General features: G+C 54.1%; 39 protein-coding genes (1 of these 39 cut by a window edge). 17 read left to right on the forward strand and 22 right to left on the reverse strand.

Annotated features, from left to right (window positions below; all coding sequences use genetic code 11):
• The 3 genes in view from L579_RS17715 to L579_RS17725 are tightly spaced (at most 37 nt apart) and all read right to left on the reverse strand, a layout consistent with a single transcriptional unit that may run on beyond the window.
• Window positions 1–752, reverse strand: partial view of a lactonase family protein gene (locus tag L579_RS17715; RefSeq protein ID WP_036627282.1) — the 5' portion only. It extends 397 nt beyond the left edge of the window; 752 of the gene's 1,149 nt are visible here — the first part of the coding sequence; it begins with the start codon at window positions 750–752; its stop codon lies beyond the left edge, outside the window.
• A 37-nt stretch (window positions 753–789) separates the two neighbouring features.
• A complete protein-coding gene (locus L579_RS17720; protein ID WP_021185558.1) occupies window positions 790–1,428 on the reverse strand; it encodes a 3-oxo-tetronate 4-phosphate decarboxylase in 639 nt (212 codons plus the stop codon).
• Window positions 1,429–1,440: 12 nt separating this feature from the next.
• Complete coding sequence (locus L579_RS17725; protein ID WP_021185559.1) at window positions 1,441–2,748, reverse strand: MFS transporter; 1,308 nt, start codon at window positions 2,746–2,748, stop codon at window positions 1,441–1,443.
• Window positions 2,749–3,013: 265 nt separating this feature from the next.
• Between L579_RS17725 and L579_RS17730 the strand changes: the two genes are divergently transcribed.
• Complete coding sequence (locus L579_RS17730; protein WP_021185561.1) at window positions 3,014–4,048, forward strand: LacI family DNA-binding transcriptional regulator; 1,035 nt, start codon at window positions 3,014–3,016, stop codon at window positions 4,046–4,048.
• Here the strand turns inward: L579_RS17730 and L579_RS17735 are convergent.
• Together L579_RS17735 and L579_RS17740 are read right to left on the reverse strand one after the other, a co-directional pair.
• Window positions 4,045–4,734 carry a molybdate ABC transporter substrate-binding protein gene (locus L579_RS17735; RefSeq protein WP_021185562.1) on the reverse strand — a complete coding sequence of 230 codons (690 nt, stop codon included), beginning with the start codon at window positions 4,732–4,734 and terminating at the stop codon, window positions 4,045–4,047. The genes L579_RS17730 and L579_RS17735 overlap by 4 nt on opposite strands.
• The gene (locus L579_RS17740) at window positions 4,734–5,984 is read right to left on the reverse strand and encodes an alpha-hydroxy acid oxidase (RefSeq protein WP_021185563.1); all 1,251 of its coding nucleotides are present in this window, start codon (window positions 5,982–5,984) and stop codon (window positions 4,734–4,736) included. Before L579_RS17740 ends, L579_RS17735 begins: the two co-directional genes overlap by 1 nt.
• Before the next feature lie 206 nt (window positions 5,985–6,190).
• On the opposite strand from L579_RS17740, the gene L579_RS17745 reads away from it, so the two are divergent.
• Together L579_RS17745 and otnK are read left to right on the forward strand one after the other, a co-directional pair.
• Entirely contained in the window at window positions 6,191–6,856 is a 666-nt protein-coding gene (locus L579_RS17745; protein WP_021185564.1) for an aspartate/glutamate racemase family protein, read from the forward strand.
• Window positions 6,850–8,121 (forward strand): 3-oxo-tetronate kinase, encoded by a 1,272-nt coding sequence (gene otnK, locus L579_RS17750; protein WP_021185565.1) that lies wholly within the window; start codon window positions 6,850–6,852, stop codon window positions 8,119–8,121. Before L579_RS17745 ends, otnK begins: the two co-directional genes overlap by 7 nt.
• A gap of 37 nt (window positions 8,122–8,158) precedes the next feature.
• Here the strand turns inward: otnK and L579_RS17755 are convergent, their stop codons facing one another.
• The 6 genes from L579_RS17755 to L579_RS17780 all read right to left on the reverse strand — a co-directional run bounded on the left by L579_RS17755 (window position 8,159) and on the right by L579_RS17780 (window position 13,852).
• Window positions 8,159–9,457 carry an MFS transporter gene (locus L579_RS17755; protein WP_021185566.1) on the reverse strand — a complete coding sequence of 433 codons (1,299 nt, stop codon included), beginning with the start codon at window positions 9,455–9,457 and terminating at the stop codon, window positions 8,159–8,161.
• 197 nt (window positions 9,458–9,654) lie between these two features.
• Window positions 9,655–10,836 carry a pyridoxal-phosphate-dependent aminotransferase family protein gene (locus L579_RS17760; RefSeq protein WP_369758292.1) on the reverse strand — a complete coding sequence of 394 codons (1,182 nt, stop codon included), beginning with the start codon at window positions 10,834–10,836 and terminating at the stop codon, window positions 9,655–9,657.
• A 58-nt stretch (window positions 10,837–10,894) separates the two neighbouring features.
• The gene (locus L579_RS17765) at window positions 10,895–11,632 is read right to left on the reverse strand and encodes an amino acid ABC transporter ATP-binding protein (protein WP_013512794.1); all 738 of its coding nucleotides are present in this window, start codon (window positions 11,630–11,632) and stop codon (window positions 10,895–10,897) included.
• On the reverse strand, window positions 11,610–12,299 hold the full coding sequence (locus L579_RS17770; protein ID WP_021185568.1) for an amino acid ABC transporter permease: 690 nt from the start codon (window positions 12,297–12,299) through the stop codon (window positions 11,610–11,612). Before L579_RS17770 ends, L579_RS17765 begins: the two co-directional genes overlap by 23 nt.
• Window positions 12,299–12,967, reverse strand: coding sequence for an amino acid ABC transporter permease (locus L579_RS17775; RefSeq protein ID WP_021185569.1), 669 nt, complete (start codon window positions 12,965–12,967; stop codon window positions 12,299–12,301). Before L579_RS17775 ends, L579_RS17770 begins: the two co-directional genes overlap by 1 nt.
• Before the next feature lie 66 nt (window positions 12,968–13,033).
• The gene (locus tag L579_RS17780; RefSeq protein WP_036627286.1) at window positions 13,034–13,852 is read right to left on the reverse strand and encodes a transporter substrate-binding domain-containing protein; all 819 of its coding nucleotides are present in this window, start codon (window positions 13,850–13,852) and stop codon (window positions 13,034–13,036) included.
• Between the two features lie 158 nt (window positions 13,853–14,010).
• Here L579_RS17780 and L579_RS17785 point away from each other — a divergent pair, with 158 nt between their 5' ends.
• Genes L579_RS17785 through L579_RS17810 form a run of 6 tightly spaced genes read left to right on the forward strand, consistent with a single transcriptional unit; the run spans window position 14,011 to window position 19,459 of the window.
• Window positions 14,011–14,295 (forward strand): (2Fe-2S)-binding protein, encoded by a 285-nt coding sequence (locus L579_RS17785; protein WP_021185571.1) that lies wholly within the window; start codon window positions 14,011–14,013, stop codon window positions 14,293–14,295.
• Entirely contained in the window at window positions 14,282–15,697 is a 1,416-nt protein-coding gene (locus L579_RS17790; RefSeq protein ID WP_021185572.1) for an NAD(P)/FAD-dependent oxidoreductase, read from the forward strand. Before L579_RS17785 ends, L579_RS17790 begins: the two co-directional genes overlap by 14 nt.
• Window positions 15,694–16,842: an NAD(P)/FAD-dependent oxidoreductase gene (locus tag L579_RS17795; protein ID WP_021185573.1), complete on the forward strand. Its 1,149-nt coding sequence runs from the start codon at window positions 15,694–15,696 to the stop codon at window positions 16,840–16,842. The genes L579_RS17790 and L579_RS17795 overlap by 4 nt, the downstream gene beginning before the upstream one ends.
• A gap of 4 nt (window positions 16,843–16,846) precedes the next feature.
• Complete coding sequence (locus tag L579_RS17800; RefSeq protein ID WP_036627360.1) at window positions 16,847–17,788, forward strand: dihydrodipicolinate synthase family protein; 942 nt, start codon at window positions 16,847–16,849, stop codon at window positions 17,786–17,788.
• An 18-nt stretch (window positions 17,789–17,806) separates the two neighbouring features.
• On the forward strand, window positions 17,807–19,231 hold the full coding sequence (hydA, locus tag L579_RS17805) for a dihydropyrimidinase (protein WP_021185575.1): 1,425 nt from the start codon (window positions 17,807–17,809) through the stop codon (window positions 19,229–19,231).
• Window positions 19,232–19,240: 9 nt separating this feature from the next.
• Window positions 19,241–19,459 carry an FmdB family zinc ribbon protein gene (locus L579_RS17810; protein WP_021185576.1) on the forward strand — a complete coding sequence of 73 codons (219 nt, stop codon included), beginning with the start codon at window positions 19,241–19,243 and terminating at the stop codon, window positions 19,457–19,459.
• Between the two features lie 41 nt (window positions 19,460–19,500).
• Here L579_RS17810 and L579_RS17815 read toward each other — a convergent pair whose 3' ends face one another.
• Both L579_RS17815 and L579_RS17820 read right to left on the reverse strand, forming a co-directional pair.
• Entirely contained in the window at window positions 19,501–20,151 is a 651-nt protein-coding gene (locus L579_RS17815) for a GntR family transcriptional regulator (RefSeq protein WP_021185577.1), read from the reverse strand.
• A gap of 114 nt (window positions 20,152–20,265) precedes the next feature.
• Window positions 20,266–22,722 (reverse strand): glycogen/starch/alpha-glucan phosphorylase, encoded by a 2,457-nt coding sequence (locus tag L579_RS17820; RefSeq protein ID WP_021185578.1) that lies wholly within the window; start codon window positions 22,720–22,722, stop codon window positions 20,266–20,268.
• Between the two features lie 287 nt (window positions 22,723–23,009).
• Here L579_RS17820 and L579_RS17825 point away from each other — a divergent pair, with 287 nt between their 5' ends.
• From L579_RS17825 to L579_RS17835, 3 genes are all read left to right on the forward strand, one after another.
• Window positions 23,010–24,554: a Fic family protein gene (locus L579_RS17825; RefSeq protein ID WP_021185580.1), complete on the forward strand. Its 1,545-nt coding sequence runs from the start codon at window positions 23,010–23,012 to the stop codon at window positions 24,552–24,554.
• Window positions 24,555–24,620: 66 nt separating this feature from the next.
• Entirely contained in the window at window positions 24,621–25,640 is a 1,020-nt protein-coding gene (locus L579_RS17830; protein WP_021185581.1) for an ROK family protein, read from the forward strand.
• A 103-nt stretch (window positions 25,641–25,743) separates the two neighbouring features.
• Complete coding sequence (locus L579_RS17835; protein WP_021185582.1) at window positions 25,744–27,276, forward strand: DUF1593 domain-containing protein; 1,533 nt, start codon at window positions 25,744–25,746, stop codon at window positions 27,274–27,276.
• A gap of 106 nt (window positions 27,277–27,382) precedes the next feature.
• Here L579_RS17835 and L579_RS17840 read toward each other — a convergent pair whose 3' ends face one another.
• On the reverse strand, window positions 27,383–27,592 hold the full coding sequence (locus L579_RS17840; RefSeq protein WP_021185583.1) for a hypothetical protein: 210 nt from the start codon (window positions 27,590–27,592) through the stop codon (window positions 27,383–27,385).
• A gap of 274 nt (window positions 27,593–27,866) precedes the next feature.
• Window positions 27,867–28,076, reverse strand: coding sequence for a DUF1471 domain-containing protein (locus L579_RS17845; RefSeq protein WP_021185584.1), 210 nt, complete (start codon window positions 28,074–28,076; stop codon window positions 27,867–27,869).
• 311 nt (window positions 28,077–28,387) lie between these two features.
• On the opposite strand from L579_RS17845, the gene L579_RS17850 reads away from it, so the two are divergent.
• Window positions 28,388–29,233, forward strand: a complete 846-nt coding sequence (locus L579_RS17850; protein WP_369758293.1) for a sugar phosphate isomerase/epimerase family protein — start codon at window positions 28,388–28,390, stop codon at window positions 29,231–29,233.
• Between the two features lie 4 nt (window positions 29,234–29,237).
• Here the strand turns inward: L579_RS17850 and L579_RS17855 are convergent, their stop codons facing one another.
• From L579_RS17855 to L579_RS17870, 4 genes are all read right to left on the reverse strand, one after another.
• Window positions 29,238–30,218 (reverse strand): LacI family DNA-binding transcriptional regulator, encoded by a 981-nt coding sequence (locus tag L579_RS17855; RefSeq protein ID WP_036627362.1) that lies wholly within the window; start codon window positions 30,216–30,218, stop codon window positions 29,238–29,240.
• 85 nt (window positions 30,219–30,303) lie between these two features.
• Complete coding sequence (locus L579_RS17860; protein ID WP_021185587.1) at window positions 30,304–31,452, reverse strand: Gfo/Idh/MocA family protein; 1,149 nt, start codon at window positions 31,450–31,452, stop codon at window positions 30,304–30,306.
• Window positions 31,445–32,518, reverse strand: a complete 1,074-nt coding sequence (locus L579_RS17865; RefSeq protein WP_021185588.1) for a sugar phosphate isomerase/epimerase family protein — start codon at window positions 32,516–32,518, stop codon at window positions 31,445–31,447. The genes L579_RS17860 and L579_RS17865 overlap by 8 nt, the downstream gene beginning before the upstream one ends.
• Window positions 32,519–32,535: 17 nt before the next feature.
• The gene (locus L579_RS17870) at window positions 32,536–33,765 is read right to left on the reverse strand and encodes an MFS transporter (protein WP_036627292.1); all 1,230 of its coding nucleotides are present in this window, start codon (window positions 33,763–33,765) and stop codon (window positions 32,536–32,538) included.
• Between the two features lie 252 nt (window positions 33,766–34,017).
• Here L579_RS17870 and L579_RS17875 point away from each other — a divergent pair, with 252 nt between their 5' ends.
• Complete coding sequence (locus L579_RS17875; RefSeq protein WP_021185590.1) at window positions 34,018–34,917, forward strand: LysR family transcriptional regulator; 900 nt, start codon at window positions 34,018–34,020, stop codon at window positions 34,915–34,917.
• A gap of 26 nt (window positions 34,918–34,943) precedes the next feature.
• A complete protein-coding gene (locus L579_RS17880) occupies window positions 34,944–35,291 on the forward strand; it encodes a cupin domain-containing protein (RefSeq protein ID WP_021185591.1) in 348 nt (115 codons plus the stop codon).
• 23 nt (window positions 35,292–35,314) lie between these two features.
• Here L579_RS17880 and L579_RS17885 read toward each other — a convergent pair whose 3' ends face one another.
• The 3 genes from L579_RS17885 to L579_RS17895 form a co-directional block, all read right to left on the reverse strand.
• Window positions 35,315–36,559 carry an L-lactate MFS transporter gene (locus tag L579_RS17885; protein WP_021185592.1) on the reverse strand — a complete coding sequence of 415 codons (1,245 nt, stop codon included), beginning with the start codon at window positions 36,557–36,559 and terminating at the stop codon, window positions 35,315–35,317.
• A gap of 262 nt (window positions 36,560–36,821) precedes the next feature.
• A complete protein-coding gene (locus L579_RS17890) occupies window positions 36,822–37,277 on the reverse strand; it encodes an Exc2 family lipoprotein (protein ID WP_235056621.1) in 456 nt (151 codons plus the stop codon).
• 59 nt (window positions 37,278–37,336) lie between these two features.
• The gene (locus tag L579_RS17895) at window positions 37,337–37,606 is read right to left on the reverse strand and encodes a hypothetical protein (RefSeq protein WP_036627298.1); all 270 of its coding nucleotides are present in this window, start codon (window positions 37,604–37,606) and stop codon (window positions 37,337–37,339) included.
• Between the two features lie 310 nt (window positions 37,607–37,916).
• Between L579_RS17895 and L579_RS17900 the strand changes: the two genes are divergently transcribed.
• Both L579_RS17900 and L579_RS17905 read left to right on the forward strand, forming a co-directional pair.
• Window positions 37,917–38,354, forward strand: a complete 438-nt coding sequence (locus tag L579_RS17900; RefSeq protein WP_021185594.1) for a bifunctional diaminohydroxyphosphoribosylaminopyrimidine deaminase/5-amino-6-(5-phosphoribosylamino)uracil reductase RibD — start codon at window positions 37,917–37,919, stop codon at window positions 38,352–38,354.
• A 254-nt stretch (window positions 38,355–38,608) separates the two neighbouring features.
• A complete protein-coding gene (locus L579_RS17905) occupies window positions 38,609–40,864 on the forward strand; it encodes a TonB-dependent siderophore receptor (protein WP_369758294.1) in 2,256 nt (751 codons plus the stop codon).
• Window positions 40,865–41,043 lie beyond the last annotated feature (179 nt).

Below are 41,043 nucleotides of genomic sequence, written 5' to 3' on the forward strand. Positions count from 1 at the left end.
AGCGAGGGCGTCGCTTCATGTTCGGTCATGGTACCGTCCTGATTTAGCGTCAGACGCGAGATATTGCCAGCCATCTCAGTCAGCAAATACATGTTTTGCGCGCCTTGCTCATCGCGTTGCGGCGCGAAGACAAAATGGCGAGGACCGGTAGCCGCTTCACGCTGAATATTCACAAACGACGGGGTATTGGGCGTCACCTTGCCGCTGTGGCTGTCGAAGCGGTATTGCAACAATTGATCAGCACCGAGTAACGGAACAAACAGGAACTGGTTGCTGGGATCGGTTTGAATCGAATGCGCCCGCTTACCGGTATGCACCACCTGTACCGGTGCGCTTTCCACTTTGCCGTCGCTGGCGATGCGATTGACGCTGAACAGATCACCACCATAGGAAGAGGAGAGCAGAAAACGGCCGCTCTTATCCAGCGCCAGATACGCCATCGCTTCCGGCAATGGTGTATCCGCAAAGTGACTCAGGGTGCCATCCGCCTGAATATGCCAGGCCGAGACGTGATAAGGCTGGCTGCGTACCGACACGTAAAGCGTTTTTTTATCGCTGGAAACGGCCATTGGCATGCTTTTCAAACCGGTGGGATATTCCCCAAGCGGCTTAAGTTGACGCTGTGCTTTATCCAGCGTATAGGCGGTCACCGTTCCGCTGTCGCCATTCGAAACATACACATACGCCTTTTCCTGTGCCATCACAGTGGAAGCAAATAACATCATTCCTGCGGCCATGATTCTCTTTTTCATTTTTTATCGTCACTTATTGTAGGGTTCAGAGATTGAGTTACCAACGGGTGTTGAAATGCTCGCACAGTTCCAGCACCGCCTGTTCCGGTAAGGCCGTTGGCTTCGTTGTGCAGTTCAGCCATAAACGCGCGGTTTCCTCCAACTCCTCCAATGCGAAGCTGGCCGTTGAGACCGATGTGCCCCATATCACCGGCCCCAGACGTTCCAGCATCACACCGCGCACCTCGTTAGCCAAACCGGCAACCTGCTCAGCCACCTCGGCGTGGCCTGGACGGCGATAGTCGATCAGCGGAATGCGGCCAACTTTCATCACCTGGTACGGCGTCAACGGCGGCAGAATGCTGTCGCGCTGCCAGACCCCCGCCAGCGTCAGTTGCACCAGATGGGTGGAATGGGTGTGCACCACGCCGTGGGCATCGGGATTGCGGTCATAAATCTGGCGATGCAGCAGCAACGTTTTCGAGGGCTTATCACCGGAAACCCACTCGCCGTCGCGGTTAACTTTGGCGATACGCGCCGGCTCCAGATGGCCTAAACAGGCATCCGTCGGCGTGATCAACCAGCCATCTTCCAGGCGAGCGCTGATATTGCCTGCGGTGCCGGTGGTGTAGCCGCGGGTAAACAGATCTTCCCCTACCCGGCATATCTCTTCGCGTAACGACTGTTCATTTTGCATAGTTTTTTCTCCTCACTCGCTCGCCGTGGCAACGACAGGCGATTCACTTTGGGTGTTGATGGGAAGGGGTTCCAGTTTGCCAAGCACAAACATAAAGGTCAGCGCGCCCAGTACGCAGATACCGCCGGCCACCAGTAACGGCACAACAAACGAGCCGTGGCTCAGGGTAAGCATCACGCCGGTAAACGAGGCGGTGACAATCCCGGCGAGATTACCGGCGAAGTTCTGAATACCGCCTAGGGTAGCGACATAGTTGCTGGCGGGTGCCACGTCTGCTGGCAACGTCCAGATGTTGGCGGCGGTAAAGGCCAGGCCCGCATAGGTAATGGAGAACAGCGTCAGGATCACGGTGATGCTGTCGGTAAATGCGGCGAACGCGATCACACTGGAAAGCAGCATCCCGGTGATCAGGCAGGTTTTGCGCGCCGCCGTCAGACTAAACCCCTTACGGTACAGCGCATCAGATACCACCCCGCCCAGTAAGCTGCCGGGGATCCCCATCAGCGCCGGAATGGCCCCCAAGGTACCCAGCTCTTTCAGCGAGAAGCCATGCGCCATAGTCAGATAGGTCGGGAACCAGGTGACAAAGAAATAGGTGGCGAAGTTCATGCAGAAGAAGCCAATCATCATGCCCCACACATTGCGATGGCGGAACAGCGACCACATCTCGATCTTGCCGTTGTTCTGCGTCGCAGGCACGGCGCGATCTTCCAGCAAATTCTGCCGTTCAGTTTCATCCAGCCCTTTCATCTCTTCCGGCTCGCGATAAAACAGCAACCAGATAGCCACCCAAACTAAACCTAACGCCCCGGTCACCACGAAAGAGGTTTCCCAGTCCCAGGTACTGATTAACCACGCCACCAGTGGCAGCGCGATCGCGCTGCCGGCGCGCGGGCCAGCATCAAAGATGCCGCTGGCGGTGGCGCGTTGCTTTTTGGCAAACCAGCTGTACACCACTTTGACACAACCCGGGTTTCCCCCCGCTTCACCGATGCCTAATGCCAGGCGAGCGGCAAAAATCGAGGCGAAGCCTTTGCCAAACGCGGTGAATACGGTAAACAGCGACCACCAACCCACGGCCAGCGCCAGTCCGGCACGCGCCCCCAGGCGGTCAATCAGGCGACCGGCCGGGATCTGCATCAGGGCGTAAGTCCAGAAGAAAGCGCCGAGGATCAGCCCCATGCTGGTGTCGTCGATGCCCAGGTCGGCTTTGATATGCGGAGCAGCGATCGCGAGGTTAATACGATCGATGTAATTGATAGCGATGGCGAAAAAGCAGAACACGATCATCAGCCAGCGAATTCGTGGATATCTGCGCATGGTGAATTCCTTTATGATTTATTTATGGGTTACAGGAGGTTTAGCCGCATCACGCGTGCAGCCGCCGCCGGTGTCGTTAAAAATCGGGGGCAGACATCATGAAACTGTTAAAAAAACGTGAGCAGGCATCCCCGACCTGATAACATGATGTAAAAAGTAAGCGATTACAAAATACAGTCAAGCCAAAAGTAAGCGCTTTCAAAATTGATGGTGAGTTGTCTGCGAATTTTGTGGACAAGCTCACTCTTTCAGCAGGAGTGACTTGATGAGTGAAAAACAAAATGGATCCGGCCGCGTATCACTGGAAGATGTTGCCCGCCTTTCTGGCGTGTCAACGGCCACTGTTTCTCGCGTGTTGAACGGCAGCACTACCGTTAAAGCGGCGCGTCGCGCCGCGGTGGAAAAAGCCTGTGAAGAGCTCGGCTATGTGATTAACCGCGCAGCGCGCACCCTCGCCTCGCGACGCAGCATGACCATTGGTGCCGTGGTGCCAACATTAGCGACGGAAACCTTCTCCCGCGCGCTGGCGGCGTTTCAGCAGTTAATCCATGACGCGGGTTATACGTTGTTGCTGGCGAACTCCAATTTCGACCCGGACACCGAGTTGAAAGAGGTGAACAAGCTGATTGAATACGGCATCGACGGTCTGATGCTGGTGGGCAACACCCACCATCCACGCCTGTGGGAGCGCATCAGTCAGCAAGAAATTGCCTGTATCCAGACCTTCTCCCATGACAGCGAGAAGCCCTGCGTCGGCTATGACAGCGAAGGTGCAGCAGAAACCATTGCCAGGCATTTGCTGGAACTGGGACATCAGCGATTTGCGGTGATTGTCGGTACGCCGCCGTCAAACGATCGTGTTTCGGATCGCCTGAAGGGGACACGACGGGCGCTACAACAGCAGGGGCTGACATTGGCGGATAGCCATCTTGTCGATAACGCGTTTACCATGAACGATGCACGCAAAGCGGTGTTCCGCCTGCTGGACGGACCGGAGCCGCCCACTGCCATCATTTGTGGTAACGATTTGCTGGCATTCGGTGCCATGCGCGCCGCCAGCGAGCGTTATCTGCGCATTCCCGGCGACATCTCCATCGTCGGTTTCAATGACTATGAGTATGCCGAGCACCTGGAACATCCACTGACCACCATGCGCGTAGACCTGGCGTCAATTGGTGAACATGCCGCGCATTATCTGTTGAATACGCTCAATAACCTGCCTGCCCCGCAACACACGCTGATTAAGACTGAATTGATTGTTCGGGGCAGCAGCGGTTCTGTGCCCCGTCAGGAACGCTAATCGCGGCGTTGCATACCAAACTGGTTGAAGATGTCTGTCACCGCAGACGTTTTCAGCCAGGCCAGAAAGGCACTGGCCCGTTCTGGCTGTTGCGCACACGTCAGCACCGCCGCCGACAGCGAGATCGGTTGCTGTGCTTCCGGCGGCAGCGGACCCACCACGTCAATCCCTTCCACCATCAGCAGTTCGCTGATTTGTTGCACCGCGAGATCTGCGTTGCCGTTAAGCAGTTGCTCAGCGGTAAACCCGGCCGGGATCACCGTACCGCGCGCACGTAGTGGCTCATCGATATTGAGTTGCTTTAACAACCGCGAGAACCAGACGCCGCTGGCCCCCGCTTCCGACCAGGCCACAGAACGCGCAGCCAGCAGGCTGGCAATCAGTCGGTCAAGGTTGCTGATATCCGGCGCTACGGCACCGGCCAGCACCGCCACACCAATTGGAGAGTCGACCACTTCAATGCGGCTGCTGCCATCGGCAATCCCTTTGTCAATCAGGCGATCGACGGTGTCCACCGTGGCGATCACCACATCCGCCTCCGCCCCCTGGTTCAGCTGTTGCTCGATAACGGTGCTGGGATGCCAGCGCATTGCCAGCGGCGTATCCGGGTGTGCCGACTGCCAAACATCAATCAGCGTGTTGAACGGTGCGCTCAGGGCGAGCGCGCTATAAATATGTAACGTCATTATTCTCCCTCGCGGGCAAACAGCGGAGCACGGCGCAGCAACGCAGCATCCAGTTGGTCGAGTTTGGTGACACCGATCAGCGCCATATCGCGATCAATCTCATCACGCAGGATATGCATGGCATGCTCGATACCTGCCTGGGCGCCAATCACCGAACCGTACAGAAACGGACGGCCAAGAAACACAAAGTCGGCACCCAATGCCATCGCTTTCATCACATCGGTACCACGACGAATGCCGCTATCGATTATCACCTTCATATTCCCTTTCGCCGCGGCGATTTCAGGCAAGGTATGCAACGGCGGCACGGTGTGATCAAGCTGGCGTCCACCGTGGTTGGAGAGGATCACCGCATCCGCGCCTAAATCACGAGCGATAAAGGCGTCCTCCGGTGACATCAGCCCTTTGATCACCAGGTTGCCTTTCCACTTCTTACGGATGGCCTCAACGTGTTTCCAGCTCAACTTGTCACGCGCGTTGGTGTTACGCACTTTGTTCGACATCATCGGCGGTCCGCGTTCCGCATCGGTGTTTTCAAAATGCGGGGCACCGTGGCGCAGGAAGGTTTGTGCTACGGTGCCGAGCAGCCAGCGCGGACTCAGGGCGCTTTGCCACATAACTTTCGGCGTGATTTTGATTGGCATGCTGAAGCCGCTGCGGGTGTTGTGTTCGCGGTTGCCAAGCATCGGCGTATCACCGGTGACCACCAGCGTTTTATACCCGGCGCGTTCAACACGCTCGACCAGACGGTCAATACGCGGTTGATCGCCCGCCAGGTAGGCCTGAAACCAGGCATCGGGATTGGCAGCAATCACCTCCTCCAGTGGAATCAGTGACGATGCGCTGAGTATCATCGGCACGTTCATCGCTCTGGCCGCTTTTGCCAGCATCAGGTCGGCACGGTAGCTGACAAAAGACGCGCCACCCAGCGGGGCGACACCAAAAGGATGGGACCAGTTATGCCCCAGCAGGCTGACGTGCTGATCACGCCCGGACACGTCGCGAAACATGCGCGGCACAAACACATACTGCTGATAAGCCTCATAGGCTGCGGCGATGCCTCTGCCGGTCTCCACACCGCCTTTTACGTATTGAAAAATCATATTTGGTAAGCGCTTGCGTGCATGACGTTCGAAGTCGTCCAGCGCCAGCAGATCGCGAAAATGGCGCGGTACGGTATTAGCGGGACGAACCTGCACATCTGGCGTCACGGCGATGTTAATAGCGGTGGTGTCTCCACGAGTTGTCATAGTGCGTTCTCAATTTTATGGAAAGTAAGCGATTTCAAATCAGGGGTTATTACGAGGCTATCCTGTTTATATCCTGACAGACGCGCAGTTTTTTTGTGTGATCGCCGTCACCATATGAACAGAAATGTAAGCCCTTACATTTTCAACCCGGATTAAGTATGGTGTGCTGTAGTCCACTTTGATCGTCGCTGCTGACGGAGATAACCATGAACCAACGCATTGTTTTATTGCACGCTACCCCGGTGGCGATGACCCCGATTCAGGAGGCTTTTAACGACTTATGGCCCGAGGCTGAGGTAGTCAATCTGCTGGATGACGGGCTGACCATTGACCGCGCCAAAGAGGAGCAACTGTCGCGTCGATTGACGGATCGTTTTGTGGCTTTTGGTCGTTACGGCTACAGCATGGATGCCCGGGGTATTCTGGTCACCTGCTCCGCATTCGGTCCGGCGATTGATGAACTGGCAGCCGCCGTGCCGGTGCCGGTGTTAAAACCCAACGAAGCGATGTTCGAAGCCGCATTGCAGCAGGGCCAAACCATCGGCATGTTAGCGACCTTCGGCCCGTCACTGGTGACCATGTGCGCCGAATTCGATCAGTATGCGGCGCAAATCGGATCTGGTGCCCGGCTGGAAACCGTCCTGGTGCCGGACGCCATCGATCGGTTACGTAAAGGGGATGTCGACACCCACAACCGGCTGGTCGCCGAATATGCGCCACAACTCAGTCATTGTGATGTGATCATGCTGGCGCACTTTTCCACCTCTCGCGCCGCAGATGCGGTGCGTGCGCGTGTCGATATCCCGGTGCTGACGGCCCCGCATGCGGCGGTGCAGAAAATGAAGGCAGCCACAGGAGCATCATCATGTTGATTGGCGTTATCGCAGATGATTTTACCGGAGCCAGTGATATCGCGGTGACGCTGTCACAAGGCTTACCCGGCGAAGGTGGCTTGCGTACCACGCAATATCTCGGCGTGCCACAACAACCTGCGCATGCGGAAGTCGAAGCCGGTGTGATTGCCCTGAAATCCCGCTCGCTGCCTGCGTCAGAAGCGGTCGCGCAGTCGTTGGCGGCCTGCGAATGGCTGCTGGCGCAGGGGTGTAGCCAGATTGTGTTTAAATATTGCTCGACCTTTGATTCCACCGATGAGGGGAATATCGGGCCAGTGCTTGATGCGCTAACAGCACGTTTGCAGGCAAAGCGCGTGATTGTCTGCCCGGCGTTCCCGGCGATGGGTCGCACCCTGTATCAGGGTAATCTGTTTGTCCACGATCGACCGCTAAATGAATCCGGTATGGAGCACCATCCCTTAACGCCAATGAAGGATGCCGATATTCGCCGCCTGTTGGCACGCCAGTCCCATACCCCTGTCAGCCATATTCGCTGGCAACAGGTGGTGGAAGGCAGCGAGGGGCTGCGTGAGCGACTGGAAACCCAGGGTAATGACTCCGCACAGTTGGTGGTGGTGGATGCCCTGAGCGATCATGACCTGACAATTATTGGTATTGCCGCGGCGGGGCTTAAATTGATCAGCGGCGGCTCCGGCATTGCCCGGGCATTACCCCATAACTTTATCAAGGCCGGGCAGGCACAGGGCCATCGGAGTAACAACCCGGCCGTCAGCGGCGCGACCGCCATTCTGGTCGGCAGTTGTTCCGGTGCCACACGCGGGCAGATCGAGGAGCATCAAAAACACCACGCGGTGCTGGCGCTGGATATCACCGATGTGATGAATGAACGCGTCAGTGCCGATGATGTGGTGAAATTTATCCTGGCACACCAGCAGGAATGCCCGCTGGTGTACTCTTCCGGCGATCCCGACAGCGTGCAGCAGGCACAGCAACAATTTGGTCAGCATAATATCTCCCGCCAGCTCGATAAACTGTTTGGCGATGCGGCGCGCAAACTGGTGTACGAGGCGGGTATTAAACGTCTGGTGGTCGGCGGCGGAGAAACCTCCGGCGCGGTGGTGAGCGCGCTCAATCTGGGATCGTTGCAGGTTGGCGAGGAGATTGACCCCGGCGTTCCGGCGCTGTTCGCACAACCGGAAGCACCGCTGGCGCTGGCGCTGAAATCAGGGAATTTTGGCCGGAGAGATTTCTTTGCGCATGCGTTAAAGGTACTGGCAGGGTAATTCCACATCAAGCAGGGCAAGCGCCCTGCTGGCGGGATTATCCGTTTCGCTCTGCGGTTTCCGCCTCAAACGGTTCCTCATTTACCATCGTCGCCTGAATCGCGTCTTCCTCCAGCGCCGGGTTCAGCGCGGCACCAATCGGAGATGTCGCCAGACTATCCGGCATCACCACATGCGGCAAAGGGACTTCGGTGGTGGGCAATGGCAGGGCTTTGACCGGGCGATTCATCAGGGCGATCAGCAATGCGCACAAGGTAAACGCCAGGTACAGTACATGGCTGCCGAAGGGTTGCATCAGCGCCCCCACCACCAGCGGACCAATGCTGGCCCCGATGCCGAACGCCATCAAAAGACAGGCACTCAGGGAGACGCGCCTTTCCGGCATCACCTGATCATTCGCCAGGGCCACCTGAAGCGGATAAAGTCCAAACTGCATCATGCTGACGAAAAACGCGATCACCAACAACATCTGGAACGAGAGAGTCCAGGGCAAACCCAATGTCAGCGCGCCCAGGCCATACAACAACGCGACAAAAAACAGCAGCCGCTGGCGGTCAAAGCGATCCGATAACCAACTGAGCGGGAACTGAGTCACCAGCCCGGCGAAAATGCTGACACTCATAAACAAACCGGTTTGTTCGGTGCTGAAACCCTGACGGCTTGCATAGACCGGCGCTAAGCCATAAAACGCACCGAGCGCCATCCCGCTCACCAGCGTGGTGGCCAGCAAACGCGGGATGGTGCGGAGAAAATAACCCAACTCCATCGGTGCTGGAGACATCGCACGCGCATTGGTTCGCGTGGTCAGGGCAATCGGCACCAGACAGAGCGCAAAGCACAGCGCGACAATCAACAAGGTGCTGATGCCAAAGCCATCCTGCATCGCGAGGATCACCTGGCCGCCACTCAGACCCAGATAGGTCGCCACCATGTACAAACCAAAAATCGTGCCGCGCTGGGAGGATTCCGCCTGATCGTTCAGCCAACTCTCCAGCACCATATATTGGCACATCATGCACAAACCGATGATCAGGCGTAAAAATACCCATATCGGGATCATGTCCGTCAAACCGTGACCCAGCACGGAGGCGGTCACGATTCCGGCGCAGGCGACATAGCTGCGGATGTGCCCGACGCGGGCGATCAGGTTGTGTCCGACTTTGCCGCCAATCACCAGCCCGACATAGTTAGCCGCGGTGATAGCGCCAATCAGCGTGCCGTTCACTTGCTCATGCGCCAGGCGCAATGACACATAAGTCGTGAGCAAACCAGAACCGAGCAACATCAGCAATGTCGTGACATATAACGGAAGAAAAGCGTTGAGCACTTTTCTCATAAGATGCTCAGTGAGGATGGTACAGCAGAACCCGGCATAGAGACCTCATCAGTAAACAGCTTAAGTAACAACGGGTAAAGATAGACGATACCCGCCAGCTATGCTTACGAATTTTGCTGAACTCCAGAACGCACCGCGTCTGTAGCGGCGCGATTTATCGCGCTGAAAAAGATGCGCAATAAAGTGCGCCGCTATGATCAGTTAGCGTAGCTATTCCACGCGGCTTCCATCCCTGCCCCTTGCACCGTTTTAAAACCATAACGATTAAGCGTGGCTTCCAGCGCCGCCAGGGTTTGCAACACGCAGTCTTTGCGCGCGTTGTAACCCATAGTGCCGATACGCCACATCTTGCCTTTTAACGGGCCAAAAGAGGTGCCGATTTCGATACCAAAATCGTTAAGCATGCATTCACGGATTTGCTGATCATACAGCCCATCAGGAATGTTAATGCCCAGCACATTATTCATCTTATGCCGTGGGTCGCCGAACACCTCCAGCCCCATCGCTTCAACCCCGGCACGCAATGCAGCGCCATGCAGTTGGTGTCTGGCGATGCCTGCTTCCACACCTTCCTGCACAATCAATCGTGCGCACTCACGGGCACCATACAGCGCCGAGGTCGCCTCAGTGTGGTGGTTCAGGCGTTCGCTGCCCCAGTAATCCATGATCATCGCCAAATCAAAATAGTTGGACGAGATAATGGGTTCGTCACCGTCCTGATGACGGTTATCGCGGATCCCCTCTTCCACATGACGTCGACGGGTGATCGAGTCTGCCATCTGTTCACTCAGGGTAATAGGCGAAGTACCGGCTGAACCGCCAAGACACTTTTGCATTCCGGCTGAAACCGCATCCAAACCCCATGCATCGGTTTCGAGCGGATTGCCACCGAGAGTCGCGGTGGCATCGGTATAAAACAGCACACCATATCGCCGACAAATTGCGCCTAACTCTTCCAGCGGCTGACGCATGGTGGTGGAGGTATCACCGTGTACGGTTAACAGCATGGTCGGCCGCACCCGTTTAATCGCCTCTTCGATTTGATCGGGGGTAAACACCGTGCCCCACGGGGTTTCGATGGTGTGAACTTCCGCCTGGCAACGACGGGCGATTTCACACAATAAATGACCAAAACGACCAAACACCGGCACCAGCACTTTATCCCCAGGCCGGATGGCTGAAACCAGAATCGCTTCAATCCCGGCACGCGATGTGCCATCCACCAGCAACGTCCAGTCGTTGCTGGTGCGGAACACCGAGCGGTACAGCATCATCACTTCGTTCATATACGCCGTCATTGCCGGATCGTATTGTCCGATAAGAGGGGCTGACATGGCGCGCAACACGCGTGGGTCGGCATTGATCGGGCCAGGCCCCATTAACAGGCGTTGCGGGGGATTAAGCTGGCTAAAAACAGGCTTGTTCAAAACATCTTCCTTAGTGACGTAAAATTTTGCTGACAAACTGCCGCGTGCGTTCGTGAGTGGGCGCGTCAAAAACCTGCTGTGGCGAGCCGGTTTCCACCACCTGACCATCGGCCATAAACACCACCTTTGATGACACCTCACGAACAAAACTCATCTCATGGGAAACGATAAACATCGTGATCCCTTCTGAGGCCAGCTCGCGAATGGTATCCAGCACTTCGTTCACCATCTCGGGGTCGAGCGCCGCCGTCACCTCATCCAGCAACAGGATAGTGGGCTTCAGCGCCAGCGCGCGGGCAATGGCAACGCGCTGTTGTTGACCGCCGGAGAGTTGGTCCGGATACGCATTGATACGATGTGACAACCCTACCCGTTCCAGTAAACGGCGTGCGTCCTGCTCCACCTGCTGCTTTGGCCAGCCTTTAATTTTGGTGGGCGTAATCATCACGTTTTCCAGTACCGTCATATTCTGGAACAGGTTGTACTGCTGAAATACGATGGCGATAGATTCACGCAGCTGGCGCAACTCACCTTTATTGGCGTAATCCACCGCGTTATTTTCCAGCAGAACCTGTCCCTCTTTCGGCAACAGTAAACCCATCAGCACTCGCAACAGGGTACTTTTGCCGGAGCCGGACGGCCCGATCAGGCTGACGATATCGCCTTTCTCCACCGATAAAGTGACGTTCTCCAGTACCGGTTGGTCGTTATAGGCGGCTTTTAAATTAATGATGTCGAGCTGTGGCAATTTTTCTCTCCAGACGCTTACCGAGACGCGATAACGGATAAGACACAATGAAATACAGCATAAGGACGACGGCATAGACCAGCGTGGCCGAGTAGCCTTTATCCGACAGGATTTTGCTGGCGGAGGTCAGTTCCATCACGCCAATCTGCGAAGCCAGCGTCGTGTCTTTGATATACATAACGAAGAAGCTAAAGGTTGGCGGAATCACCACCGTCAGGGACTGCGGAATGATCACGTAGCGCAGCGTCTGCAAATAGGAAAAGTTCAGCGTCACCGCCGCTTCCCACTGGTTATGGTGTACCGATTCCAGCCCGCTGCGGATGATCTCGCCAAGGTAGGCGGCAGCGATAATACACACGCTGATCAGCGCCACGGTAAAGGTGGAGAAGCGCAGGCCGGAATACTGGCTGATAAAAAACACCAGAAATAACGTCACCAGGAACGGGATGCGCCGGAAAATAAAGAAATACACATGGACCACACCACGCAGCGGTGACAGGATCGCCGCTTTAGTATTGATGGTCACCGCCAGTACAAAGCCCGCCAGAAATCCAATCAGGCAGCCAAACGCCGACAGTGCCAGCGTGATGCCTAACCCCTGCAATAACAACAACAGGTTGTAGTACGAGAACAACCCGGTAATTTCCGACCAGTCGAAGTAGCTCATCAAAATACCCCTGTTCTGGCACGGAAAAGAAACCGCCCCATAATCGCCAGGGCAAAGGTGGCGACAATGGTGATCACGATATAAATCACGGCAGCGACGGAGAAAGACTCCACTGACAAATAGGTTTGTGAGCTGAGGTTATAGGTACGGCCAGTAAGTTCTTCGACACCAAACATAGAGGCCATTGACGTCCCCAGCGTCATCACAATGAACTGGTTGGAGAGCGGTCGGAACATCACCTTGATGACATGCGGCAGGATGACGTAACGGATAATCTGCACACGGGAGAAGCCGAGCACTTCTGCCGCTTCAATTTCCATGCGACGGACCGAATCAAAGCCCGCTCGCTGGATTTCACATAAATAAGCCCCGGCATTGAAGGTGGCACCGATCAGCACCGCGGTGAACGGCGACAGCAAAATACCCACTTCCGGCAGAGCAAAAAACAGAAAGTAGATCTGCACCAGTTGCGGCGTGTTGGTGGCAAAAACCACGTAGGCGTTAATAAACTTACCGGCCAGTTTAGGGCCATAGCGCAGGATGCTGGTACAGATCATCGCAATCACCATACCGAAGGCGAACGCCAGCACCGCCAGTTGCAGGCTGATCCAGGCGCCGCCTAACAGGTAAGGCAGTTGATCAAGAATGGGGAAAAAATTCAGGTTCATCAGAACAACGCTCAATCGCTAAAGAGCGCCCCAAACTGCGGGCGCCCGATTAAATCAGAACGAAACTCAGTATTTCGTCGGCGAGGCAGTTGGGTCATGCAACATGGCGTGACCAAACCATTTCTTCCAGCTGCTGCCGATAAAGCCTGATTTATGCAGCGCGGCGATCTCGGTATTTAACTTCTCACGCAGCGCGGTGTTGCCTTTGCTGACGGCGATACAGTCGTAATCCACTTCGATCGGGTCATCCACCACATGCCACTTGGTAGGATATTTTTTGGTGTAATCCAGCATGAAATCGAGCACGTCGATCAGCGCATCAGCGCGGCCCTGCGCAATGGCGCGCACCGCATCCGGGTAGTTATCGAGGATCAACAGCTGAGCTTTAGGAATGTTGTCCTGAATATATTTGATTGGCGTGGTGCCGCGCACCTGCACCAGTTTTACTGACGGGTCATTCAGGTCCTGCCATTTTTTGTACGGTTTTTTATCAGTGGTGAGGATGCCCAGCACTTCGGTGTTAACCGGATCGGTGAAATCCACCACCTTCATGCGATCGTCGTTACGGGTCATTCCGCCCATCACCGCATCAATTTTGTCCGACATGATAAACGGCACGCGGTCATTCGAACCCACCGCCACCAGCTCCAGTTTCACGCCCATAGAATCGGCAATTTTCTTCGCCACTGTCGCATCAAAACCAGAGATCTGATTTTTATCGTCATACACCCCGAGCGGTGGAAGATTCGGGTTCACGCCGACGATCAGCGTTTTCGATTTCATGATCTCATCCAGCGATCTGGCGTTGGCCGTTGTGGCACCCAACAGCGAGCTGGCGATACAGCCTGCGATAACCAGCTTTCCTAACATACTAATTTTACTCATTATTTAACTCCCGGTGTCGTCTGATTGCTTACCCTGGTGTTGGCAAATGACCAACGATATAAACTTCGTATGCTTTACATATACGATTGGTATACGATACCATGCCTTCCATCTTGTCAAGTCTCAATGAGCAGTTGTCGACCAAAAAGGGAGACGTTATGCAGCACACTTCAGGGAAAAACGTCCGTTTCGTTTTTGACAATCAGGGATATATGGCATTACCGGGCCAAAGCATTGCCGCCGCACTTTTTTCCAGCGGCGTCAAAACGTTACGCTTCAGTCCCCATCAACATCAGCCCCGCGGCATGTTTTGCCTGATGGGTTCGTGTCAGGAGTGCCTGGTCATGGTGGAGGGTAAGCGGGTATTAGCTTGCAAAACTGAGGCCAGCGCCGATCTGGTTGTTCACTCTGTTTCGGATAGCGATCCTTATGAATCATTATGATCTGATCGTCCTGGGTGCCGGTCCGGCAGGGGTTTCAGCGGCACTGATGGCTTCAGCGCAAGGACTGCGGGTTGCGTTGTTCGACGAAAACGCGGCGGCCGGTGGACAGGTGTATCGCGCGCCGATCATGCCCGATGCAAAAATGGATGGCGCTGAATTCAGGGCCGGAGAAACCTTGCGCGATGCCTTATCGCGGAGCAAGGTGCGCCTCTTTTTGGGGCATGTCGTGTGGGCGGTGACCGGCGATTATCGTGTCGATGCCCTTGGGCCGGACGGTTCCATCGCCTGCACCACCACGGTGCTGCTGGTGGCGACCGGCACCACCGAGCGCGTGGTCCCGTTTGAAGGCTGGACTTTACCGGGTGTGATCGGGCTGGCTGCCGCCACTATTCTGCTTAAATCGCAGCGTACCCTGCCGGGGAAAACCACCCTGGTGGCGGGATGTGGCCCTCTGTTGGTGGCGGTGGCGGGAAATACCCTGAAAGCAGGCGGTGACGTGAAAGCGATTGTTGACATTGCTTCACGCGGCGAATGGCTTGGCACCGCTTCGGCGCTGCTCAGCCGTCCGGCGATTTTCAAGCAAAGTCTGACGTATGGTCTGCCGATTCTGCGCGCCAGAACCCCGCTGTATTCACGTCATACGCTGGTGAAGGTCAGCGCGCAGGGCGACCAGTTGCTGGCTGAAATCGCACCCTGTGACGCAGCGGCACGACCTGTCGCCGGTAAAACGAAAAAAATTCTGGTGGATTGTGTTGCCGTCGGCCACGGTCTGACCCCCTCCTCCGACATCACGCGTCTGCTCCATGCCAGACATCAATACTCCCGCGAGGCCGGCGGCTGGATTGCCGAAACCGATGAAAACGGCCAGACCAGCCGTGAACGGTTGTTTGTTGCCGGTGACGGTGCCGGTATTCGTGGTGCCGCTGCGGCAATGGAACAAGGCAAACGCGTCGGACTGGCTTGTGTCGCCATCATTCAGGGCAAAACCGTGCCAGAACCGGAAGCTGAAAACCTCAGCAAAGCCTGGCAGCACGCCGCCCGCTTCGGGCAGAAGATGGCCGCGATGATGGCGCTGCGTGAAGGCCATGTTGACAGTATCCCGCCGCACACCGTGGTGTGTCGTTGCGAAGACGTCACGCGCGCCGAGATCGAACAAGCCTGCGAAGCCGGCGCGCATGATGTTAACCAACTGAAGGCCTGGACGCGCTGCGGTATGGGTCCCTGCCAGGGACGCACCTGCGGCGATATCGCCGCCGAACTGCTGGCAACCAAGCTGGGGGTGTCGCGCGAGGCGGTGGGGATTTTCTCGCCCCGCACTCCGCTGCGCCCGCTCACCATCAGCGATATGACCGGCGACTATGACTATGCGGATATCCCGATTCCTAAGGCGGCCCCACTGTGACTTCAACACGCTTTGATGTGTGCATCATTGGCGGCGGCGTGATGGGCTGCTCCACCGCGCTGTTCCTGGCGAAAGCCGGGATGCGTGTGGTGGTGGTGGAACGCAATGCCCTCTGTCGCAGTGCCTCCGGCGTCAATGCCGGGACACTCACGCTGCATATGACCCGCGCCGCGCTGGTGCCCTACGCCATGAAAGCGTGGGAGATGTGGATGCGGCCGGAAACCTGGCTCGGCCAGGGGGTGCTGGCAACCCATGCACCTGGTTTGTCTCTCGCCTTTACCGATGCCGAAGTAATGATGCTGGAAGAGCGCGCGGCAGCCCGGCGTGAGTATGGTGCCGATATTTCGGTGATTTCACCGCAGGCGGCGATGAAGGTTGATCCGGGCATCAACGGCTCCATCAAAGCGGCGGCATTCTGTGAGATCGATGGCTTTGCCAGCGCCTACCTGACAGGCCGAGCCTTCTATGCCGCGCTGCGTGAAGCCGGTGTAACCATCATCGAACAATTTTCCGTCGGCCATATCGAGCGGCAAAACGCCGGTTATCGCGTCTCAACCGAGGATCGTAGCCAATCCATCGAGGCCACCCGTCTGGTGCTGGCGGGCGGTGTCTGGCTGGAGCCGATGCTGGCGATGATCGGCATCCATATCCCGGTTAAGACATTGATTAACCAGTTAATCGTCACCGAAAGAATGCCAACCGTGATGCGTTCCGTACTCAGCATCGCCAATGGTTTGTTATCCATGAAGCAGTTTGCCAACGGCACCGTGGTGATTGGCGGCGGCTGGCAGGGCATCGGGTCGCGTGAGCTGGGCGGCCGGGAAACCATCCCCGAAAACCTGATCGGCAACCTGCGGCTGGGTCAGCATGCCGTTCCGGCACTGGCGTCTGCCCGTGTTGCACGCATCTGGCTGGGTCTGGAGTCGGAAACCGCCGACGCGATGCCGATGATTGGGCCACTGGCACAACACCCGGATCTTTTCGTGATTGGCTGCGTCCACTCCGGTTATACCAGCGGGCCGTATATGGGCAAGCTGCTGGCGCAGCAGATCCTGGGCCAGCAACCCGAAATGCCGCTTTTTGATCCATCACGACTGCTGCCCACTGATGACCACGCAGTCGCATCCTTATCCAGAGGCCAATAATAAAATGAAAGAGTTACACCATTACCAGGGTGTGTATGCGGCGACTGTTTGTCCGATGGACGAAAGTGGCAGATACATCGACGAAGCGAGCCTGATTGCGCATTTGCGCCAGGTTTCGCAGGTGCCAGGGATTCGCGGGTTGCTCATCAACGGCCATGCCGGTGAGAACTTCGCGCTCTCGCGTGAGGAAAAACGTCGCGTGGTAACCCTGGCGCGCCAGGTGTGCCCGCCGGAAACGCTGCTGGTGGCCGGTCTTAACGCCGAGGACAGTTTTGATGCACAGGCGCAGGCTGACGATGCGAAAGCCGCCGGTGCTGATGCCATTCTGCTGTTCCCACCCTACTCCTGGACGCTCTCCACCGACGAGAAAACGGTGCTGAATCACCACCGTATCGCCAATGCCAACGCCGCGTTACCGATGATGTTGTATCAGTCCGGCGTGAACAGCGGTGGTATGGCGTATCCCCCGGCGTTGCTTCAGCAACTGGTCTGCCTGCCCAACGTGGTCGCGGTGAAGGAAGGTAGCTGGGAAACCGCCACCTATGAGGCGAACCTGCGATTGGTCCGTGAAGTTGCACCGCATGTGGCGGTGATGGCCTCCGGTGACGAGCATCTGCTGACCTGCTTTGCCCTCGGCACCGATGGCAGCCTGGTGAGTCTGGCGGCGGTGGTGCCCGAATTGGTGGTGGCGTTGTACGACGCGATGCAGCAGCAAAACCTCGCTGAAGCGCAGCGCCTGCATCAATTTATTTATCCGCTGGCGAAGGAGATCTACGGCACCTGGCCGGGCACCCATGCCAATGCGCGCTTAAAAGCCTGTCTGCATCTTGCCGGGCATCTTCCTCACGCCATGCCGCGCCCGCCAGTGCCCGCCGTCGATGACGCGCAGCGCCAGCGGTTAGCGACAGCGCTGACCTTTGCACAATCCTTTACGGCTACCCCTTAAGTACAAGCGGAGACTAACATGACCAGTACCCTGATTCGCGGTGGGCGGATTATCACGGCGGTGGACGATTATCACGCCGACATTCTGATCGAGAATGAAAAAATCGTCAGTATCGGACTGAATCTGCAACCTGGCGCTAACTGCCAGGTGATTGAAGCCAGTGGCATGCTGCTGTTCCCCGGTGGGGTTGATTGCCATACCCATATGGAAAACACCTTTGGCCCGTCAGTGACCGCAGATAACTTTAAATCGGGCACCCGTTCGGCAGCCTATGGTGGCACCACCACCATTATCGATTTTGCCTTGCAGAATCACGGCACCAGCCCGTTGCAGGCCATCGAGCGCGCGCAATCCAAAGCGGATAACGTCGCCAGCATCGATTATGGCTTTCACGTCATTATCACCGAGGTGGATAAGCAGGTACTGGAGGATATGCGCTACGCCATCCGTCATGAAGGCGTTTCCAGCTTCAAGATGTTTATGGCGTATCCCGGCACGGTGATGTCCGATGATGCGGCCATTTTCCAGGCGATGCGCATGGTCGGCCAGCATGGCGGCATGGTGGCACTGCACGCAGAAAACGGCACCATCGTCGAATTGCTGATTCAGGAAGCGCTGGCACAGGGACACACCTCGCCACGCCATCATGCCCTGACACGCCCCGCACTGCTGGAAGGGGAAGCGACCCATCGCGGCATTAAGCTGGCGGAACTGGCGGAGGCGCCGGTCTACTTTGTCCATCTTTCGGCAAAAGAAGCGTTGAAACATGTGGTGGAAGCGCGCGACCTCGGCATCCCGGTATTCGCCGAAACCTGCCCGCATTATCTGTTCTTTGATGAGTCGTCTTACGCTGACAGCGACGAATCCGACAGCTTTGATGGCGCACGCTTCGTGATGAGCCCGCCGCTGCGTTCGAAAGAAGCGCAAAACGCGCTGTGGACGGCGCTGAAAACCGATGACCTGCAACTGATTTCTACCGACCATTGCCCGTACTGCATGAAGGAAGGCCATTTAGGGAAAATTAATCAGAAACCGCTGGGTGCCAACGATTTCTCCAAAATTCCTAACGGCGTGCCCGGCGTCGAAACCCGTATGACGGTGGTGTATGACGGCGGCGTGCGCAGTGGCCGTATTTCGCTTAATCGCTTTGTCGAGCTGATGTCCACCGCCCCGGCCAAGCTGTTCGGTCTGTTCCCGCAAAAGGGCACCATCGCGGTGGGTAGCGATGCCGATATCGTCATCTTTGATCCCAACGAAAAACACACCATCAGCGCTGCAACACAACACAGCGATGTGGATTTCACGCTGTTTGAAGGGCATCAGGTGCAGGGCAAAGTGAAGAAAGTGCTGCTGCGCGGCGAGCTGCTGGTGAGTAATGACCAATGGGTAGGCAAAACCGGCCAGGGACGCTTTATCCCGCGTGGTGAAGTGGGTAAATGGTAGGAGAGCGCAATGCCTTACTATGATTATCTCTGTTCAGACTGCGGCGCATTTGAGTTGCGCCGTTCTGTGGCGGCGCGCGATGAACCCGCGCCCTGCCCGATCTGCCAGAAAAACGCCGAACGGAAGGTCAGTTTTCAACCGGTGTTGCTGCGCAGCAAACCGGGCGCGGAGGTGCGCAACCCGTTGCATGTTGAGGGATGCCCCTGCTGTCCCGGCGTCATTAAGTAAGTGGCTGAAGGGTATGCGGTTGACGCATACCCTTGCGGCGATTAATTGCCTTCGGTGATCCGTTTCAACACAAAGGCTGACAGGTTTCTGATATGCGTTCTCACCGCCTGGCTGGCCGCCGCGGCATCGCCACTTTTCCACGCATTGAGAATCGCCAGATGTTCTTCACGATCTTCTTCGATGCGGTTGAATGGCGTGATCAACTCGAACATTCGACTCTGGGTGCGCGCCTGCTCAATCATCCGCGCCAGCACCGCATTACCCGAGTGCTGCGCGAACAGCGTGTGCACGGTATCGTCAACATCCCAGTAGGCTTGTTCCGGTTGGCCCGGCGACAGGGACTGCACCTGGTCAGCAAGCTGATTAATCACATCAGGTTCTATCTTGTTGATGGACAACGCAATGGCTTCGGTTTCCAGCAGCTCACGCACTTTCATGATCTGAAAATATTCCTGAGCGCTGATAAAGCGCACGGAATATGAACGGGCGCTCGACCTGACCAGCAATCCCTCACCTTCGAGCCGCAACAACGCTTCACGCAATGGCGTACGGGAAATATTGAGTTCTTCAACCAGTCGCCCTTCAACCACCGCCCCACCACTACGCAGGGTTTTCTCCAGGATCATACGGCGCAGTGTCTGATAGGCCAGTTCACCTAACTTCTCTGCTGAGGCTTGTTTTACTGAGGTCACTTGCTACTCACCATTAAGACATTTACTGGAAAGTATACAATACGTGTACGATTGAAAAAAGGAGTAAAGTCTGAGAATTAGCACGGCCTGCCCGGCGATTTATCTTGCCTGGCGTTACAAACGTGGTGCCGGTTTTTGCGTTTGCCAGATATGCTGACAATATTCGCCGATGGCGCGGTCTGAAGAAAAGATACCGGAACGGGCACAGTTGAGTACTGACATTTGCGTCCAATGGCGCTGATCCTGCCATGCCTCACTGACACGCTCCTGACAGGCTGCATAGTCGGCATAATCAGCCAGTACCAAAAACGGGTCATAATTTAGCAAATTATCGAGCAGAGGGGCGAACAACGCTTTGTCCCCGCGTGAGAATCGCCCTGCGGCGATCTGATCGATCGCATCACGCAGCTCATCATTGACCTGGACATAATCCCCAGGACGATACCCGGTGCGTTTCAGCGCCTCCACCTGTTGTGCGGTCATACCAAAAACGAAAAAATTATCCCCACCCACCTGCTGCCGAATTTCCACATTAGCACCATCCAGCGTGCCGATAGTCAACGCGCCATTCATCATGAACTTCATGTTGCCGGTTCCTGAGGCTTCTTTGCCTGCGGTTGAAATCTGCTCGGACAGATCTGCTGCCGGATAGATTAAATGGCCGTTCTTAACATTAAAGTCCGGATAAAACACCACCTTCATCCGTCCTCCTATCACCGGGTCACGATTGACGACTTCGGCAATACCGGTAATCAGGCGAATCATCAATTTTGCCATCCAATAACCTGGTGCCGCTTTCCCGCCGAAGATAAAACAGCGCGGAGCTGCTTGCTGGTCAGGATGGCGAACTAAACGACGATACAGACAGATCATATACAGCGCATTAAGGTGTTGGCGCTTGTACTCATGAATACGTTTCACCTGAATATCGAACATCATCTCAGGCGCAATCCTGACGCCGACTAATTGGCTGATACGTCCAGCCAGCGCCGCCTTGTTGTTGAGGCGAATGGCGCGCCAGTCCTGCTGAAAGGCGACGTCATCAGCATAGTCACTCAGCGCTTCAAGCCGGGTCAGGTCACTGCGCCAGCCAGCACCCAGGGTTTCATCAAGCAAACTCGCCAGACCGGGATTACTCAGCATCAGAAAGCGCCGTGGCGTCACCCCATTGGTGACATTAAGAAATCGCTTCGGATACATGTCGGCAAAATCACGCAGCACCGTTTGCCGGAGCAGTTCAGAATGCAGCGCAGCCACGCCGTTAACCGCATGGCTGCCCACCGAGGCCAGATGGGCCATCCGCACTTTTTTCTCGCCCTGTTCATCGATCAATGACATCCGTACGACGCGTGCCTCATCACCAGGAAAAGCGTTACGCACCTCTTCCAGAAAGCGTCGGTTGATTTCATAGATGATTTCCAACAGCCGGGGCAGCAGATTTTGCATTAACGGCAAGCCCCAGGTCTCCAGCGCCTCGGGCAGTAAGGTGTGATTGGTATAGGCGAAGGTATTCAGGGTGATTGACCAGGCGTCATCCCATGCCATCTGGCGTTCATCCACCAGCAGGCGCATCAGTTCAGCCACGGCGATTGAGGGATGCGTATCGTTCAACTGCACAGCTAAACGCTCAGCAAAATGAGCAACGGGTGTATGGCTGATATCCATCAGCCGCAGCATGTCCTGCAACGAGCAGGAAACAAAAAAGTATTGCTGGGCAAGGCGTAGCCGTTTACCCACATCCGGTTCGTCATTGGGATAAAGTACTTTTGACAGGGTTTCCGAAACGACTTTCTCCTCCACCGCCTGATAATAATCACCGGCGTTGAAGTCCTCAAAATCAAAAGACTCGACTGCTTCACTCTTCCACAGCCGCAACAGATTGCAGGTATCGACGCGATATCCCTGGATCGGCACATCGTATGCCACGCCTTTTACCTGACGGGCCGGTATCCATTGCACACGCAACCGATCCTGGGCATCGGTTTGCATTTGCGTGTACCCGCCAAAGCAAACGTAAAAGCTAACGTCCGGCCGAACAATTTCCCACGGCGTGCCCATTTTCAGCCATTTGTCAGTACGCTCAACCTGCCAGCCATCGACGATATCCTGATCGAAAATGCCAAACTCGTAGCGAATACCGTAGCCGATGGCCGGAATCTCCAGCGTCGCCAGCGAATCAAGATAACACGCCGCCAGCCGACCCAAACCACCGTTACCCAACCCCGGCTCCTCCTCCAGCGCCAGCAACGCATCAAGATCTTGTCCGAGCGCACGCATCGCTGCTCGTGCCTCATCTTCAAGGCCGAGACTCAACAGGTTACAGCCAAGCTGTGGCCCGATGAGAAACTCTGCCGACAAGTAACAGGCAACCTTCACATGATGTTCCGCATAGGTTTTGGTCGACGCTGCCCAGCTTTCCAGCATGCGATCTTTGACGGTGAAAGCCAGCGCCATATACCAGTCCTGCGGCGTGGCGATATCCGGATAGCGCGCCTGGCGGCAAATCAGGTTTCGGACAACATCGTTTTGAAAATCAGGGTCTGTGGCGGGAGTTGGGGTGGCGTCTTGCATGTTTTTGCCTCGCGTTGGCATACACATCAGCACCCCAGATGCCTTGTTGGTGAACGGCATCCAGCTGGGTAGCGATGTTAATAATCACCTTAGTCAACAACCTGAAGGGAGGCAACCGAAGCGTTGGACCAGAATGCGGGATAATGAGTGCATCATGAACTCACCGGAGTGTTAACGTTTTCGTTGAAATAGCCACTTTTGTTAGTGAATTTTTTTTCCCGTTACCCTTTTCGCGCTAAATTGAGATATCGTTATCGTTTTCGCGGTGTTGTTAGGGGATTTGGGCAATGCGTATAGGTTTAGTGGTTCTCGCCGAAAAGTATGACATCGAATTGGCACAACCTCTGCGTGTTGAGTCATTTATTGGAACCGTTCGTACCAGCCATGAGCGTAGTGGTTATATAGAGAACCGATATCCGCCGAGTTACCAGCCTGTCGATGACTTCGCAGGTCACTTCGAATTCGGTTTGAAGTATGAAGAGATCCATCTGGAATTTTTTGCCCGTCTGTTTGCAGTCGTCGGTCCTGAGCCAATTGAAGCCTGGTGCCGACAGGAGCCTTTTGGCCAGTATGCCAGGCGTACTGGATTCCTGTATGAATGGCTTACCGGGCAACGGCTGGATGTGCCAGATGTCAGCAATAGTCGCTATGTCGATGTGATCTCGCCAAAGCATTATCTCACCCGGACAGCAGTTCAACGGGTGCAGCGTTGGAGGATCAATAATAATCTGCCGGGAACTTCCGTATTCTGTCCTCTGGTGCGTCGCACAGCAACGGTCCAGGAGGCATTGCAGTTTGATCTGAGCAGTGCGCTGAAAGAGCTGGATAACGCATTTGGTGCCGACATTCTGCTGCGCACCGCCAGCTGGTTAACATTTAAAGAGTCACGGGCCAGCTTTCTGATTGAAAAGGAAGCCGATCAGGCCGATCGTATCCAGCGTTTTGCCCATGTTATCGCTCAATACTGTGGTCGTATTAACGCTCCCCTGAGTGATGCCAGTTTACATACCCTGCAAAAAGGGATCCTGGGTCATGATGCTATTGGGCTTGGCCTGCGTCGCTCACCCGTTTTTGTTGGCCAGGCAACGATGCGTGAAGATATTGTGCATTATGTTGCTCCGCAGTTTGAAGATGTACCACAGTTCATGACAGGACTTAATGCCTTCGACGAAGCAACGCGTGGCGCTGAGCCGTTGGCCCGCGCGGCAGTTCTGGCATTCGGCTTTGTTTATATCCATCCCATGCGCGATGGTAACGGTCGAATTCATCGGTTTCTCATTAATGATACGCTAATACGTGATAAGGCTATCCCCGAGGGCGTGATCCTGCCAGTATCCGCTACCATTACCAGCTCGCTGGATTTCCGCGCCGGATATGATCGTACACTTGACGTCTTTTCACAGCGGTTTATGCAACGCTATGCGGCATCATATCGATTTGGTGAATTAGTCACTTATCAGGATGGCACTCCCAGTAACTTCTATTTTGATGATTATGAAGATGCACGCTTCGCCTGGCGTTATCCGGATTTAACTGAACACGTCCTGTATATCGCACGCGTCGTACAACACACCGTACGCAAAGAAATGGCGGATGAAGCCAGAGTGCTGGTGATTTTCCAGCAAGCCCAGGAGAGGCTTAAAGAAATCCTGGAAATGCCGGACCAGGATGCAAACCGTATTATTCGCTCGCTCAAAGAGAACGGTTGGCAGGTTTCCGGCAAATTGCAAAAGCAATATCCCGTCCTGGCAGATGCTGGCCGATCGGAAAGGATTATCAATGCAGTTCGCTCGGCCTTTGAAGAAGGGAATTCTGCCAGTAATGGCGAGTGAGGTGTAAACATGGCCCTTAACGTACAGTGATCGCTTCAATAGCCAACTGCATTTTATGAGGAACTTATGAACTTCAGGCATGAACTGCTGAATATGTTGCACAGCGCTCCCGAATCGCGTATTTCGCTGGCAGAGCAGCTTGAAGTCACACGTCCCTACATCACCAAACTCACCAATGCCTTGCTGGCAGAAGGTGTCATTGAGCAGACGGAACAACTGAGTTCGGGCGGTGGACGACCCAGAACACTACTGGCAGTGCGCAAACGTCAATACTTCAGCCTCAATATCATGGTGCGGGAGCTGACGGTGGAAGCAACCATCAATGATTATCACACGGGCGAGATGGCTCTGGCTGCGGAAACCATGACATTTAGCGCTCCGGTCACGCTGACATTATTTATTGAAACCGTGCAAGGGTTAGTAATCCGTCTGTGCCGGGTCGCCGGTATTGAAGCCGGACGTCTGAAACACGTTGGCATCGCCCTACAGGGCGGCATTGAGCAGGATACCGGTGTGGTCAAATGGTGCCCGGCGTTTGTTGAGCGTGATATCCCGCTTAAAGCGCAACTGATGCTGGCGACGGCGTTGAGTGTTGCGGTGGTAAATATTGCCTGGTGCTCCAGCTATATGCTGGCAAAAACGGGGATGCTGAAGGGATCGTGGATCGCGTTGATGCCCGGATTGGGTAGCCTCGGCTTTGGCTACTATATCAACGGTAAACCGGTGTTTGGCGATAACGGTTTCTATCCCGAAATTGTGCATCTCCCTTATCCGGGAGGGCTAGAAAAAGCGTTTTCTTTCAACGGTGAACCCGATGATCAACAGGTTTCCTCCAGCATCGACGCGCTGCTTTTTGCCATTCACTGCACGGCCCCGGTACACAATATTAAGCAGGTGGTTCTGACCGGTGAGTTCTTTGATGACGTGCCTGCCGACTTTATCCCGCATATCGTCGCACGCTTGGCCAGCCACCCCAGCCCGCATATCAATACCCTGCAACTTCGCTACATCAAAACGCAGCGCTTTTACAGCATGAAAGGATTAGTCCGACTGAGTTCGGATGCCATAACTCCGTTGATTGGCTGATTTTTGTGATCTGAACATCATTCCGCCAACGTTTTTTTTACTTTGTTTCCTTGGTTAACTAAGTTGGAAGCCCATCTTTAAATGGCAAACCCACAGGAAACAGATGAAACGTCATAACAACAACATAGCCCTGCCGGTACTTACCCTGACGGCGGTTTTGATCGCGCCTTTCAACGCCCTTGCGGCAGACACCGTTCAGGATATCGCAGCAAAAACGGTGCCATTCCAGACCAAACCACGAGTGTTCGTCTTATCCGATATCGGTAACGAACCCGACGACCAGATGTCACTCACGCGTTTTCTGCTGTACAGCAATGAAATGAACATAGAAGGTTTGGTTGCCACCACCTCAACCTGGCAGCGCAATAAAGTCAGCCCGGAGATGATGGAATTGGTAGTGGGACATTATGCCGAGGTGCAACCTAACCTGCTGAAACATAAACCGGATTACCCGAGTGCGGCTACGCTGAAAGCGTTGATCGCCGCCGGACAAGCCGCTTACGGCATGGCCGATGTCGGTGCCGGGAAATCGACTGCGGGTTCGGCATTGCTGGTCAAAGCCATTGAACGCTCGACGGACAGTAAACGCCCGCTGTATATCAATCTGTGGGGCGGCGCTAACACGCTGGCACAGGCATTGACCGATCTGTCAGCCAGCCATCCGGCAGATAAGGTAACGGCGCTGACGAAAAACCTGATCGTCTATTCCATCTCGGATCAGGATGATGCCGGGCACTGGATTCGCGTCCATTACCCGCAGATCACTTACATCGTTGATCCTTCCAGTCAAAAAGGTGAGGATTATGCGCGCGCGACCTGGACCGGAATTAGCGGCGACCGTTATTACCGCAATGCCCCAGGCGCAGATTTCACCACCGTGTCGCAATCCTGGCTGGACAAGAACATCCGCAGCAAAGGACCGATGGGCAAAGGTTATCTGCAATACGCCTTTATCATGGAAGGGGATACCCCCGCATTTCTCGGATTGATCCGTAACGGACTTGCCAGCGAAATGAACCCTGGCTGGGGCGGCTGGGGTGGGCGTTACATCGTACGTACGCCGCAAAACGAACCGCATCCGATCTGGACCAGTGGCGGTGACTTTTTCCCCGGCAACCCGAATGGCGCGGATACGGTGACCGGGGCCGATGGTCAACAATACACCTCCAATCAGGCCACTATCTGGCGCTGGCGTGCAGCCTTCCAGCACGATTTTGCGGCACGTATGGACTGGACCATCAAGGACTTCCAGCACAGTAACCATAATCCGCAGGTGGTGGTAAATGGTTCATCAGGCCAGCAACCGCTGTTTATCAAGGCCAAAGTGGGCGAAACCCTGCGCCTGGATGCCAAAGGAACGCAAGATCCTGACGGCGATAAACTCAGCTACCAATGGTTCGCCTATCCTGAAGCGACCTCGGCCATTTCCCAGCAGATCGACATCAAACAAGTACAGGGTGTGCGTGGTGAAGACTATCTGAGTGCTCCACCAGTTTTGCAGGTAACGAAAGAGAGCGGGAATCAGGCGGAGATAACAATCCGTAATCCGGGTACGGAGCACGTAATTCTGGCCGTGACCGATAGCGGAACACCTTCGCTCACCTCGTACCGTAGAATAATTGTGAAAGCAGAGTAACAACGCTTTTGCCAAATGCATGGCGACGTAGCGGCGCGATTTATCGCGCATTCCCGTGCGCGCTGTCGGTAAAAACGCGCGATAAATCGCGCCGCTACGGATCTGATTAATGTTTTTCTGCCGCGTTTGCCTGCTTCTTATTCGCCAGATGATGGCCCACCACACAGCCAACCGCAGCGCCGATAATGGCATGATGCTTGAGGTGCCCGACCGCGGCGCCGGCAGCCGCACCTTTCAGACACCCTGCTGCCTGTACCTGGGTGGTGGCGGATAATAGCAGGCCCAACGTGACAACCAGCATCGAAAGCTTACGCATGTAAATTTAGTCCACTGAATTTAATAAGATATGGCCTGACAGCGTAGCGCTTTTCATCACAACAGATGATGAACAATTTTGCAGATCACCCGGCAGAACTGTAAGCATCGGTTAATAAATATGTTCTATTTTCATAGAGATAAAGAAATTGCTAACCGGGTCCCCTGCGTGATCAGGTGGGAAGTGATTGGGGCACAGAAATGGCTGATATGGAAGCCTGACTGCCGATACAAAAAAGGCCGCCCTGTGGGCGGCCTGTGCCGGGCAGCAACAATTATTTGATCAGTTCAGCTGACAGGTAAGCACCGTTATCCACGCGGGCACCGGTAATTTTATACGCTGCACCCGCCTGTTTTGCCTGCGCCGCGATTTTCGCTTCTGCACCATCCAGCGTTGAGGCGGATGCAGTGATGCTTTGTGCAAAGCTACCGAAAGAAACCAGTGACAGGGCGGCAACTACAACGAAAGTTTTGATAGATTTCATGGTCATTTCCTCAGAGATTATTGGTATGTGGTGGGGTGTTGTGCCCCGATGTGAGAGAGAATAGACCTCTAACCGGAGGAGTAACAGCGGAGGGTTTTGCTGAAAGAATTCAAAAAAATTGAATAATTGATATACCATCCCGCCACCTCTTAAGCGCTGATAAACCGGGGAAAGCAACCGCTTTATCAACGTTTTGCGAAGGGGTTCATATTCTTCTCCTTCCGGCCAAAAAATCACCTCTCGCCAATTGTAATCGATTACTTTTAAGGTATTTTGTAATCGATTACTTAAAAATAAGGTTATGAAAAATGATGAAAAAGTTAATGGTTTTGGCAGGTCTGGTGACGTCATTGGTCCTTCCCATCCCGCAGGCCAGCGCGGCAGATGTGGAAAATGAAATCGCGCTGCAAATGTACACCCTGCGCAATGTCGGTACCCCGGCTGAACAGTTTGCGATGGCGCATAAAGCGGGCTTTAAGCATGTGGAACTGGTGGGTACGCACGGATTAGATGCCGCACAAATGAAATCGCTGCTGCAAAACAATCAACTCACCGTCACCTCAGCGCATGTGCAATTGTCGGCACTGGAGCAGGATTACCAGCCCACCGTGGCGTTTAACAAGGCTATCGGCAACCACACCATTATTGTGCCGTGGATTGAGCCGCAGGACCGCCCGGCTAGCCAACAAGGCTGGATTGAGTACGCACAAAAGCTGGATAAGCTGGGGGCAAAATTACGCAAGGATGGCATCCAACTGGGCTACCACAACCATAATTTTGAGATGAAAAAATACGGTGGCATCACCGCTCTGGAGATCATCCTCAACCATACGCAACGCGATAACCTCAAGCTGGAAATGGATGCGGCCTGGGTATCACGCGGGGGTCAGGACCCTGCCCGCCTGCTGAAAGCCTATCCGGGGCGGATTTATGCCCTTCACGCCAAAGACAACGCCGGTATCGGGGTGCGTGATGATGAAATGAATTTTGCACCGCTGGGTGACGGTCTGCTCGACTGGAAAACCATTTTACCCGCCGCCAAAGCCAGCGGCGTGAAGTGGTTTATCGTTGAACACGACCTGCCAAAAGATCCGTGGCAGATCATCACCACTTCACATCAGAATCTGCGTGCGGCGTTGGAAAAACTGCCGCACTGAGTTGTCAGGTGCTGGCACGTACTTCCAGGTGCCAGTCCATAATGACTCTCTCCGGCGGGGAGTCCGGGTTTTCGATCTTCGCCAGCAGCAGGGTAAAGGCTTTACGGCCAATATCGCGTGAGGGTTGTACGATGGTGGTGAGCGGCGGCGAAACCATTTCCGCCAGTTCCGTGCCATCAAAACCGGCCACCGCGATATCCTGCGGCACCCGCAGGCCGGCCTGCTCAATCGCTGACATCGCCCCCGCTGCCAGCGTATCGGAAACGGCGAACACCGCATCCGGTCGCGTTTCGCGCTTCAACAACGTTTCCATTGCCTGCTTACCGGCATGAAAACTCAGTTCACTGGCATAAGTGATCGCCTGCCAATCCTGTTGAAGCGAGGCCAGTTCCTGCTGATAACCCTGCTGACGCAATTGGGCATACTTGTAGCTGAGATCGTGATTAATCAGTGCAATGCGCTGGCGGCCCTTCCCGGCCAGATAGCGTACCAGTTGACGTGAAGCATCAATGTCACTGATGCCGACACAGGAAACATTCCCGGCGTCGGCATATTCGGCGCATTGCACCCAGGGAGTGGTGCCAATCAATTCGGTTAATTCAGGCAGGGTGGTGATGGCATCCATGGTGATGACCCCATCCACAATTTTGCCGGAGAGCAGTTGCAGGCTGGAGCGTGAGCGATTGATATCTGAACCTGAGTTGCACAGTAAAATTCGGTAGCCGTTCTGCTCGGCCTGCTCCTCGATCCCTTTGACCAACTCAGCGCAAAAGGGATTGGAAATATCAGAAACCAGAACCAGTACCATGGAACTGCGTGATGTACGCAACTGGCGCGCCAACAGGTTCGGTTGATAGTTGCTCGCTTTGATTGCCTCCAGGACTTTTACCCGATTTTTTTCCTTTACGGTGTCGCTGTTGTTCAGCACACGCGAAACCGTGGCAACGGAAACGCCCGCCAGCCTGGCGATTTTTTGGATGGACATGTTGGCAATATTTCCTGCTGAGAAACTGATGGCATGCAGGCTACCATAAATACGTAAGCCCGGCATCGACCGGGCTTACGCGTCATCACGCAACCGTCATCCAGCGCTGTTGCTGATGGCTTTGCACAATGGCATCAACAATCGCCATCACCTGCGCGCCGTCAGCAAAAGTGGCAAACGTTGCCGTACCGCCCGCAGGCATCCCTCCCTGCTGCACCGCCGCATAGAACTGTTGCATCATGGCGCGGAATGCGTCCGGCCAGCCCTCAATATGGCCGCCCGGAAAGCGTGCCCGCCCGGCAACGTCGGCATTCATCAGGGATGGATCGTCCGAAAGCACCCGGTTAGCCTGGTGCCGGTAACCCAGCCACAACTGTTGCGGCGTTTCCTGATCCCATGCCAGCGAGGCCGCACTGCCGCTCACCTCAAGGTTGAGACGATTTTTGCGTCCGGCAGAAACCTGCGACACGCTGAAACACCCCTTGCTGCCATCGTCAAAGCGAAACAGCACGAATCCCATATCTTCGGTAGTCACCGGACGGTCTTCATAGCAGGCTTGCTGCTGCCGGGCGCTGAAAGTGGATACCGCGTTAAGATTGGCTTTGCGTGTCGGCCAGACGATTGCCAGGTCGGCCAGCACCGCGACGATTTTACGTCCGGTAATGAACTGAATGGTGTCGCACCAGTGTGAACCAATGTCAGCTACCGCGCGCGACACTCCTCCCTTCCCGGCCTCAACACGCCAGTTATAATCGGTTTCTTCCAGCATCCAATCCTGCAAATAACTTCCCTGCGCCGCGAATAATCGGCCCAACTCCCCCTGCCGCAACATGCTGGCCGCCTGTTGCACCATGGCAAACTGACGGTAAACAAAACTGACGCCGTGTACCACGCCCGCTTCATCCGCCAGTCGCACCAGTTCAGCCGCCTCTTCCAGCGTCATGCACAACGGCTTCTCTGAAAACACATGTTTACCCGCCTGAATAATCTGGCGATTGATCGCCGCATGCAGATGATTCGGCGTGCAGTTATGGACCGCCTGCAAACCGGGATGGCGTAAAAACGCCGCGACATCGCTATACGCATTTGGAACATTGAGCTGCGACGCCCGCGCTTCAGCGCTCGCCTGGTCGCTATCGCAAATCGCCACCACCTGAACATTGCCGAGTCGGCGCAGCGCTTCAATGTGCGCCGGACCGATAAAGCCGGTACCGATAATGCCAACATTAATCATCTCCGACACCTCCCGTCAGGCCAAGCTGAGCGCGAACGCTGGCGCGTGAGTCACTGCCTGCGGCAAAGTCATCAAACGCGCGATCTGCCACCGGAATAATGTGCTGACGAATAAATTCTGCCCCCTCGCGCGCGCCGGTATCGGCATCTTTCAGGCAGCATTCCCACTCCAGCACGGCCCAACCGTCGTAGTCGTACTGCGCCAGCTTGCTGAAAATGCCTTTGAAGTTAATTTGTCCATCGCCGGGTGAGCGGAAACGTCCGGCGCGATCGATCCAGCGTTGATAGCCGCCATATACGCCGCTGCGTCCGTTAGGTAAGTACTCAGCATCCTTCACATGAAAGGCTTTGATGCGCGCATGGTAGATATCGATAAATTGCAAATAATCAATATGTTGCAGATGTAGATGGCTGGGATCGAACAGAATATTGCAACGGGGGTGGTTATTCACCGCCGCCAGAAAACGCTCGAACGTGATGCCATCATGCAGATCTTCCCCAGGATGCAGTTCATAGCACACATCCACGCCATGCTGATCAAAGACATCCAACACGGGTCGCCAGCGACGTGCCAGTTCAGCAAACGCCTCCTCCAGCAACAATGGGTTATGTGGCGGCCAGGGATAAAGATAGGGCCACGCCAGCGCCCCCGAAAACGTGGCATGTGCCGTTAATCCCAGCCTGGCCGATGCAGCGGCGGCCCGTTTCACCTGCTCCGTCGCCCATGCGGTGCGTTGGGTCGCATTCCCACGTACCGCCAGCGGGGCGAAACCATCAAATGCCGCATCATGTGCCGGATGTACGGCAATCAACTGCCCCTCGAGGTGGGTGGATAATTCACTGATCGCCAGACCATATTGCGCCAGCGAACCCATCACCTCGTCACAATAGGTCTGGCTGGTCGCGGCCCTTTCGAGATCAAAAATGTGTGGATGATTACAGGGGATCTGCAACGCCTTGTACCCCAACGCGGCAGCCCACTGCGCCAATCCCTCCAGCGAGTTGTAAGGTGCCCCGGCACCAATAAACTGTGACAGAAAAATACCCGGACCTTTTAACGTCTGCACAACCACCTCCAAAACCATCAATCACGATATTTAAATGAAAACAGGAAAATGACAGCGATAACGGCAGCGGCAACCGCCGGTATCCACCAGAACAGGGCCCAGCTTTGCGCCGATACCTGACCCGCGACCAGGTGGTTATACAGCGCACCCGAAATTTGCGAGCCGAGCAGCATGCCGATACCGTAGGTAAACATCACCACCATGCTTTGCGCCTGGCCTTTCACTTTTTCGCCAGCAACGCGGTCGGTGTAGATAAAACCCACCACAAAGAAGAAGTCGTAACAGACGCCGTGCAGCAGAATGCCAAGCCAGATCAAGGCACGTCCCTCTTCCCCCATCCCTAAGGCAAACAACGCATAACGCACGAACCAGGCACACATCCCCACCAACAGCATGTATTTCACACCCAGTCGGCGGAACAGCAACGGGATCACCAGCATGAAAAAGATTTCTGACATCTGGCCGAAGGACATGATGGTGCTGACATTCTCAACCCCGGCGTCAGATAACCAGGAAGCGGTATAGGCGTAGTAGGTACCGAGCGGAATCGAGATCAGCGTGGCGCACAACGCAAAGATAAAGAAGTGCCGAATTTTCAGCAGCGCAAAGGCGTCAGCGCAGAACAAATCCCGCACTTTGAACGGCAGACCTTTAGCGGGCGCAGGGGTGTGCGGCAGCGTCAGGCTATAAACCGCCAGCATCACCGAACAAATCGCCGCCACGGAGAAAATTGTGGTGCTGGCGGCAATGCCGGTGACACCGATAAAAATACCCGCGACGATCCAACCAATAGTGCCAAACACGCGCACCACCGGAAAACTCTTCTCACTGCTCGCCAGGCTGTGGAAAGCAATGTTGTTAGTTAATGCCAGGGTTGGCATGTAGCACAGCGTGTAACCAAACAACAACGCGATCAGCTGCGCGCCGTTTTCGGCGATCATCGCCTGGGGGACAAACCACAGAATCACCGCCCCTGCCAGATGCATCACCGCCAACACGCGCTGCGACGGAAAGAAGCGGTCCACCAGCATCCCCAATACGAAAGGGGAGAGAATCGACGCAATCGGTCCGGCGGAAAACGCATCGCCAATCAGTAACGCCATATTGTGTTGTGTCATCACCAATCCGAGGGTGACCGACCAACTTCCCCAGATAAAAAATTGCAGAAACATCATCAATGACAGGCGTGGCACCAGCATGCGCTGGGCGACTGCTGTGTTTTCAGAATCTTGTGTTGTAGACAGCATATAAGCCTCACAGAGAAAAGTAATCGATTACAATTCACGACGAAATGAAAAGTAATCGATTACAAAATAAATATATCGCAGGTTGATCACATTTTTAAACATTGGGAAGTGACGACTTCAGCACCTGACCCGGTCGGCATCAATGCCGCCGGTGGAACGTTGAAGATCCAACGGTGAAATAACGAGAACCGAAGTTTGTTTCCCGTGATATAGTTTTTCGCAATATCTTTTCTCACCCGCCAGGTGAATAACATGAAAACCGATATCAGAAATCTGGATCTCAACCTGTTGAAAGCACTCGACGCGCTGTTGGATGAACGCAGCGTCACGCGCGCTGCGGAGCGGTTATCTCTGACGCAGCCCGCCGTCAGCGGTATGCTTACCCGGTTACGTGAATGCTTTGACGATCCGTTATTCACCCGCGCGCAGCGTGGCATTGTGCCCACCTTGCGTGCGCTTGAACTGGCAACGCCGGTAAAAAACATCCTTGCCGAAGTTGGGGAGCTGCTGAAGCCGCGTGAATTTGATCCGGCAACCGCTGAGATGACCCTCAACGTCGCCGCGACAGATTATGCGTTGCGCGCTGTCGTGGTGCCGTTTATGGCCGCCTTACGTCAGCAGGCACCGGGCATCCGTGTGGCGGTACTCCCGGTCAATAACGACCTATTGCCGATGCAGTTTGAACGTGGCGCGGTGGATGTCGCGCTGATTACCCCAGAAACCACCCCACCCGAGTTACACGCAAAAACGCTATATGCGGAAGATTATGTATGCCTGCTGCGCGCCGATCATCCACTGGCACAATCCGGCGTCCTGTCATTAGATGAGTTCTGCTCCCAGGATCATGCGTTGGTGTCGTATGTTGGAGGCAGTTTTTATGGTGTCACCGATGAAGCACTGGCGGCACTGGGACGTACTCGCCGGGTAACGCTCTCGGTGTGCAGTTTTCTGGTTCTGCCGGAAATCCTGCGCGTGAGTGATTTAATCAGCGTGGTACCGCGCAGGCTGGCATTGAACACCGCCGGGTTGAAAATCGTGGCACCGCCATTGGATATCCCAGGCTTTACCAAATCCGTCGCCTGGCATGAGCGCACCCATCGCGATCCGGGACATCGCTGGTTGCGAGAATTGTTGTTTTCCACCGCGTTATGAACCGTTAAATCAGGCCAGAGGATCAGATGATTTCTAAAGATAATGCCGAGCACTACATCTGGGGTGAAGGATGCGATGGATGGTATCTGGTCAAACGCCAGGACATGCTGGTTATTCACGAAAAAATGCCACCGCATACCGAGGAAAAGCGGCATTACCACGCCGTATCCCGACAATTTTTCTTTGTCGTGAAGGGCGTGCTGACCATGGAGCTGGAAGGTGAAAAGCAGGAAATCGCTGCGTTGCAGGGCATCGAAATTCCTCCCGAGGCAAAACACCAGGCCAGAAACGACAGCGATGACGCGGTAGAGTTTATTGTTATTTCCCACCCTACCACGCGAGGCGACCGCACTGACCTGCCCGATTTAGCATAAACGGGCAGGCTGGTATCCGCTGATTACCTACGAGCGTCGGGACGCAATTGGCGTAAAAGGTACATTTTCGTTGCCACCGACACCAGCAACGCCAGCGCTAATCCCCAGACAAACACCTGCATCATTGCCTCGTAACTGCCGGTACTTTGTCGCAGCAGAGAGGATACGGACGATCCGACCAGCCCTGCGAGCGCCCAGGCGGTCAGCACATATCCGTGGATAGCACTGACCTGGCGGGAGCCAAAAATATCGCCAATATAGGCAGGCAACGTGGAAAAACCACCGCCATAGCAAGTCATGATCAACAGCAAAACCGCTTCAAACAGTAAGACGTGCTGCAATGAGGGCAGTAGCCAGAACGCGACAATTTGCAGAGCGAAAAAGATAATGTAGGTATTGGGACGACCAATAATATCGGAGAAAGATGCCCACGCAATTCGCCCCAGCCCATTAAATAACCCGATCATCCCAACCAGCGACCCCGCTGCCAGTGCTGATATACCCGTTGCTTCCTGAGCCAGTGGAGAAGCGACGGAAATTAACGCAATACCGCAGGTGATATTTATAAACATCATCAGCCACAACCCTAAAAAACAGCGAGTACGGACCGCTTGATTGGCTGTCATTGGCATCACGCCCTGAGCCGGTATTTTGCCGGGCTTCACCTTTTCCCGCGCGGGTTGCCAGTCTGGTGGCGGTAATTTCAGACAGGCTGATGATAACAACATAATTGCCGTGTAACTGATTGCCTGTAGGAAAAAGGTCTGAGCAATACCTACCGAGCCAATAAGTAAACTCAGAATCGGCCCGCCTAAAAAAGCCCCAAAGCCGAAGCCCATAATGGCGAGGCCCGTTGCCAGACCGCGCCGGTCAGGAAACCATTTCATCAACATCGATACCGGGGTGACATATCCCGTCCCCAGCCCAAAGCCACCGACCAGGCAAAAAAACAGTAACAAACCTAAGCGCAACGTATCGTTCGATATCATGCCAGAGGTGGCTACACCGGCCCCCATCAGACCGACACCCCATAAACCCGTGGCGAGAAACCCCGAAAATCGCGGCCCACGTCGCTCAACAACATGCCCCATGACCGCAGCAGACATCCCCAGTACAAAAATAGCCAGACCAAATGGCAACCCTGCTTCAAACTCATTCCAGCCAAAGGCATCCATAAAAGGCTTTTTAAATACACTCCAGGCATAAACTGAACCTAAAGAAATATGGATACCCACCGCTCCGGCTGCGATAACCCAACGGCAATTCATAAAAATCCCTTTATCAAATAGTAATCCATCTAAATTCTATATATGTTCCATTTCCTTATGAAAAGGATAAATTTCTTATTTAAATACATTTCATATATAAACAAAAACAACCTGAAAAACTCATAAACAGACGAGAGATGACACGGATAACACTCTAATATATAAGAAAAAAATCATGTTTTTTTGATGTTTAATATTTACCGAGGATATTCAGCAGCATGACAGGTGCCCGGCATAACCGGACACCGTCAGATACGGGCAGTTATTCTATGCCGAGATAACCGTCCATATAGGTTTGTGCAATCGCTTCCGACATGTTGTTGCGCCAGCGCGGCGATAACGTGGCGTCATCTTTATATTCTTTACCGGCAAAGTGCGAGGTTCCACTGATTGATTTTATGAACTCATCGCTGTGGAAATAGCTGACTCTTTTCTGCGCATCGGCGCTGGAGACACCTTGTGCACGATCTTTTTTGCCCAGTTGCCAGAACTGGGCAAAAAAAGGCGTCGCCATGCGGATGGAGTCAGCCTTGTTCATCACAAAATTGGGATCCGAATCTTCGACTTTATAGACGAATTTAGTCGCATGCCGTTTGGCGCTGGTATCCGTTTGCGCACAACCATTCAGTAACAGGAGAGATAAAGCGACAACACTCACAATGCGGAGGTTTCCATTCATTAAAAAGCTTCCTTTTGCATAAAACGATTGATTTATCATCAGCCCTGTCGGGCTGAAACCAGCACCTCGGGGTGCTGGCCGGGATCAGTCAGGTGAATTCATCGATTGTCATTCACCACCCTTTCACCCTCTTCCGTTAGTCTTACCTCGTAATAGCGTGACATATCCGTGGGCGAGGCAATGAATTCAATCAGCCCCGACCGCATCAATGACGCCAAACTTCGGCAGGTAATATCCCTTCGTTTGCACATTTCAATTTCAAAATCACATTTCATTTCCAGCCCTATGGCTTTATCACCACGTAGCCGGTGCTTAGTGCCACTTTGCATACGACGCAAAGTAATCAGTTTTGCCTGTGAAATTCCCATGCCTTCCCTTCCCCTGGATAAGATCAATAGTTATGAATAACTGCTGAACGAACGGCCTCGCGCTTTCGGACCATTGCGGTCCAACGCTTTTTATGAAATCACTGGGGTACGACACATAATAAGAATATCGAAAAGAAATTGTAAATATTACGTAAGGCAAATTAAGACTGGATTATGTGTCCGACAACCGTTACTACTAGCAGAAAATGGCCGCGAGGCCCGGTATGCACTGTAAAACTACCCGTGATTATCGTCACTACTAAATTTGGTAGTTGCTTTATTTACCTGGATTGGCACTGAGGCAGATCAAATGAATAAGCCGGAAACGTATATGTTGTTAGCACTGGAGTGTTCCAGAAATGCGCTGCCGGACTGTCGGCCAAACCCGCCCGTGGGTTGTGTGATCGTGAGAAATGGCGAGGTGGTCTCTTCCGGTTTTACCCAATCACCGGGCTTGCACCATGCAGAGATTGCTGCCCTGTCGAAGCTTGAGATACCGGTGAATGATTGCGATATCTACGTCACGCTGGAGCCATGTTCGTTTCAGGGAAGAACCCCCTCGTGTGCAAAGACGCTGGCCTCACTGAAACCGAATCATATCTACATTGCATTACTCGATCCTCATCCAAAGAATCAGGGTGCGGGCATTGAAATATTGCAGCATGCAGGCATCAGCTTCACTTTGGGGATTTGCCAGAATGAGGTTTCCGAATTCCTTTCTGAATACCTGATATCATCAGACCTCTGATTGAATCTCTGGCCGATAAAATAAAATAGATACCAGGTCGATATATAAGGTTAATGGGTCTTTCACACAACCTGGTGCGACGCATTCCCTTCTTGCCACCGCTGCCAAAAAGTCAACCGACGAAATAATAACGAAACGGCATTTATTCCCGCCATTTATTGATCAATAAAAACCCATTATTGTAATTAATAATAATTCTCATTATAGTTCGCGTTTTCATTTTTGTTGGCAAAGGACAGATGACAAATCTCATGATGAAAACAATATCCCGCTATTCTCTACTGGCTTGTCTTATTGCGTACAGCCTTGGAAACTCCCCTGCATTTGCAGACGAAATAATAAGTGAAACGCCAGTGCAACAACTGGCGATCAGCGATAAGAAAAGCAGTAGCGACAATACTCTGGTCGTCACCGCCCGCGAGCAAACCCTGCAAGCGCCTGGCGTCTCCATCATCGACAGTGAAGCCATCAAAAAACACCCTATCCAGCGTGATGTTTCTGAACTGATCCGCACCATGCCCGGCGTGAATCTCACCGGTAATTCCAATAGCGGCCAGCGTGGTAATAACCGCCAGATTGATATTCGCGGTATGGGCCCCGAAAACACCCTGATTCTGGTTGACGGGATGCCGGTCAGCAGCCGCAACTCGGTGCGCTATGGCTGGCGTGGTGAGCGTGATACCCGTGGCGACAGCAACTGGGTGCCGCCCGAAATGATCGATCGTATTGAGGTTATTCGCGGCCCGGCGGCCGCGCTGTATGGCAATGGCGCGATGGGAGGCGTGGTCAACATCATCACCAAACCGGCAGAAAAAGAGTGGCATGGTAATTTCAACACTTATTACAACGTGCCAGAACACAAATCTGAAGGGGCAACCAAACGTTATAACGCCAGCCTGAGCGGTGCTTTAACGGATAATCTGACCCTGCGCCTGTATGGCAACTGGAGTAAAACACAGGCAGACGCGCAGAATATTAACAGCGGGCATGAAGCTGAGCGTAGCGGTAAATACGCAGGTATGGTGCCGGCAGGCCGTGAAGGGGTGATCAATAAAAACATTAATAGCGTATTGCGCTGGGAGTTTATGCCCATGCAGGCGCTGGAATTGAATGCGGGTTATAGCCGCCAGGGCAACCTTTACGCCGGTGACACGCAGAACACCAACAGCAGCACCCTGGTTAAGGAAAATTACGGTAAAGAAACCAACGTGATTTACCGGCAAACACTCTCCCTGAAATATACCGGTGCCTGGGATAACGGCGTGACCACCAATAATTACATTCAGTTCGAGAAAACCCGTAATAAAAGACTTAACGAAGGTCTGTCCGGTGGACTGGAGGGATTATTCAGCACGACCGATGAAGGTTTTTCTACCATTGATCTGAATGATACCAACCTGCATTCCGAGGTAAACATTCCCTTTGACGGGTGGGTCAGCCAGACAATGACCTTTGGTGCGGAGATGAATCATCAAACGATGAAAGATCCCACCTCCAATACTCTGACCAATACTTCGGAGGTTGACGGCGTCTCCAGTTCCGGGCGGAGCATCTATAGCTCAGCCAATATCTATGGCATCTACACTGAAGATAATATTGACCTGACCGACTCAACCCGACTGACTCCGGGATTACGTTTCAATCATCAAACCTACACCGGCAGCAATATCAGCCCCTCGCTGAACCTGTCGCAGGATTTGGGAGAAGATTTTACCCTGAAATTGGGCATTGCCCGTGCCTGGAAGGCACCTAACCTGTACCAGACCAACCCCAATTATCTGCTCTACAGCAGCGGCAACGGATGCTACGCCAGTTCCACCAGCTGTTATTTACAGGGTAATAAGGATCTCAAAGCCGAAACCAGCGTCAATAAAGAGATCGGTATCGAGTACCATCATGAAGGGGTGCAGGCCGGTTTGACCTGGTATCGTAACGACTATCACAACAAAATCGAGGCAGGCTATTCCCCGGCGTACAGCAACGGTACATCAAACATCTATAAATGGCAGAACGTGCCAAAATCTGTCGTTCAGGGGCTGGAAGGCACGCTGAATTTTCCGATCAGCGAAAATTTGACCATGAACAACAATTTCACTTACATCATCGACAATAAAAACGAAACCTCTGGTGATTACCTGTCGATTATCCCGAAATATACCATTAACTCGACGCTGGACTGGCAGGCAACCAACGCCCTTTCTGTCCAGGGAACCATGACATGGTATGGCCGCCAAAAGCCGCCTAAATATAACTCCCAGGGTGAGGACACGTCCGGCAGTGAAAAATGGCAGGTTTCCCCCTATGCCATTTTTGGTGCGAGCGCAGTTTATAACATCAATAAAAATATCGATATCACAGCGGGTATCGATAATTTGTTAGATAAACGCCACTTCCGCGCAGGCAACGCGCTGACCTCGGGCGCCAACGGCACTTACGCTTATGGTGCAGGAGCGCGCACCTATAACGAGTCGGGACGTACTTATTATATGGAGCTCGGGATGCATTTCTGACAGAAAGCCGCCTGCTGCCATCTTTAGCCCGGCAGCTATGATGTGCACTGACTTGCATTTAAAACGGAAAAGGCCGCCTTGCGGCGACCTCTTCCGGCACTTCCCTGTACGACCATCCGTTATTTGTACAGTTCTGCGGTCATGTGAACACGGTTATTGGTGTTCGCTTCGGTGATTTT

Source organism: Pantoea sp. AS-PWVM4, assembly GCF_000468095.1.
Classification (GTDB): Bacteria; Pseudomonadota; Gammaproteobacteria; order Enterobacterales; family Enterobacteriaceae; genus Pantoea; species Pantoea phytobeneficialis.

Coding starts and splice junctions, on each gene's coding strand:
- L579_RS17720 (WP_021185558.1), bottom strand. CDS start 1,428: ATGCAAAATGAACAGTCGTTACGCGAAGAGATATGCCGGGTAGGGGAA.
- L579_RS17725 (WP_021185559.1), bottom strand. CDS start 2,748: ATGCGCAGATATCCACGAATTCGCTGGCTGATGATCGTGTTCTGCTTT.
- L579_RS17730 (WP_021185561.1), top strand. CDS start 3,014: ATGAGTGAAAAACAAAATGGATCCGGCCGCGTATCACTGGAAGATGTT.
- L579_RS17735 (WP_021185562.1), bottom strand. CDS start 4,734: ATGACGTTACATATTTATAGCGCGCTCGCCCTGAGCGCACCGTTCAAC.
- L579_RS17740 (WP_021185563.1), bottom strand. CDS start 5,984: ATGACAACTCGTGGAGACACCACCGCTATTAACATCGCCGTGACGCCA.
- L579_RS17745 (WP_021185564.1), top strand. CDS start 6,191: ATGAACCAACGCATTGTTTTATTGCACGCTACCCCGGTGGCGATGACC.
- otnK (WP_021185565.1), top strand. CDS start 6,850: ATGTTGATTGGCGTTATCGCAGATGATTTTACCGGAGCCAGTGATATC.
- L579_RS17755 (WP_021185566.1), bottom strand. CDS start 9,457: ATGAGAAAAGTGCTCAACGCTTTTCTTCCGTTATATGTCACGACATTG.
- L579_RS17760 (WP_369758292.1), bottom strand. CDS start 10,836: ATGGGGCCTGGCCCGATCAATGCCGACCCACGCGTGTTGCGCGCCATG.
- L579_RS17770 (WP_021185568.1), bottom strand. CDS start 12,299: ATGAGCTACTTCGACTGGTCGGAAATTACCGGGTTGTTCTCGTACTAC.
- L579_RS17775 (WP_021185569.1), bottom strand. CDS start 12,967: ATGAACCTGAATTTTTTCCCCATTCTTGATCAACTGCCTTACCTGTTA.
- L579_RS17780 (WP_036627286.1), bottom strand. CDS start 13,852: ATGAGTAAAATTAGTATGTTAGGAAAGCTGGTTATCGCAGGCTGTATC.
- L579_RS17785 (WP_021185571.1), top strand. CDS start 14,011: ATGCAGCACACTTCAGGGAAAAACGTCCGTTTCGTTTTTGACAATCAG.
- L579_RS17790 (WP_021185572.1), top strand. CDS start 14,282: ATGAATCATTATGATCTGATCGTCCTGGGTGCCGGTCCGGCAGGGGTT.
- L579_RS17800 (WP_036627360.1), top strand. CDS start 16,847: ATGAAAGAGTTACACCATTACCAGGGTGTGTATGCGGCGACTGTTTGT.
- hydA (WP_021185575.1), top strand. CDS start 17,807: ATGACCAGTACCCTGATTCGCGGTGGGCGGATTATCACGGCGGTGGAC.
- L579_RS17810 (WP_021185576.1), top strand. CDS start 19,241: ATGCCTTACTATGATTATCTCTGTTCAGACTGCGGCGCATTTGAGTTG.
- L579_RS17820 (WP_021185578.1), bottom strand. CDS start 22,722: ATGCAAGACGCCACCCCAACTCCCGCCACAGACCCTGATTTTCAAAAC.
- L579_RS17825 (WP_021185580.1), top strand. CDS start 23,010: ATGCGTATAGGTTTAGTGGTTCTCGCCGAAAAGTATGACATCGAATTG.
- L579_RS17830 (WP_021185581.1), top strand. CDS start 24,621: ATGAACTTCAGGCATGAACTGCTGAATATGTTGCACAGCGCTCCCGAA.
- L579_RS17835 (WP_021185582.1), top strand. CDS start 25,744: ATGAAACGTCATAACAACAACATAGCCCTGCCGGTACTTACCCTGACG.
- L579_RS17840 (WP_021185583.1), bottom strand. CDS start 27,592: ATGCGTAAGCTTTCGATGCTGGTTGTCACGTTGGGCCTGCTATTATCC.
- L579_RS17845 (WP_021185584.1), bottom strand. CDS start 28,076: ATGAAATCTATCAAAACTTTCGTTGTAGTTGCCGCCCTGTCACTGGTT.
- L579_RS17850 (WP_369758293.1), top strand. CDS start 28,388: ATGAAAAAGTTAATGGTTTTGGCAGGTCTGGTGACGTCATTGGTCCTT.
- L579_RS17855 (WP_036627362.1), bottom strand. CDS start 30,218: ATGTCCATCCAAAAAATCGCCAGGCTGGCGGGCGTTTCCGTTGCCACG.
- L579_RS17860 (WP_021185587.1), bottom strand. CDS start 31,452: ATGATTAATGTTGGCATTATCGGTACCGGCTTTATCGGTCCGGCGCAC.
- L579_RS17870 (WP_036627292.1), bottom strand. CDS start 33,765: ATGCTGTCTACAACACAAGATTCTGAAAACACAGCAGTCGCCCAGCGC.
- L579_RS17875 (WP_021185590.1), top strand. CDS start 34,018: ATGAAAACCGATATCAGAAATCTGGATCTCAACCTGTTGAAAGCACTC.
- L579_RS17880 (WP_021185591.1), top strand. CDS start 34,944: ATGATTTCTAAAGATAATGCCGAGCACTACATCTGGGGTGAAGGATGC.
- L579_RS17885 (WP_021185592.1), bottom strand. CDS start 36,559: ATGAATTGCCGTTGGGTTATCGCAGCCGGAGCGGTGGGTATCCATATT.
- L579_RS17890 (WP_235056621.1), bottom strand. CDS start 37,277: ATGATAAATCAATCGTTTTATGCAAAAGGAAGCTTTTTAATGAATGGA.
- L579_RS17895 (WP_036627298.1), bottom strand. CDS start 37,606: ATGGGAATTTCACAGGCAAAACTGATTACTTTGCGTCGTATGCAAAGT.
- L579_RS17900 (WP_021185594.1), top strand. CDS start 37,917: ATGAATAAGCCGGAAACGTATATGTTGTTAGCACTGGAGTGTTCCAGA.
- L579_RS17905 (WP_369758294.1), top strand. CDS start 38,609: ATGAAAACAATATCCCGCTATTCTCTACTGGCTTGTCTTATTGCGTAC.